The sequence below is a fragment of the Kribbella turkmenica genome, from assembly GCF_004348725.1.
GTDB classification, from domain to species: Bacteria; Actinomycetota; Actinomycetes; order Propionibacteriales; family Kribbellaceae; genus Kribbella; species Kribbella turkmenica.
On sequence record NZ_SMKR01000030.1, the window covers coordinates 1 to 52,103 of the forward strand.

The window sequence follows — 52,103 nt, forward strand, 5'->3', positions numbered from 1 at the left end:
CCATCACCTGAAGGGTCAGGTTCGGCATGTGAGTAGCCTCGAGCAGGTACTCCAGCTGGAGGCGCATCGACTTCACTCCGCCGATCGGCCGGCGCAGTACCGACTCGTCGACGACCGCCCACAGCCGTACGGGGCTGGGCCGGGTGAGAATTTCCTGCCGGTTGACCCGGAGGGCGACCCGGCGCTCGACCTCCTCGGCCGGGATCAGGCCACGGCCGAGCTGGACGACGGCGCGCACGTACTCCGGTGTCTGCAGCAGGCCGGGGACGAACTGCAGCTCATAGGTTCGGATGAGTTGCGCGGCGGACTCGAGGTCCAGGTAGGAGTGGAACCAGCTGGGCAGTACGTCGCCGAAGCGGTGCCACCAGCCGGGGTTGTTGGCGTCCCGCGCCAGTGACAGCAGTCGGTCGCGCTCCTCGCCGTCGTCCAGGCCGTAGAGCGTGAGCAGGTCGCTGACGTCGCGCTCCTTGAAGCCGACGCGGCCGAGCTCCATCCGGCTGACCTTGGACTCCGACGAGCGGATCTCCCAGCCTGCGTCCGAGCGACTGATGCCCGCCGCCTCCCGCATCCGCCGCAGGTGCGCTCCGAGGATGATGCGCAGCGCAGTCGGCCCGCTTTGCGCGCCCGACTCGGTCACACCCACCTCCCACGGCCCCCAGCAGCTCAGATCAGCGGCGACAACATTCCGCAGGGAGACATCATCGCACGGACGACCGGCAATCTGCCGGAGTTCTTACACAAGGCATCGGCAACCAGGTGACCGGTCACGGAGTGTAGTAGCGGACCTGCCAATCTCCCCTCGTTTGTCCGGACAAAGTTACGCCCGGAGGTCCGTTGTGCGTCGTTCAGAAGGCCTGCCGGCCGCCGTTCGCAGGCGGAAAACCAAGTTTTCGGGGGTCGAACTGGAAAACGTGCGGATGCACGTGCATCGGGCGCTTGCATTCGTAGCGTGCCGACGCCATGATTGCTTCATGCACAGAAGGTGAGCTGAATCTCGCGAACCGTGACATCGCGCGATCCGGCAGGCCGGTCCTACAGACCGCCGGCGGCGCAAGCGCCGGCACGACTGGTTGGGGAACCCGAGTCGATGAACGACGACGACAGCGAGGCAGCCGAGCACGCCGGCGCCGATACCAGCGGCCGCGCGCCCGACGAGCTGACCGAGCGGGAGATCCAGGAACTGGTTGCGCGTTGCCCCGAGCAACAGCGCTGGGCCTTCGAGGGCTGGTTGCGCGGCGTTCGTCAGCTCGACGGCGACCCGATCGTGAGCCTGGCCCCATGACCACCGACAGAGCAGCAGGAGGCCGAAAGATGGTGCGGATCTGGCTGGGAGACCACCTGATCGCCGAGTACGTCGCCGAGCCCGACCGCGCGTCGCGGTACCAGCGGGTGATGACGCCGAAGTTCACCGGATTGCGAATCACTGTGGACAATTCGGCCGGCGGCTCGGCGTCCGAGCTGCCGAGCGAGCAGCTCTGGCCGTTCACCGTCCAGTAGTCCGACCCGCCCGGGCAGCACCAAGGCCGACCCTCGCCGGAGGGTCGGCCTTCGTCGTTCTCCAGCGGTCGGTGGAAGGTCTGGCGGACGGTCGTTGAGCGTACCTCCCGGCCGCGCGCGGCGGCACCGGTCCGAGCAGACAAGCGCGGCTCCGCACAAGGAGAGCAGACAAGAAGAGGCCCCTTCGCCACTCGCCTGGTGAAGGGGCCTCTCGCTCTGCGGTGCGCTCAGACGAGGTTGTCGAACTCCCCGTCGTGAACACCGCCGAGGAACGCCTCGATCTCGGCCTTGGTGAACACCAGTGCCGGGCCGTTGGAGTGACGCGAGTTCCGCACCGCCACGCCGCCGTCCGGCAGCTTCGCCACCTCGACGCAGTTGCCGCTGGGGCCACTGCGCTGGCTCTTCCGCCAGACCAGCTCGGTCACCGAGTCGCCGGGCATGCCGTTGTAGATAGCAGTCATCAGCTGCACCTTCCGTACGTCTTTGGCATATGCACGTGCATTTGGCATTGCATCTGCATCGTACACGTTTGCGGTCCTTGTGTCCGCTTCGTTACTCGGCGTGGTCGAAGGCGCCCAGATCAACGCTCTGTGATCGTCGTCGTGACCGTCGTCCGCAGTACGCCGGCGAATCCCTGCTCGCCTTGGCTTCGAGCCCAGTGAGCCCGCCAGAGGATTGGCTTCGAGCCCGGTGAGCCGCCTGGGAGGAGGAAGGCGCTCGGCGGCAGTGCGTGGGGAAGGGTGAACAGGGTTGACGGGATGCAGGTGGGGAAGAGTGTCGATGGAGTCCTGCAAATGGCTGTTTTGTCAGGAACTGGGGTGATCCGAAAAGGCTTGTCTGGTTGATGAATCAGGCAATAAGGCGCAGTCCGGCGGCGACTTTCGGATCGACACTCCCGCAGCGGCGAACCAGTGCTTCGAGAGGTCCGCAACTGCCCTACGATGACTCACACGATTCCCCGACACGAAGGCTGCGCCGATGGCGACTTCCGGCACTCCGGACCCCCGTCCGGAGTTCGACACATCCCAACCGACCATCGCCCGCGTCTACGACGCCCTGCTCGGTGGCAAGGACAACTTCGCCGCCGACCGGGAAGGCGCGGCGCTCTACCTGAAGTACGTACCGGACGCCGGTCGCTGCGCGATCGAGAACCGGCAGGCCCTGGTCAAGGGCGTGCAGTACCTGGCCCGGCAGGCCGGGATCGACCAGTTCCTCGACATCGGCAGTGGACTGCCGACGCAGAAGAACACGCACGAGGCGGCGCAGGAGGTCAATCCGGACGCCAAGGTCGCGTACGTCGACAACGACCCGATCGTGCTGGCCCACGGCCGGGCGCTGCTGGCGACCAACAACAGCACCATCGTGGTCACCTCGGACCTGCGCCGGCCGCAGGAGATCCTCGAGAACGAGGAGATCAGGAACCACCTGGACTTCAGCCGCCCGATCGCGCTGATGGTCGTCGGCATTCACATGCACTTTCATGACGACGAGAAGCCGGACGAGTGGGTCCGGACGCTGATGAACGCGCTCGCCCCGGGCAGCTACCTGTTCATCACCGACTTCGTCGACACCGGTGAGCCGCTGCAGAAGGGTATGGAGCGGGCCGGTCTGGAGAGCCTCGGCAACGGCTGGATCCGGACGCCGGAGCGGATCGAGCAGCACTTCCTCGGCATGCCACTGGTCCCGCCGGGCCTGGACTTCCTGGCCCGCTGGTTCCCGGAGGACCCCGACGCCGACGTGCCGGCGGTCGAGGAACTGCAGCCGTGGCAGCGGATCCTGATGGCAGGCATCGCCAAGAAGGCGTAGCCCGCAGACGACGAGGCGCGCGTCCCGGTCCCGGGGCGCGCGCCTTTCGCATACCCAGACAATGGTTGGGTACCGCACCTTTCGTGGACAGCGCGGATCGGGTGGAGAACGTCTGGGGTGCGCGGACGCCCCACGAGCGCGGCACCGCGTGGCCGGTGCGCGTGGACCAGGAGCTCGCGGTCGCCGAGGCCGAGGTCGACCGGTGGGTGCAGTCGGCCTGCGTGCTCTGCAGCAACGGCTGTGCCTGCGACATCGCGGTCAAGGACGGCAGGATGGTCGGCGTTCGGGGCCGGGCCGTCGACCGGATCAACCACGGACGACTCGGCCCCAAGGGTCTTTACGCCTCCTGGCAGTGGAGCGATCAGGACCGCCTCACCCAGCCGTTGATCCGGACCGCCGAAGGATTGCGGCCGGCGTCCTGGGACGAGGCGATGGACCGCATCGTCGAGGAGTCGAAGAAGCGGCATCCACTGCAGCACGGTTTCTACACCAGTGGACAGCTGTTCCTGGAGGAGTACTACACGCTCGGCGTGATCGGGAAGGCCGGTCTGGGTACGCCGCACATGGACGGCAACACCAGGTTGTGTACGGCGACCGCCGGTGCGTCGCTCAAGGAGACGTTCGGCTCGGACGGCCAGCCCGGCAGCTACGAGGACATCGAGTCCTGTGATGCGCTCTTCCTGTTCGGCCACAACCTGGCCGCGACCCAGACGGTGCTGTGGGCACGCGTCCTCGACCGGGTCGAGGGCCCGGACACACCGGCGATCGTCGTCGTCGACCCGCGAGACACCCCGACGGCCCGGATGGCCGAGCGCACCGGCGGCGTCCACCTGGCGCCGCTGCCCGGGACGAACCTCGCGCTGATGAACGGCCTGATCCACGAGTTGATCGAGCACGGCCACGTCGACGAGGAGTACGTCGCCCGGCACACGATCGGGTACGACGAGTTGGTCGCGGCCGTCGCGGCGTACGAGCCGAAGCAGGTGGCGGAGATCTGTGGCGTGAACGCGGTCGACGTCCAGCGAGCGGCGGAGATCTTCGGGACGTCCGAGCGGGTGCTCTCGACCGTGCTGCAAGGCTTCTACCAGTCGCATCAGGCGACCGCGGCGGCCTGTCAGGTGAACAACCTGCACCTGCTCCGCGGCCTGATCGGCAAGCCGGGCTGCGGCGTCCTGCAGATGAACGGCCAGCCGACCGCGGAGAACACCCGGGAGTGCGGCGCCGACGGCGACCTGCCCGGTTTCCGCAACTGGGCCAACCAGCACCACATCGACGAGCTCTCGACGCTGTGGAACGTCGACCCGCTCAAGATCCCGCACTGGGCGCCGCCGACGCACGCGATGCAACTGTGGCGGTACGTCGAGCAGGGGTCGATCGACTTCCTCTGGATCTCGGCGACCAACCCGGCCGTGTCACTGCCCGAACTGCCGCGGATCCGCGACATCCTCGACCGCGACGGCCTGTTCCTCGTCGTCCAGGACGGCTTCCTGACCGAGACCGCCGAGCACGCCGACGTGGTCTTGCCGGCCGCGCTCTGGGGCGAGAAGCAGGGAACCTTCACGAACGCCAGCCGGACCGTGCACCTGTCGGACCAGGCCGTCGACCCGCCGGGGGAGGCGCGCAGCGATCTCGATATCTTCCTGGACTACGCGCGCCGGATGGACTTCCGGGACAAGGACGGTCAGCCGCTGATCGGCTGGAGCACGCCCGAAGAGGCGTTCGAGGCGTGGAAGGAGTGCAGTCGCGGCCGGCCGTGCGACTACAGCGGTCTCACGTACGACGCGCTGCGCGGAGGCAGCGGGATCCCGTGGCCGTGCACCGACGACAACCCGGAGGGGACCGACCGGTTGTACCCGGATTCGGTGTTCCCGACCGATTCCTACGTCTGCGAGGACTTCGGCCACGACCTGCTGACCGGCGGCAGTACGACGCCCGAGCAGTACAAGGCGACGGAGCCGGCCGGACGGGCGTTCTTGAAGGCAGCGACGTTCCAGCAGCCGCCGGAGTGGATCTCGTCCGGGTACCCGTTGATCGCGACCACCGGGCGGTCGCCGTACCACTTCCACACCCGGACGAAGACGGGCCGGTCGCGGAAGCTCCGGCAGGCCGAGCCGTCGGTCTGGGTGGAGCTGTCCGCCGCGGACGCAGCCGACCTGGGGATTGCCGAGGGCGACCGAGTCCGGGTGGAGTCGGAGCGGGGCTGGATGGAGGGGCCGGCGCGGATCGGCCGAGTCCGGCCGGGAGTGGTCTTCGTGCCCTTCCACTTCGGCTACTGGGACTCGACGGATCGAGGCCGGACGGCGGCGAACGAGTTCACGCTGACCGAGTGGGACCCGGTGTCGAAGCAGCCGCTCTACAAGGTCGCCGCCGTCAGGGTGAGGCCGTCAGGGTGAGGAAGGTGTGACATGCATCTGTCCACGTACTTGGGGCTCCTGCACTCCGCGGAGAACTCGCTGGCCGAGGCGTTCGGCCAGGTCGGTCGCCACCACGCGGACGAGCCGGACGTCGAGCACCTCTGCCAGACCCTCGGTGAGAAGGCGGCAGGTCACGTCGAGTCTCTCGGACCCTTCCTGGCCCGGTACGGCGAACATCGTGAGGACGAGCCGGATCGCCTCCGGGCGGCCGAGTTCAGCGGCACCCGGTCCGGGGGAGTCGGCCTGCTCCGGGACCTGCAGGACCTGTACGCGTTGGCGTCGTTCGTCGACGTCACCTGGACGGTGGTCGGCCAGGCGGCCCAGGGTGTGCCGGACGCCGATCTGCTCAAGACCGTGCAGAACTGTCAGACGGACACCCGGACACAGCTGAGCTGGCTGCAGACCCGGATCAAGCAGGCGGCGCCGCAGGCGCTCATCGTGGCGAAGTGAGCGGCTTGGTCGTCGGTCCGTCGAGCACCTCGCCGGTGTAGCCGAAGCGCGAGCCGTGACAGTTGCAGTCCCACGTGGTGTCGGCCTGGTTCCAGCGCAGCGGGCAGCCGAGGTGGGTGCAGACCGGGTCCACGGTGTGCAGTTCGCCGTCGTGGTCTCGGTACGCGCCGACGGTGCTGCCGTCGTCCCGGGTCAGCAGGCCGCCCTGACCGACCTCGAGATGGTCGGCGCCACCCTTCAGCCGGCCCAGGTGACCGGCCGCGAACTCCTTGCCGACGTGCAGGTTGTCCTTGACCAGCTTCGCCACCGCCTGGACGTCCCCGATGCGGCCGGCGTCGTACACGCCGGCGGCCGGGTTCTCCCGGTCGAGGACCAGGTCGCGGAGGATGCCGGCGGCAACCGTCCCGTTGGTCAGTCCCCACTTGTCCATGCCGGTGGCGACGAGCAGCGGCGTTCCCGGCGCCTTCCCGACGAACGGGAGCAGGTCGGGCGTGCTGTAGTCGTGGGCGGACCAGCGGTACTCCGGTACGACCTCGAAGTCCCACGTCGAACCCACCCAGTCGACGAGTCCCTGGTACGTCGTCTCGGCGTCGGCCTCTTCGTCACTGCCGACCACGATCAGCCCGGTCCGGCCGCCACCCGGCCACGGGCGCGTGGACCGCACCGGTGAGTCGACGGAGATCGCCATTCCGGACGGTGCCTCGACGGGCAGGCGTACGGCGATGCCGCACGACCGGCTCGGCCGGGTCCGGGCGAAGTACCCGCCGGTGAGTCCGATCGGCAGCAGGGTCGCGACGACCGCGTGGTTCGCGCGGACCAGCGGTCCCCGGGCGGTGACCGCCTGGATGTCGTGGTCGGTGTTCAGCTCGTTCACCCGGCTGTTCTCGAAGATCCGGCCGCCGGCCTGGGTGAACGCGGCGGCGAGCCCGGCCAGGTAGCGCGCCGGATGGAGTTGCACCTGGTCATCGAACCGCACGACCTCAGCGGCCTTCACCGGCAGGCCGAGCTCCCCGGGGTCGACGAACCGCGCCGGCAGTCCGAGTGCAGCGGCGACGTCGGCCTCCCGGCGGAGCGGGGAGTCAGCCCGGGTGGAGTAGACGAACGCCGGCGTCCGGACGAGCTCGCAGTCGATGCCGAGGCGGTCCGCCAGCGCGGCGACCTCGTCGACGGCGGCCTGGTTGGCGGTCGCGTACCGGCCGGCCTTGCTCGCACCGTGCCGGTCGAGCAGATCGGCGTAGATCGCGCTGTGCTGCGAAGTGACCTTGCCGGTGGTGTTGCCGCTGGTCCGGGCGCCGACCCGGCCCGCTTCCAGGAGTACGACGTCGGCTCCCTCCTGCTGCAGGTAGAGCGCGGTGGTCAGCCCGATCAGGCCACCACCGACCACCACCACGTCGGCATGCTTGTCGGCGTGGATCCCGTCGTACTCCGGAAGCGTCGCGGTCGCCGGCCACACAGATCCTTGCGTCGTCATGTGCTGCCGGTACCCGCCAGGCGGGATCTCAGTGCGGTTTCTCGGCCAGCAACGCGAGCCGGCGCAGCGTCTCGTGGTTGCGGGCCTTCAGGACCGGAGCGATCATGCTGTGCGGGATCACGGCCGCCGGTCCTTTGACGGCTTCCTCGCGCATGATCAGGTGGCAGTCGCCGCCCTTGTCGGTCGCGACGAACTCGACCTGGCCCTCGCCGGTCGGCCAGGCGCGGACACGCAGCTGCAGGAACCGCAGGGGCTCGTACTGCAGGACCGTCGTACTGTCGTCGATCACCAGCGGCCACACTCCGACCGAGTGGTACAGGCTGTGGCCGGGTTGCGGGAACCCCTCCTCGACGTCCCGCACCCGAGAGGCCCCGACGACCCAGGCGGCGTACGTCCACCCGTCCGTCAGGATCGCGAACACCTCGGCCACCGGGGCCCGGATCAGCCACTCGTTCTCCGTCATGCGGCGCCGGTACCCAGGCGAATGCATTGTCAACGAAATGATGACTCAGGACTTGTCAACGGATCAATGACATGCTATCTCTGATGGTGCGTGTTGACACCGGAACAGTCGATGAACCTGGAGGTGGAAACGATGTTGATGCGCACTGACCCGTTCCGGGAGCTCGACCGGCTGGCCCAGCAGCTGACCGGCGCGACGGCGCCGGGGACGTGGTCGCGGCCGAGCCCGATGCCGATGGACGCCTATCGGTCGGGTGACGAGTACGTGGTCGTCTTCGACCTGCCTGGCGTGACCCCGGACGCGATCGACCTGGACGTCGAGCGGAACGTACTGACCGTGAAGGCCGAGCGCCGTCCGGCCGCGGTGGACGAGGGCGTCGAGATGCAGGTGGCCGAGCGGCCGCTCGGGGTGTTCTCCCGGCAGCTGTTCCTCGGTGACACCCTCGACGCCGACCGGATCAGCGCGTCGTACGAGAACGGCGTCCTGACCGTGAAGATCCCGGTCGCGGCGCAGGCCAAGCCGCGCAAGATCTCGATCACCGGCGGGGAGCCCGGCAACCGGACCGTGACCGGTGAGACGGTCGACGACACCAGACAGCTCGACGCCTGACGCCTGGAGAACCGATGCCGCAGCCTGACGCAGATGACCGCACTCCGGCGGCGGCGCTCGAGTTCCTGGCCGATGTGCTGGGGAGGTCCCCCTCCGCCCCGAACGTCCCCGGGGCGGAGGATCCTCCCACCGCCGACGAGTTGCTGGCGGCGCTGGTCCGGCTGCGCGAGCTGCGCGAGGCGTTGAGCGACTGGGAGCCGCGGCTGATCGAGGCGGCCCGGGCCGCGGGGATCAGCTGGATCCAGCTCGCGCCGGCGCTCGGCGTCACCAGCCGGCAGGCGGCCGAGCGCCGCTACCTGCGGCTGAACCCGCGGGCGAACCAGCCGGAGCTGAACGGCGAGCAGCGGGTGCAGGCGGCGCGGGACCAGCGGGCCGGTGACCGTGCGGTCGCCATCTGGGCCCGGGACCACGCGGCCGACCTCCGCCGGCTGGCGGGTCAGGTGGCGGCTCTGGACGGGCTCGACCGACAGGCGCAGGCCAGCGTCGACGCCGTGCACGACGCGCTGGGCAACGATGACTCGGCCGCGCTGCTCGGGCCGCTCGCCGCGGCCGGCGAGCAGCTCACCGAGGACCACCCGGGCCTGGCCGACCGGATCTCCGAGGTCGGTGCCCGGACCGACGAGGCGCGCAGGTCCGGCCAGAACCGCCGCCGCTGACGAGGAGGCTGAGGATGAAACTGCTGTTCGAACTCCGCCCGGTCGAACATCTCGAGGCCAGTGTCGACTACTACCGCGGACTCGGCCTGGAGCCGATCGCCTGGCCGAGTGACGACACCGCCCTGCTCGGGGAGCGCGGCCACCGGCCGACGATCGCTCTCGTCCGCGATCCCGCCGAGGGCGCGCTCGGGGGCGGCGGGGTATACGACGTGGGCGATGTCGACACCTTCTTCGAGGAGCATCGCGACCTGGACTGGCTGCTCAGCCCGGCGGACAGTCCACTCGGCCGGTACGCCGTCTTCGCCGACCGCACCGGCACCGCGGTCCGGCTCCTCGACCCGGCGCCCGGCGACGGTGCCGAGCCGTCGGGAACCACCGAACGCAGACTCGCCCGGCTCTAGAGCGCATGGGATCTGCCGAGGTGGGTACGGGCTAGAGGCAGGCATGACCGTGGTCCAGATACGTGCCACGCCGTGACTCAGAGTCGCGAGGTCATACCCATGGTAACCAGTATCACTGATCAGGTTCCTGTTCACTGTTCCACCGCGGCCGATCGGGCCGCGAGAGAAGCAGCCACTCGCGAGTTGATGGAACGCAGGGCTGCCAGCACCGACGAAGCCGAGCGGCAACGACTGCTCGAAGAGGTCGTCGAGCTCAACATCGAGATGGCGCGGGGAATCGCGCGCCGGTTTCGCGGCCGCGGCGCCGAGGCCGAAGATCTCGAGCAGGTCGCGTACCTGGGTTTGGTGAAAGCCGCTCACCACTACCGTCTCGACGCCGACACGCCGTTCATCGGATTCGCCATCCCGACCATCCGCGGCGAGGTGAAACGCTACTTCCGCGACTGCGCGTGGACCGTCCGGATCCCGCGCCGGCTGCAGGAGATGCAGGGCACCATCGCCAGCAAGTTGCCGGAGCTCGAGCAGCAGCTCAACCGTGAACCGACTCCGGCCGAGATCGCCGAGCACCTGGGCGTCGAGGTCTGTGAGGTCGAGCAGGCCCTGGCCGCGAAGGGCTGCTTCAACGTGCTGTCGCTCGACCGGCCGTCCGACGCCGACGCCGACCTCACCCTGGCCGACGTGGTCGCCGACGACGAGGACGGCAGCATCGACCAGCTGGAGACGGTCGAGATGCTGCAGCCGGTGCTGGAGGAGCTCGGTCCGCGGGAGCGCCGCATCCTCCAGTTGCGGTTCGTCGAGGGCTGGACGCAGTCCGAGATCGGCCGCGACATCGGTGTCAGCCAGATGCAGGTCTCCCGGGTTCTCCGCAAGATCCTGGACGACCTCCGGACAAAGCTCAGCCCCCTCCCCGCCGCCGCGTAGCACCTGCCGGCTTCCGCGGGGACACACACCTCGGCGTCGCTGGAGTCACAGCGCCAGCACGGCTCCGGCGGCGGCGAGGTCGTTCTGCAGTCGGCGAACGTCGATCTGCTGGACGGAACGGCCGGTCGCGATCGTGTGCGCCGCGGCGACACCGGCTGCCTGACCCAGCATCTCGTACTGGACTTCCATGCGGACCGACGCGAACGCCACCTGCGAGGCGCTCAGGCAGACCGGCACGAGGAGATTGCGGCAGTCGTCGTACCGGGGCACGATGCACCGGTACGGGATCTGGTACGGCGCAACCCCGACGGACAGGTAGCCCTCGTTGAAGACCGACGGGACCGGCTCCGGGTGCTCGTACGCGATCGACCACGTGCGTTGGATCTCGCGGACGTCGATGTGGTACGAGCCCATTGCGACGGCGTCGTACTGCACCCTGGGGTGCGGTAGCAGGTCGTGCTGTGTGAGCACGTACTCGCCGCGCATCCGGCGCCCCTCGCGAACGTAGAGCTGGTGCGGGATCCCGCCGGTGTCGGCGAACTCGTCGGCCGGCAGGCCCCATTCCGACAGTCCGTCCCGGACGGCTTTCGGTACGCCGGGATCCGTGGTCATGAACCACAGGAAGTCGCGGGTGTAGTGCTCGTGCCGCTGCCGGATCGACTCGCGTTCGTCGGCGGGCGCGTCCGGATAGGCCCAGTTCGTGCCGTCCAGCAGACTCAGCGAGAGCGGGCCGATCGAGTTGCCGTCGCACTTGGCGTTCGGCAGGTTCGGGACCAGGCCGATCACGTCGCCGGCGGCCGGCTCGATCCCGTTCCGGCGCAGTACGGCGAACCAGCGGCGGGCCAGCTCCCACTCGGCGGGGTCGTATCCCGGCCGCTGCGTGAAGGGGATCCGGTCCGGCGCCCCGGTCAGGCAGACGCGGTAGCCGTAGGCCATCACCCCGCCGTCGCCGGAGCCGGGCTCGGCGAGCGGTCGGTCGTGCACAAGAGGGAGTACGCCGCCGTCCGTGAGCGGCGACACGAACGGCGGGAACTGGTGCTTGCCCGGCGCGAACTCGCGCCGGCCGGCCAGCGACTCGCCGTACGTGCTCCGGCTCTCCCGGCCAACGTCGTACGGCACGCCGGCCGCGGCCATCAGGTCGCCTTCGTACGACGCGTCCACGAACACGCCGGCCCGGTGGTCGCCGGTCGTCGTGGCGAGGGCGATGATCGTGCCGTCGACGACGGTTGCCCCGGTCAACCGGCTGCCGAACTCCACGTCGACGTTCTGGAGCCAGCCGGTCAGGATGCTCTCGGCGACGTGAGGCTCGGGGCCGGCGTAGTGGCCGGCGGGCACGCCGTACCGGTCGGCGATCGCCAGCATGAACTCCCGCGCCAGTCCGCCCAGGACCCGGCTGTCGCCGAGATCGGTGTACCCGAGCCCGCCGGACACCATCCCACCGAGGTGGTGGCCCGGCTCGAGCAGGACGACCTGTGCGCCGGCCCGCGCGGCCGCGACCGCGGCGCACACGCCGGCGGCGGTTCCACCGTAGACGACGACTTCGGACGCATGCATTCCCTGACCCTAAGGTGTGTCCGGTTGTCACTCTGGGTGTGGGGTACCTGCACAATGGGGAAGAGCGAGGGGACGGAGTCGGAGTCGGTGGTTCTGGCGTTGCGGATGATCAGGACGGTGCCCGCGGACGCGGTCGCCATCGTGCGGTCTTACCCGCCGATGGTGGTCTGCTTCGCGGCCGCGCTGACCGGCACGGCCCTCGTCTTCGACGTGTTCTACCTGGTGGCGAGCCCCGGTCTCGCGCTGGCGCTCGTGTACACCGTGCCGGTCCTGGCCGGGCTGATCGCGGGTCTGGTGGCGGCCGCCGACGATGTCGGCCTGGACCGGTCGGTGCTGTACCGCACCATCGGCGTAGCAGTTGCCCTCGGCATCACCAACGCGGTCGTGGTGGCGATGATCGCCGCCATGCGCCGCACCGATCCGTCGAACTGGGCCGCGGGTGGTCAGGCGGTCCTGTTCGCCGGCTGCACCGTGGTCGCGGCCGGACTGTCGATCGTTGCCTGCAGCAAGCTGATCGACGCGCTCGGCCTGGAGTTGCGGACCAGGCTCCCGAGCCGCCCGGTCCGCGTCCCGGTGGCCGCGACCAGAATGGCGGCGCCCGAGGTGCGGGCGAGCAAGGAATCGGCCGCTCGCGCGAGGCCGGCTCCGGTCCAGGCGCCACCGCCACCACCACCGGACGACGAGGAGACGATCCACATCTTCGTTCCGCCGCCGCCGAAGGTCGTCGACCTCGACCAGGCCCGGCCGGTCACCTCCTCGACCGGGTCCACCGGTCACGCCGACCGGCTCGTCCCGCGTCCCCGTCGTGCGGCGTCCCGTCGTACGCACAAGCCTGGTAAGCGGCCCGGGACCTGACCCCCGGCCAGGGGTGGGACACTGGAGCCCGTGTGGGACCTGGTGGTCGTCGGAGCCGGCCCCGCCGGAGCTTCGGCGGCGCTCGGGGCACTGGCGGTCGATCCCGGCCTGTCGGTCCTGCTGCTGGACCGGCACGACTTCCCGCGGGACAAGGCCTGCGGTGACGGGATCGCGCCGCATGTGTTCGACCTGCTGGCCGAGGTCGGCGTCACCGGGCTCGTCGACGACTGGACTCCCGTACGCCGGTTCGCGCTGACCCGGGGCGCCACCGGAGTCGACCGGGACATGGCCCGGCCGAACTGGGTGGTCCCGCGGACCGTCTTCGACCAGCGACTCGCGGCCGCGGCCCAGTCGGCCGGTGCCCGGCTCATCCGCCGGCGCGTCCGCGGTCTCCGGGTCGCGAAGGACGTCATCACTGTCGACGGCGACCTGCAGGCTCGGTTCGTCGTGGGGGCGGACGGTGCGCACTCGGTCGTACGGCGGGAGCTCGGGGTGAAGCCGGGACCGGTGGCTCTCGCGATCCGCGGCTACGCGCCGACCCCGGCCGCGCGTGCGGCGAGCCAGGTGATCGCGTACGGGCCGGGGCGGCAACCGTCGTACGCCTGGTCCTTCGACCGCGGCGACGGCTGGTCGAACGTCGGGTACGGCGAACAGCTCGCCGCCGGCCGGCCACGTCCGACCCGGGCGAACATCCTCGAGCACCTGGACCAACTGCTGCCCGGAGCGACCGACGGCGGGAAGTCCTGGTGGGGTCATCATCTGCCGTTGTCGAGCTGGTTCTGGCGACCCCGGCCCGGTCCGGTGATGCTGGCCGGTGACGCCGCCGGGCTGATCAACCCGATGACCGGCGAGGGCATCTACTACGCGGTCGCGACCGGTCTGCTGGCAGGCCGCGCGGTCGCCGACGCCCTGCACAACGACAGTCGTGACGCCGGTACGTCGTACCGGCGGCAAACCGGCCGTCTCCTCGGTAGGCACCTCCGGCACACCTCACTCACGGCCCAACTGACGCGCTCCGGCCACATCCTCGACGCCGGCATCCGCGCCGCCGCCGCGGACCAGGCGACCTTCGACGATCTCGTCGAACTGGGCTTGGCCGACGGCCTGATCACCCCGCGCCTGCTACGTGCGCTGGTCACGTCGTAGCACGGCGTTCCGCGGTTGTGACATCGTGCTCTGATGGAGCTTCCGACGACGGCCTGGCAGGGGATCGACCTCGAGCAGCGGCTCGCGTGGGCACGGCGGTGGATGCGACGGACGGCCGAGGCGGCGGGGCGGCTGCCGGATCTGACGGCGGTACGGCTCGCGGTCACCGCGCACCTCGATCTGAAGTCGGCGCTGTTCCTGCAGGCGTACCGGACAGCCGGGGCGGCGGTGATCGTGCACCCGGCCGATCCGGCGACCACGCGGGCCGACGTCCAGCGACTGGTCGAGGCCTGGGGCATCGACGTGACCGACCCGGCCGCCTGCGTCGCCTGGGAGCCGACGCACACGGTCGAGATGGGCGGCGACATCCTGGTCGAGGCCGCCGCCCGCGGGTACGACGGGATCGTGGCCGGCATCGAGATGACGCGCACCGGTCTCAACCGGGTCGCCGCGCTGGCGCTGACCTGCCCGGTGTTCGACCTGGACGGCGTGCCGCTGAAGAACCAGTTGCACAACCGGTTCACCGTCGGCACGAGCACCTGGCACACGGTCACGGCCCGGACCCAGCTCTCCCTGCACGGCCTCACCGTCCTGGTCGCGGGGTACGGCGAGGTCGGCGCCGGCCTCGCCCGGACGGCACGCGGTCTCGGTGCGGTCGTCCAGGTTGCCGAGGTCGACCCGGCCCGTGCGTTGATCGCGTCGTACGACGGCTTCGACGTCGTCGGCCTGGCCGGCGACCGGGCGGACATCGTCGTCACCGCGACCGGGCGGACCGGCACCCTCTCGGCGGATGTGATCGGCACATTGAAGGACGGGTGCCTGATCGTGAACGCCGGGCACTCCGCGGACGAGATCGACCTCGATGCACTCGGCAACGGCGTGCAGGCCGTCCCGGCGGTGACCAGTCACCGGGTCGGCGGACGCGAGATCCTGCTGTTCGCCGGCGGTCACGTGGCCAACCTGGCGGCGGGTGACGGTGACAGCCTGAACGCGTTCGACGTCACCGCGGCGCTGATCGTCGACTCCGCCGGCTGGCTGGTGGCCCACGGCAACGAGTACCCGACCGGCCTGCACGCCTACCCGGGACCTTAGGTCGCGTCCGGCGTGAGCGTCGCCGGACGGCCCGGCGGGAATCCGGCTCCAGGGTCGCCGAGCGCCGCGAACGCGCCCTCGACGCGTCGCCTGACCAGCAGGTCCCGGGACCAGGCAGATCTGGGATCGTCGGAGGATGGACGAACTGATGGACGTCTGGGCGGTGGAGCGGCCGCGGCCGCTCCACGCCGGGCCGTTGCGGCGAGTGCGGCGGACTGTGCCGGAACCGGGGCGAGGGGAGGTGCTGGTCAAGGTAGAGGCGTGCGGGATCTGCCGGACCGACCTGCATCTGTGCGAGGGGGACCTGGCGCCGCGGCGGCCGGGTGTCGTGCCGGGGCATCAGGTCGTCGGCACCGCGATCGGCGGGGGTGAGCGGTTCGCGGCCGGCGACCGGGTCGGGATCGCGTGGTTGCGAGGGACCTGCGGGGTGTGCGAGTTCTGCCGGGCGGGGTCGGAGAACCTCTGCCCGCGGTCCTCGTACACGGGCTGGGACGCGGACGGCGGTTTCGCGGAGTACGCCGTGGTACCGCAGGACTACGCCTACGCACTGCCGGCCGACCGCCCGGCCGAGGAGCTGGCGCCGTTCCTCTGCGCCGGAATCATCGGCTACCGGTCACTGCTGCGGGCGAACCTGCCCCCGGGTGGCCGGCTCGGGATCTACGGGTTCGGCTCGAGCGCCCACCTCACCGCGCAACTCGCGACCGCGCAGGGCGCCGAGCTGTTCGTGATGACCCGCGGCGAGCGCAACCGGGAACTGGCCCGCTCACTCGGTGCCGCGTACGTCGGTGAGACCGCCGACCGCCCGCCCGTTCCGCTGGACTCGGCCATCGTGTTCGCCCCGGCCGGGGATGTCGTGCCGTACGCCTTGGAGGCGCTCAAACCGGGCGGGACCGTCTCGGTCGCCGGGATCCACCTGAGCGACGTACCGGTGCTCGACTACGAGCGTCATCTGTTCCACGAGCGCGACCTGCGCAGCGTCACGTCGAACACCCGCCGCGACGGGGAGGAGCTCTTCCGGCTGGTCGCGCGGCTGCCGGTCCGAGCGCACACGACCGCGGTGCCGTTCGGCGCGGTGGACCGGGCGCTCGCCGACGTCGCCCGCGGGCGCGCGGTGGGGTCGCTGGTCGCCGTTCCCGACTGAACCCGGCAGGCCACTTAATCGTTAGAAACGGGTGAAGATTCAACCCTGTGCGTGGTCCGGGCTTCAGAGCTGAGGGCTAGCTGCGTTAGATTTGATCAAATCTTCCGGCGAGCAGGGAGCGTGAGCACCAGATGCGAGGTCTGACCAGGCACGTGTGGTCGGTCCTTGCCGCGTCATCGGCGGGTTGCCCGGCACAGCGAGACGGGCAGTGCTGAGCAAGATTCTCGGCGCGGTGGGTGTGGTCCTGCTGATCGCCGGGGTGGTGCTCGCCGTTCGCCCGGTCTCCGTGCAGGGCCGTGACTGCGGTTCGCTCTTCCAGCCGGGCAAGGGCATCACGCCGATGCAGTGCGACCCCCGGCTGGCCACCCGCGGAAACGTCGTCGTCGGCCTCGGCACCGGTGGCGTCGCTTTGATGCTCACCGGCTTTGCCGTCGCCGCCGTCCGCGACCGCCGTACTCGCGTCAGCTCCTGACCCGGCCTCGCCGGGAATCTGTTTCGAGCGGCTTTACCGCGGGTACAGCGCGCGTGGGCGGCCGGGGTGCCGGCTGGTCACTCCGGAAGGGCCGTCACCCCGCCGCTCCCATTCGCTCAGTGCCGCACGATGGTGCCGAGCATTTCGTCGAACGCCTCCGTCGACGACGCGTTGGGTGTAGATCGAGTCCCGAAGCTCGGTCGCGGTGATCCGGTGCCGCATCCCATCCGGCGCCGTCTCACCGTGGCGGCGCTCTCCCGCCGGGTCGGCCACCATTCGCAATCGGCGTTCGCCAAGGCTCTCCGAGAGGCGACTGTACGGACCCCAGGATGCTTCCGGCCAGGTTTTCCTGACCGGCAGTTGACCTTGACACCGTGTCAACCGGAAAGGTGGGGACATGTTCACCATCGGAGACTTCGCGGCGTTCGGGCAGGTCTCGGCCCGGATGCTCCGGCACTACGACGCGACCGGGTTGCTCCGGCCGGCGGTCGTCGACGAGGCGACCGGCTACCGCTACTACTCGGCGGACCAGCTCAGCCGGCTCAACCGGATCATCGCGCTGAAGGATCTCGGGTTCAGCCTGCAGCAGGTGCACGAGATCGTCGACGCCAAGCTGTCCGCGGAGGAACTGCGCGGCATGCTCCGGCTGCGACAGGCGCAGCTCGAGGACGAGCTGACCCGCAGCGCGTCCCGGCTGGTCAGTGTCGAGGCGAGGCTCCGCCTGATCGAGAAGGAAGGTCACATGCCCACCGAAGACGTCGTCCTGAAACATATCGCCCCGGCCCGGGTGGCCGAGCTGAGTGCCCTGTCCAAGAGCTATGACGGCGAGGACATCGGCCCGGTCCTCCAGCCGTTGTTCGGCCAGCTGTTCGAGCGCCTCGGTGCGGCCGGAGTGGCGCCCTCCGGCGCACCGGTCGCGTACTACGAGGACGCCGAGGACGACCAGATCCTCGTCCACGCCGCCGTACCCGTCGAGGCGGGCGCCGCGGCCGACCTCGACGTGCACGAACTGCCGGAACTTGCGCAGGCGGCGACCATCGTGCACCAGGGCGACATGATGAACGCCGACCGCAGCATGCAGACACTCGCCCGCTGGATCGAGGACAACGGATACCGCAGCCAGGGGTACGCCCGTGAGGTGACGCTGCAGTTCGACCCCGAGAACCCGGCGAACTGGGTGCACGAGTTCCAGATCGGCGTCACACGGTAGGGCCTTGTCTGACGGTCCAACGCCTACTGCGCGGCACTCGGCACCTGCTCGCTACGGCGCTGGACCGTCAGACAAGACCCAGACTGACGGTCGCGAACGAGTGCGGCGGAAGGGTGAACCGCAGACCCCGCGGGTCGGCTTCCAGCCCGGTCAGCGGCACCGGCGCCACCGCGGTGTCCGTGGCCGTGTTGTAGGCCTGCGGTTTCGATGCCGTCAGCAACCGTCCGGCCGGGTTCCGGATGTCCGCGCCGCGCAGGTCGAGGACGACGTCCGCCGGCGAGCTGGGGTCCAGGTTGCTGACCGAGATCAGCGCCTTGCCGTCCTTGACGCTGGCGGACGCGGACAGCAGTTCCATGCTCTTCCCGTCCAGCTCGTACGGCGCCGGCCGCTCGACCAGGTGGACCGGGACCGACGTCGCGTCGTGGTGCCGCTTGTTCATCTCGAACACGTGGTACGTCGGGGTGAGCACGAGACCGCCGTCGTCGTCGGTGAGCAGCATCGCCTGCAGCACGTTCACGGTCTGGGCGATGTTCGCCATCACCAGCCGGTCCGCATGCCGGTGGAACACGTCGAAGTGCAGGCTCGCGACCAGGGCGTCGCGCATGGCGTTCTGCTGGAACAGGAAGCCCGGGTTCGTGCCCGGCTCGACGTCCCACCAGGTGCCCCACTCGTCGAGCACCAGGCCGACCTTGCGCTCCGGGTCGTACGCGTCCATCACCGCCGAGTGCCCGCGGATCACCCGGTCGACGTCCTGGGCCTTGATGATGGTCCGGTAGTAGTCGTCCAGGTCGAACTCGGTCGCCCGGCCCTTGTTCTCCCAGGTGCCGGCAACCGTGTAGTAGTGGAACGAGATCGCCTGGAAGATGTTCTTCGGCTCGCGGCCGCAGCCGAGGCAGCTGATCGCCTTCATCAGCGCCTCGGTCCAGCTCAGGTCGTCGTCCGCCGCACCGGCCGCGATCTTGTAGAGCTTGTTGTCCCCGTGGTTCCGGCAGAAGGTGGCGTACCGGCGGGCCAGGTCGGCGTACGCCTCGGCCCGCAGGTTCCCGCCGCAGCCCCAGGACTCGTTGCCGATGCCCCAGAACGGCACCTTCCACGGCTCCTCCCGGCCGTTCGCCCTGCGCTGCCGGACCATCGGGCTGTCGCCGTCGCGGGTGAGGTACTCGACCCACTCGCTCATCTCCTGGACCGTCCCGCTGCCGACGTTGCCGTTCACGTACGGGTCGACGCCGAGCAGTTCGCACAGCGCCATGAACTCATGGGTGCCGAAGTGGTTGTTCTCCTCGACGTCGCCCCAGTGGGTGTTGATCATCGACGGCCGGCCGGCCTTCGGCCCGATCCCGTCCTTCCAGTGGTACTCGTCCGCGAAGCAGCCGCCCGGCCAGCGCAGGTTCGGGATGTCGAGCGCCCGCAGCGCCTCGACCACGTCGAGCCGGATCCCGCCCTCGTTCGGCAGGTCCGAGTCCTCGCCCACGTAGAAGCCGCCGTAGATGCACCGGCCGAGATGCTCGGCGAAATGGCCGTACAGGTGCCGGCTGATGGTCGGACCCGGTACGTCCAGATCGATCACGACCCGCGATGTCTTCGACAACTCGTTCTCCTTGTGTGCTTGGTGTTTCAGACTGTACGACGCAGATCCAACGCGACCGGTGCGTCGCGGTCGCAGCTGAGCCGGTCACCGTCTGCGCGCAGGACGGCGACGTGGATGTCGGTCAGCCGGCGCGGGTCGACCACGTTGTCGACCGTTGCGGTGGTCCGGTGGGTGAAGTAGAAGATCCAGCCCACCTCGAGCCCATTCTCGTCCCGGCCGACGACGACGTCCGCGTGGTGGCCGACGCCGCGGTCGTCCGATCGCTCGGCCAGGATCAGCCCGGAGCGCTGCCAGTGCGTCAGGTCGGTCGACCGGTGGACCGCCTGGCCGCGCCACTCGTCGGTGATCATCCAGTAGAACTCACCGAGCCGGAACACGTTCGGTCCCTCGTGCGGTGCACCGCCGATCGCCTGGACGGGCGCCGTCCACCGGACCAGGTCCGGCGTGTCCACCGACCAGGTGGTCGACCCGTGGGCCTCGTCCTTGTACCAGAGCCGCCAGCCACCACCGGGCAACACGTGCGCACACGCGTCGATGACCCGGTCCGAGGACAGTGGCAGGACGCCGTGGTACCGCCAGTCGGTCAGGTCCGGCGACGTGTGGTGGAGGATCGACCGAGCATGCCCTTCCCAACGGTCCGGTACGCCGGGGATGTAGCTGGTGAAGAGGTGGTAGCGATCCCCGGCACGGATCACCTCCGGCGCCCACAGCGTGTTCCGGCCGGGATGCGGATCGAGACCGGCCGCGACACCGTCGTACCGCCAGGTCAGGCCACCGTCGGTGGAACGGGCGACACCGATGTCCGTACCGTGCACCCAACGGTGGCCGCCGCCGGGCTCGCGTGCGCGGCGCTGGGTGTAGAACATCCACCACGTGCCGTCCGGCCCGGCGATCAGCGTCGGATCGGTGGGCGCGAGATGGACCGGGTCGGTGTAGAGCGGGGAGGAAGACATCATGACTTCACGCTGCCGGCCAGCAGGCCGTCGACGATGTGGCGCTGGGTCAGGACGAAGAACACCACCATCGGGACGAGCACCAGCACGCTCATCGTCATGAAGCCCGGCCAGTCGGTCGAGAACTCGCCGACGGACCGGTAGACCTGCAGCACCAGCGTCGACTTCTCCGGTGAGCTGAGGAACACGCTCGGGGTGATGAAGTCGTTCCAGATCCACATCGTCTGGAACACCCCCACGGTGGCCAGAATCGGCCGGATCAGCGGCAGCACGATCAGCCAGTAGATCTGGAACGGCCCGGCGCCGTCGATCCGGGCGGCCTCGATGATCTCGAAGGGGAGCCGGCTGATGTATCCCTGGATCAGGAAGTAGCAGAAGATCGCTCCGCCGGTGTAGATGATCACCAGCCCGCGCAGGGTGTCGACCAGCTCGACGTCGACCAGCATCCGGTACAGCGGGATCAGCGTCGACTGCCCCGGCACGATGAACCCGAGCAGCAGCAGCGCGCCGAAGAACCGGTTGAACCGGCTGGCCCGCATCGCCATTGCGTACGCCGCGGTGGAGCCGATGAACAGCATCACCAGGATCGACGCGACCGTGACCAGCAGCGTGTTCACGAAGCTCCGTCCGAGCGGCACGGTCTCGAAGATCTGCCGGTAGTTGTCCAGGAACAGTTGGCTCGGCAGCCCCAGCGGCGACCGGGCCATCTCCTCCTGTGTCTTCAGCGTGTTCACGACGATGTAGTACAGCGGTACGCCGACCACGCAGGCCAGCGCGATCATCACCACACTGGTGATCGGTGAACGTCGTTGTCTCAAAGCACTCTCCGTTCGATTCGCCGTGACACCCACAGCTGGGCGACGGCGACCAGGCCGACCGCGATCGTGAACAGCACCGCGAGCGCCGAGGCCAGCCCGTACCGTCCCTGCGCGACACCGCTGGTGATGATCGACTGCGTGATCGTGTACGTCGCGTACCCCGGACCACCCTTCGTCAGGGTGAACGGCAGGTCGTAGACCTTGAGGCCGCCGGTCATCAGCAGGAAGTTGCTGATGACGATCGCCGGTGTGAGCAACGGCAGCGTGATGTGGAAGAACTGCTGCCGTGCGGACGCGCCGTCGATCGTCGCCACCTCGTAGTAGTCCGCCGGGATCGACTGCAGGTAGGCGAGGTAGAGCACGGCGTGCCAGCCGGCGCCGCCCCAGACCGCGACCACGATCACCGACACCCGGGCCAGTGTCGCGTCCGACAGGAACGGGTAGGGACCGGCGCTGAACAGACTGTCCAGCAGGGAGTTCAGCACGCCCGACCCCAACGGCGACAGGATGTAGCCCCAGACCAGGCCGAGGATCGCGATGCTCGGGATCGCCGGGAAGAAGAACACCGACCGGACGAAGTTCCGGGCGAAGAACTTCTTGTTCAGTACGACCGCCAGCGGGATCGCGACCATCGTGATCAGCACCGCCGTACCGATGGTGAAGGCGAGGGTGAAGCCGAGACCGGCCAGCATGGACGGATCGGTCAGCACCTTGCCGTAGTTCGAGAGCCCGACGAACTTCACCTCGGCCGAGTAGCCGGTGAAGTCGGTGAAGCTCCAGTAGAACGTCTGCGTCAGCGGCACCACCAGGAGCACCACGAAGACCAGTGCGACCGGGACGAGGAACAACTGGTTCGCGGTGGTCTCGCGGGCACGCCCCCAACCGCGCCGCGGTGGCGGGGTGGCCCCGGCCGGCACCTCCGGAGAGGTCCCGGCCGGAGCGATCACACCAGCGGTCACGACGTACTCGCGAGCTTGGTGTCGAGGGCGTTCGCGACCTGCTCGGGGGTCGCCTTGCCCTGGACGAGCAGTTGCAGCTGCGCGGTCGCCTCGACGTTGAGGATGTCCTCCGCCCGCTTCCAGGCGATCTGTGGCAGGTAGACGTTGCCGGCCCGGACGTCCTTCACGATCGGGGTGAGCGCCGGGTCGAGCTTCGGCTCGAAGTCGGTGGTGACGGTGATCGCGCCGGTCGCCTTCTGGTACAGCGCCATCGCCTCGGGCGCGTTCAGGTAGGTCAGGAACTTCTCCGCCGCCTCCGGGTTCTTCGCCTTCGTGTTGATCGCGTAGCCCGGGCTGGCGGCGCCGGCCAGGTAGGGCGTGCCGCCGTCGATCCTGGGGATCGGTGCCATCTCGATTTTCAGCTTCGGCGCCGCCTCGCGGACGCCGGGCACGTCCCACGGCCCGGCCACCATCATCGCGGCCTTGCCGGTGGCGAACTCGGTGCGGACCTGGTCGCCGGTCAGGCCGACCACGCCGCGAGTCACCAGGCCCTCGGTCCACAGCCGCGACCACTGCGTCAGCGGCTCGACCCAGTAGTCCTTGAACTTCGCCGAGCCGTCGAAGATCTTGGTGTCCATCGTGCCGCCGTCGGCCGCGTTCCGTGCACCGAGGAAGGCCGCCAGTGGTGTCGACATCGCCTGCACGGACTCCAGGTACGGCGTGACGCCGGCCGACTTGAGCTTGTGGCACAGGGCAAGGAACTCGTCCCAGGTCTGCGGCACCGTGGTCGCGCCGGCCTTGGCCAGCAGGTCCTTGTTGTAGAGGATCCCGGCACCCCAGGACGCGACCGACATCCCGTAGACCGCGCCGTCCGGACCGGAGTACGTCGCCTGATTGAACTCCGGCACGTTCTTCAGGAACGGCTTGTCCCTCAGGTCGACCACGTGCTTGCCGTTGATCAGGTTGGTCTTGTTCTCGGCCGCGATGACGAACACGTCGGCCGCCGTACCGGCGAGGATCCGGGACTGCAGGGTGGAGATGTACTCCGCGACCGGCGGTGCGTTGGAGAACTCGACCTTGAGCCCGGGGTTCTGCTCCTCGAACTTCGCGATCACCGGTTTCATCGTCTCCTCCCCGTCCCAGGAGAAGAACGTCAGCTTGTTGTCGTCACCACCGCTCCCCGGCGTGCCACCACAGGCGGCCGGCAGGAGGGTGAGTGTGAGGGCCGCGAGTGCGGCCAGGGTGCGGCGCTTTCTCATCGCAACTCCAGGAGGTGTTTATGGTTGGCTTCATGAAGCGTTCGGGGCGGTGGGGCGGGGAAGGCACCAAGCGAGAGACCACCGTGGTGACGATGGCCGACGTGGCGCGGTCCGCGGGGGTGTCCACGATGACCGTCTCGAACGTCATCAACGGGCGGCCGCGGGTCGGCGCGGCGACCCGGGAACGGGTGCTGGCGGCGATCAGCGAGCTCGGCTACCAGGTCAACCTGGCCGCCCGGCACCTGCGCGCCGGCCGCACCGGAGTGGTCGGGCTCGCGGTCCCGGAGCTGGAACGCCCGTACTTCGGCCAGCTGGCCGGCCGGCTCGCCGACCGCTTCGAGGCGCACGGGCTGCGGATCGTGATGGAACGCACCGGCGCCAGCCGCGAGGGGGAGCTGGACGCGGTGGCCTTCTCCCGGCTGCGGATGTACGACGGCCTGATCCTCAGCGTGGTCGACATCGACCCGGCCGAGCTGACCCAGATCCGGACCGACGCACCGGTGGTGATGATCGGCGAGCGGGCGCTGCCGTCCCGGTTCGACCACGTGATGATGGACAACGTCGACGGCGCCCGGCAGGCGACCGCGCACCTGCTCGCGACGGGGGCCCGGCGGGTCGCGATGCTCGGCGGCAATCCCGAGTGGACCGCGAACATGCCGGCGCTGCGGGCCGAGGGCTACACCCTCGCGCACACCGAGGCCGGCGTACCCGTCGATCCCGAGCTGACCGTCCGCTGCCGGTTCACCCTCCAGGAGGGGTACGACGCGATCCGGTCGCTGCTCGATCGCGGGATCGCCTTCGACGCCGTGTTCGCGCTCACCGACGTGGTCGCGATGGGGGCGCTGCGCGCGCTGGCCGACGCCGGGCTGCGGGTGCCGGACGACGTCCAGGTGGTCGGCTTCGACGACATCGACGAGGCGCCGTTCCTCGTCCCGGCGCTGTCCAGCGTCAACCCGGGGCACGACGAGATGGCCGACATGATCACCACTTCGCTCGTCGCCCAGATCAGCGGCGGCCCGACCGGCGACCCGCGGGAGGTGGTCGTGCCCGCCGTGCTGGTCCCGCGCGGCACCACCAAGCCGGCCGGCTGACCGCGCAGTTGACCTCATCAGGGCTCCCGGGGGTGGGGTGGTGTCAGAGGTATATCGATAAACCTGACCAATCGGCAAGAGGTCGGACCTGACGAATTTCCGGTTGCAAGGGGTGTCCGGACATGGCACAGCCCGGCGCCGCCGCCGGTGGGGCGAGAGCGCCGGGCTGGTTCGGGTGGGGTCAGCTGGTTGTCTGGGAACGCTTGCTGCGGCCCTTGCCCTGCAGTGTCGGTACGTCGCCCGGCTCCTCGTGGACCGTCCACTGGGCATCCACGTTCTTCACGCCCGGGATCCGCTTGACCGCGTGCCGGGCCGTCTTCTCCTCCTCGGCCAGCACGTCGCCGACCAGCGTCACGGACCCGGCGTCGACCCGCACCTGCACAGCGTGCGGATGACTCACGCACCGGCCGAGCTCGGCCCGGACCCGGTCGTGCAGAACGGCGTCGTCCGCGGTCCGCCCGGTGACCCGGTAGCGGGCGGTCATCGCGATCCCGCGGCCGCGGTTCGTCATGTCCCTGGACAGGCCGGTCAGCCCGCCGTTCATCCCCTGGGCTGCATGTGCGGACCGGTCCCGGATCCGGGCCCGCCGCGCGCGGCCCCGGTCCGGGTCCATCAGGTACTCCGTCACCATCCCGGCACACAGGCCCGCCACGGTCAGGCCGGCGGACTTGAGGAACGGATGCCCGTGATCCTTCACCGTGATGCCACGGCGCCGCGTCGTGCGGTCGACGATCAGTCGCATCGTGTCTCACCCTCTCGATGGTCGCTCACCGTCCGGGTACCCAGCCGTGCGCAGGAGATTCGTCAGCGTCCGAGCAGCCCGGCGATCTCCGCCATCTGGTCGTCCCGCAGCGGCCCGAACTCCATCGCCCGCGCGTTCTCCTCCGCCTGCCCGACCGTGCGGAAGCCCGGGATCGGAACGGTCCGCGGACTGCGGGCCCACAGCCAGGCGAGCGCTCCCTGGGCGAGCGTCCGGCCGTCGCTCTCCAGCACGTCGCGGATCGCGGTCACCTTCGCCCACCACTGCGCAGTGGGGACGCCGCCCTTGCCGAAGTAGCGCAACCACGACGGCGGCAGCGTCCGGATGTCGGCGCCGGTGGCCGGCCGGTTCGCGTCCCGGCGGCCGAGAAGGCCCATGCCCAACGGTGTTCGGTTGATGCTGGCCAGGTCGGCGCGTTCGCACAGCGCGAAGAACTCGGGTGCGTCGTGCAGGACGCTGGCCTCGTGCTGCACGGCCGAGCAGTGCTTGCCCTCGGCAAAGAACTCCGCGCTGGCCGCCGTGTCGGTGCTCCACGCGTAGCTGCGGATCAGGCCCTCCCGGACGAGATCCTCGCAGGCCTCGCGCAACGGCAGCGCGACCTCGTTGCTGGTGTCGAAGTGAAGTTGGTACAGGTCGATGTGGTCCGTTCCGAGTCGCTCGAGCGAGGCCTGGACCGCCTTGCGCACGTACTCGGCCGACTGGTCCTGGTGGTGCATCACGCCGGTCGCCTCGTCGAACGTGTTGCCCCACTTGGTCGCGATGACCACCTGGTCCCGGATTCCCTCGAGCGCCTTGCCGAGCACGCGTTCGCTGTGACCGGCGCCGTACACGTCGGCGGTGTCGAAGAACGTCACCCCGAGGTCGACGGCCCGCCGGATCGCCCGCACCGACTCCTCGTCGTCCACCTCGCCCCAGCCCAGCGGCTCGCCGCTGGTGTTGGTGAACGGCCCACCGATCGCCCAGCAGCCGAACCCGACCGGGCTGACGTCGATTCCCACTCGTCCCAAAGCACGCTTCTCCATGCTGCAACCCAACCAGCCCACCGGAGGTCCGTCCAATGCATCTTTTCGATCGGTCTGATGCCTCCAGAGCATCAATCGACGCCGGTGACGTTGCCACTGCCGTCGGTCGTATAGCGCCCCCTGGAGAGGTCGAGAACCACCAGGGCGTTGCCGAACGGGTCCTCGACCACGGCGCAGCGCCCGACCGGGATGTCGAACGGTGCTGAGACCAGCCGGCCGCCGCGGTCCACGATCTGCTCGACGGCGTCGTCGGCCGAGCTCACCAGCCAGCTCGGTGCGTAGTCGAGCCCGGTCGCCAGCACGATCTCGCTCCCGCTGTCAGGCAACCGCAACCCGGCCTGCCCGATCTCGTCGTTCCGCCACACGAGGTCGTGCCCCAGGGCGTCGCGGTAGAACGCGAGCCCGCTGTCCAGGTCGGGCACCCGCACCGTCACCGCGTCCACGGCACGAAGCAGTCCAGTCATGGTCCCAGCATGCCGCCCTGGGCGGTTCCGCCGGTCCGTCCGCCGCCCGACGATCCAACAGAGCTTATATAAGTACTGTTATGATTTCCGGATGGACGATCCTACCGAGCAGAGTCAGTGGCGGGGCCTTCATCACCTGCTGGCGCGGATGGACGCGGAGATCGCGCGGATCTACACCGATCGGCAGGTCGAGGGACTCAAGCCGAGCTTCGTGATGGAGCTGCTCCGGCTGCACGCCAGGGGCCCGATGACGATCACCGAGCTGGCCGAGTCGGTCGGCCGGACCCACTCGGCGCTCAGCCAGAAGGTCTCGGCGATGCGCACGGCCGGACTGGTCCGGACCGTGCCGGGGGCCGACGCCCGGAGCAAGAAGGTCACGCTGACCGCCAAGGCCAAGGGCATCGTCGAGCTGCTGGCCGCCGAGTGGCGGGCCACCGAGGCGGCGATCGCCGAGCTCGAGGCCGAGCTGCCGTACCCGATGACCACGGTGGTCCACGACGTCGAGGAGGCGCTGGCCCGGAAGAGCTTCCACGACCGCATCGCCGAGAAGCTCGAGCAGCAGCAGCGATGAAGGCCCGGCACGCGCTGATCGACCTCGAGCCGTTGCGCGCCTCCCCGGCGTTCCGGCGACTGTGGGCCGGCCAGGTGCTGTCGACGTTCGGCGGGCAGCTCGCATTCGTCGCAGTGATGTTCCAGGTGTGGGACCAGACGTCGAGTGCCGCCTGGACCGGCGCGGTCGGGTTGTCGCAGGCCGTGCCGCTGATCGTGCTCGGGTTGTTCGCGGGTGCGGCGGTCGACCGGTTCGAGCGTCGGCGGTTCTACCTGATCACGGTCAGCGGCCAGGTGGTCGTCTCGGGGCTGATGGCCGGTCAGCTGGTGATCGGTCCGGTGCCGGTCGGCGTACTGCTCGGGCTCGTCGCGGCCCAGGCCGCGTTCGCGGCCGCGGGCGGTCCGGTGGCCCGGACCGTGCTCCCGCAACTGCTGCCCCGGGAGCTGCTCGCCGGCGGGATCGTGCTCAACCGGATCGCCTTCCAGGGCGCGATGCTGATCGGTCCGGCCCTCGGAGGGTTGATCGTGAACGCGTGGGGCGTCGGCGTCTGCTACCTCGTCGACTGCCTGAGCTTTCTGGCCGCCCTGTACGGCGTCCTCGGTCTGCCGGCCATGCACGTCCAGACCGTCGCCCGGCCGGGCCTGCGCGGGATCGCCGACGGCCTGGCGTTCGTGGTCTCGACGCCGGTGATCCGGGGTGCGTTGATCACCGATCTCGCCGCGACGGTGCTGGCGATGCCGGTCAGCCTGTTCCCGGTGATCAACGCCGAGCGGTTCGGCAACGATCCGCGGACGCTCGGCCTGTTCCTGACCGCGATCGCGGTCGGCGGGGTGGCGGCGTCCGTCCTGTCCGGGTCGTTCACCCGGCTGCCGCGGCCCGGTGTGGTGATGCTGGCCGGATCCACCGGGTGGGGGATCGCGCTCGCCTGTTTCGCGTTCTCGCCGACCCCGTGGGCGGCCTTCGGGTTTCTCGCTCTCGCCGGCGCCGCGGACACGATCTCGGTCGTCTCCCGCAGCACGATCCTCCAGCTGCACACGCCGAACGAGCTGCTCGGGCGGGTCACCGCGGCCGAACAGATCGTCGGTCAGGCGGGACCCGACCTGGGCAACCTCCGCGGCGGCCTGCTCGCCCAGGCGACCTCACCGCTGATCGCCCTGGCCTCCGGAGCCCTCCTCTGCGTCGCCGTCGTGGCCGCCGTGGGAGCGACGACCCCGGGCCTCCGGTCAGCGGCCGGTCGAGATCGCGCCGTCGCCTGAGACCAGCGCAACCGTGCGGAAGCCGGCGTTCCCCATGGAGGACTCCGGGGTGTTCGACGACCGGGCGGCGTTCCGGTAGCGGTTGCAGTACGAGTCGTGGCACAGGTACGAACCGCCGCGCATCACCCGGGCGGCGCCGAGGGACGGGCCGTGCGGGTCCTCGCCCGGGGAGAACTTGTAGTACCGCGGGCCGAACCAGTCGGCGCACCACTCCCAGACGTTGCCGACCGTCTGCCAGAGGCCGTAGCCGTTCGGCTCGAAGGTCCGCACCGGCGCGGTCGTCAGGTGGCCGTCGTCCAGGTCGTTGCGCTGCGGGAACAGGCCCTGCCAGATGTTGCAGCGCCACTCGCCGTCGTCACCGATCAACTCCTCGCCCCACGGATACCGCGCGCCTTCGAGACCGCCGCGGGACGCGTACTCCCACTCGGCCTCGGTCGGCAGCCGCCGCCCGGCCCACGAGCAGTAGGCGACCGCGTCGTTCCAGCTGACGTGGACGACAGGATGGTCGTCCAGCCCGTCGAGGTCGGACCGGCCACCGCCCGGGTGCCGCCAGTCCGCACCCCGGACGCCGACCCACCACGGCGTCCCGGACGCCGGCCCCATCACGTCCTTCGGGTCCGCCTGCAAGGCCAGGTGGAACACCGCGGAGAACCCGAAGATCTCCGCCTCGGTCCGGTACCCGGTGTCCTCGGCGAACCGCGCGAAGTCGGCGTTGGTCACCGAGGTCGCGTCGATGCTGAACGCCCGCACCCGCACCTGGTGGACCGGCACCTCGCCGTCGCCGGGATTGCCGTCCCCGGAGCCGTCGCCCATCGCGAACACGCCGCTGTCGAGCCGGATCTGCTCGATCCCGTGCACGCCATCCGCAGGCTCCGGCGCAGGCGGCGGGATGGATTCGATCCCCAGCACCGGCCGTGACGGCGCGCAACAGGACGGCAGTTCCTCGCTCATGAGCCCAGGATCTCAGATCGTCCCGCCGTCACAGCGTGGGCGGGCCCTGTTCGATCCGGCGGAGGACGGGCTCGAGGCGGTGGAAGTCGTCGCCGCTGAGGAGTTGGCGTTCGTCCCACCACGTGGCGCCGGCTTCGGCCAACGGCTCGACGGTGCCGCGGTAGTCCGCCGGGTCGCTGATACCGCCGACGACGACGTCGTACGGGGTGCTCCGGTCGCCGCGCAGCTCGCCGAGGTAATCCATCAGCTCGCGGAAGTCGTCCACCGGCGGGGCGACGCCGTGGTTCGCGGTCAGGAACAGCGGTACGGCGCCGTCCCAGCGGGCCGCCCGTCGCATCGGCGTCCGGCGCGGCCAGTAGCCGGCGATCCAGACCGGCGGCCGGGGCTGCTGAACCGTTGCCGGGAGCAAGGTCACGTCGTCGACCCGGTAGTGCCGCCCGTCGTGGTGAACCGTCTCACCGGACCAGTACCGCGTCAGCAGGTCGAGGCCCTCGTCGAGCATCTCGGCCAGCACCTTCGGGTCGGTCGCGGCGCCGAAGCTGCCGAACTCGTCGTCGATCGGCCCACCCAGGCCCGCGCCGAACACGACCCGTCCGCCACTCAGCGCGTCCAGCGTCGCGATCTGCCGGGCCAACTGCTCCGGCCGCCGCCGGGCGACCGGCGTGACCAGCGGGCCGAGCTTGATCCGGGACGTCGCGAGCGCGGCCGCGGTCAGCAGCATCCAGGGGTCGCCGAACGCCTGACCCTGCCGTTCCCGCTTGCTGTGGACGACGTGGTCCCAGAGGAACAGGCCGTCCCAGCCCGCGTCCTCGGCTGCGGCCGCCACCCGCGCGACGGTCCGGGCGTCCGCGAAGTCACCGAAGTTCGGGATGTTGATCGAGAAGCGCACGCCAGCATCTTCGCCGTTCCCGCTGCTACCGGCAATCCGGTGACTCCAGGCGCAACTCGATGAACGGGATGGTGTCTCCCGGCAGGAGGTAGGTCTCGACCTCGACGAAACCGTGCGCCGTGGCGAACCGCAGGCCGTCCTCGTTGGTCGCGAGGATGTGCGTCTCGATGCCCGCGCCGCTCAGCTCCCGCCCCTTGGCCAGACTCCGCTCGTAGATCGCCGTTCCGTGGCCCTGTCGCCGGTGCTCGGGCAGTACGCGGGCGATCACTGTCGCCGCGGCGGTCTCATCCGACGGCGGCCGGACCGTCGAGCATCCGACCAGGACGTCACCGGCGTACGCGACCTCGAGCACGTTGCGCTCGGCGCGCTCGCGGATCTCGTAGAGCGACAGCGGCGCCGTCGGGATGATCTCGTTGTGCACCCGCTGCCAGTCCAGCAGCGTCGCGTCGTCGCCCACCGGCACGATCCGGAGTCCGTCCACCCGCTCGAGTCTAGTAGCGTCCGGTGCGTGCGCATTCTGTTTGTGGGGAACAGCTTCACGGCCCGGAACAATCTGCCCGGACTGCTCGCCGGGCTGGCCGGAGCACGCGGCATCGAGCTCGAGCACCGGCTGATCCAGGCCGGTGGCGCGTCGCTGCGGCAGCACCTCAACGGCGGGAAGGCGCTCGCGGCGCTGGCGACCGGCGGCTTTGACGTCGTCGTACTGCAGGAACAGAGCACACTGCCGATCAAGGGGCCGGAGCGGTTTCGGGAGAGCGCGCGCGACTTCGACGTCGCGATCAAGGAAGCCGGCGCGCGGACCGCGCTGTACATGACGTGGGCCCGCCGCAACGCCCCCGAGACCCAGCAGGCCCTGACGACCGAGTACGCCGCCGGCGCCGCGGAGCTCGGGGCCACGCTCGTCCCGGTCGGACTGGTCTGGGAACGCTTCCTGGCGACGCACGACGAACCGGTCCTGCACGACACGGACAACAGCCATCCAGCCCTTGCCGGCACCTACCTGGCCGCCTGCGTCTTCCTGATCACCCTGCTCGAACAAGACCCCGTCGGCACCGACGTACCGGTCAAGGGCCTGACTCCCGGAACCGCAGCCCTCCTCCGCCAGTCCGCCTGGGACATCTGTGCCTCGTTCTGACTCTTCTCGCCGGGACCGCGGCTGCTGATCGAGGTGTCCGGCGGGAACCCGGAGCCGTCAGAGGCGGTCGACATAGAGGCCGTGACCACCACGACGGCACCTTGAACAGGAAATTGCCTGTCCACGCTCCCCACAACCTGTGTTACCCACCGACCGCCCGCAGGTTTCGCCGAGTCGGTGTTCTCCTTCGGCGTCGTGGCCGAGTTTCCCGGACCAATCGCGTGCTTTAGGCAACAATCGTGGGTCGAGCGCCCGCCGGAGGGGCACGACCGCCTCCGGGTACGGCGCGTCGATGTACCGGTACTCGCCCTCGCCGAAGCGGTGCCGCGCCAGGTTGACCGTCGCCCGGAAGCGCTCGGCGTCGTCGTACAGTCCGGCGACGCGTCCGGCCCCGGCCGGGTCAGCAGTTGCGGCAGCAGAGCGGACCCGGTGAGTGCACGGGGGAAAGTTGCACGTCCACGTCTTGACGCCGTACCCGAGCGGAGTGACGGTTGGAAGAGAAATGGGTGGGCACTTGAAAGGTATGGCGGAGAGCGGTTGGGGCGCGTATTGCCGCGGCTGGCGGACGGCAGTGGTGGTACTGGTCGCGCTCGGCCTCGTCACGGCCTCCGTGTTCGTCGGGTGGTCAGCGATCGTGATCGCGTTCCTGATGGGCGGGACCCTGGTGTCGTCGGTCCACCTCAGTCTCGGACTGGCGCAGGAGCGGCCGGCAAGGGAACTGGTCCGCGACGTCCTGCGGTGGGCCGTCAGGGCAGGTCTCTGCGTGGTGGCGATCGCCGGGTTCTTCTCGGCGATCGGTTCGGCGACGGTGTGGTTGGTCGTGCTCCTCACCATCACCTCACCACCCGTTGCCGGCTGGTTCTGGCCGCAGCTCGGAGAACGCGTACGCCGGCCCGGACAATCCGAGCCGGAGGCCGAAGGAAACCTCTGCGAGGACCCGAAGCCTCAACCGCCTCAGCCGAAGCGAACGCAGCCGACGTCCGACCGGGAACGCAAACCCGGACACAGCCGGAAACACCCGAAGCCCGAGCCGCCGCCGACACCCGAGCCGGTCGCCCCGAAGGCTCCCGAGCCGGTCGACCTGACCAGCCTCAGCGACGAGGACCTCTGCCTGGCCTGGCGGCGCAGTTTCACCGAGCTCCAGAGTTGTACGACGGACGAGCAGCGACTCCTCGTGATCGCCAACCGCCACGCCTACCTGGACGAGCTCGAACGCCGGGCCCCCGACGCCTTCTCCCAGTGGCTCGACTCCGGCGCCCGTGCCGCCGGCAACCCGGCCAAGTTCTTCAGCCCGCGCACCAACCACGGCGACCCGGACTGACCCCGTCGGCACGACAGCGCACTACTTCTTCACGCGGAACCACAGGTTCAGGCTCTCGGTGCGCAGGAGCTCGAGCTGCGTGTAGGCGAGTCCCGGGCTCCGGTAGACGGGGATTCCGTCGCCGAGGAGGGCGGGCACGTAGTGGAGCACGACCTCGTCGACCAGGCCGGCGTCGAGGCAGAGGCCGGGAACGGTGCCGCCGCTGACGATGAGGTTCTTCCCGCCGGCGCCGGCCAGGGCGGCGGCGGCCACGTCCCGGATGTCGCCGGACAGGTAGGTCAGGTCCGGATGCGGCGCACTGGCCGGGTCCTTGTGGGTGTAGATGAACGTCCGCCCGTCCCAGTCACCGCCGTACGGCCGGCTCCTGTCGAAGTCGAAGTCCTCGGTGATCAGCCGCCCGCCGGTCAGGAACGCGCCGGCGGCCCGAGCGACCTCGTCGCCGATCTCGGAAGGCCCGGAGCTTGCCGCGTACCAGTTCAGGTTGTCGTCCGGTCCGGCGATGTAGCCGTCGAGCGACAGGGTCATGTGCCAGACAACGATTCCGGTCATCCGAGTGCTCCTCTCGTCACCCAGCAGCCTGCCGTCCAGCCTTCGATGCGTCCAATGCCAATCCGGCCGCGGACGCATAGATACCATCGATCCATGCTCGATCTGGTCCGGCTCCGCGTGCTCGCCGCGGTGGCCGCGCACGGGTCCGTGACCGGCGCGGCGCAGGCGTTGCACTACACCCAGCCGACGGTCAGCCACCACCTCTCGCGGTTGGAGGCGGCGACCGGCGCACGGCTGGTGCAGAAGGTCGGCCGGGGGATCCGGCTGACCCCCGAAGGTCAGGTGCTCGCGCGCCGGGCGGCCGAGATCATCGGCCGGGTCGACGCGGCCGACGCCGAGTTGGCCGCGCTGATCGGGCTGGAGGTCGGCCGGGTCTACACCAGCGACGACATCACCGTCCGGCAGGCGTTCGTCGCGCACGGGCTCGGTGTCGCCACCATGCCCGGGATGGCGCTGCGCTGGCACCAGGCGGACGGCGTTCAGGCGACCAGGATCGGCGCCGTACGCCGCATCTACCTTGCGACGTACGGCGAACCACCCGACCCACCGGCCACCGCGGCCTTCGTCGAGGCCCTCAAGCAGGCGGCTCCGGGAAGGCCTCGCGAAGATCGGAACCGATCAGCTCGATCGCGTGCCGCCCGGCCGACAGCACCGCCGGGAAGTTGAGGAACGCGTGCATCGTGTCGGCGTATTCGACCAGCCGCGCCGGTACGCCGTCGGCCTCGAGCCGGGCCGCATAGTTGCGGGCGTCGTCCCGCAGTGGATCCCGGCCGGCCGCGAGGACGAGCGCCGGCGGAAGTCCCGCCAGGCTCTCGGCCCGCAGCGGCACGGCGGTGGCCGGCAACTCGCCGTCCGGGAAGTACTGCGCCGACGACCAGCGACCGGGCGCGATGCTGAGGAACGTGCCGTCGAAGAGCCGGAAGGACTCGGTGTCCTGGTCGCGATCGAGGCTCGGATAACAGAGGATCTGCCGGTCGGGCAGTACGCCGCCGCCGTCTCGCGCGAGCAGACACGCGCCGGCTGCGAGCGCACCTCCGGCACTCTGGCCACCGACCGCGATCCGGCCGTCGCCGTTGAGCTTCGTGCGGTGGTCGCGGATCCACCCGAGCGTGTCGCGGACGTCGTGAAGCGCGGCCGGATAAGGGTGTTCGGGGGCGAGCCGGTAGTTGAGCGAAACAACGATAACGTTGCCCGCGGCAGCGATCCCGGACGTCGCGGCCTCGATGTCGCGCAAGTCCCCGCCGATGAAGCCACCGCCGTGCAGCCACAGCAGCACAGGCCTCGGAGCGTCTGTGATGGGGTGATAGACGCGCGCCTGGAGTCGCCCGTCGATGGTGAGGTCCTTCGGTCGTGTCCCCGGATCGCAGAGCCCCGCCAGCGCGGGGTCGGGCAGTTCCTCACGATCGAGCAGCAGCGCCTGGTACGGATCTGGCTCTGGACCCTCCGGCTCAGCGGCGAAGCGAGCCAGCACGGCATCGGTCTCCGCCTGGAAAGCGGGCCGGCTGACGACGGTCATGCGGGCACCTGCGCGGGGTTGAGGTGCCGGGCGGCGTGGCCGAACAACGTGCCGTCGGGCGGGGTCGCGGCGTACTCGGCGAGCGCTCCGATGCCGCCGTCGTACCCACCGCCGGTCGACGGGTCGTGCCACGACGTCTCGTCGTACTGCCGGATCTCGGCGACGAGCGCGTCGGCGACACTGTGGAAGCGGTGCAGGAGCAGGGCAGACGGGATGTGCCGGCCGGCTTCGACGCCGCCGGCGTTGAGCGCACTGCCCGCGTCCGCAGTCTCCCAGCGCGGGTCGATGCTCCAGTGCACCCGCCCGGCGGCAGCGTCGCGGAGTACGGCGAGAGTGATCTCGTCCCACATCAGGATGTGCGCCGTCAGGTCGTGCAACGAGTCGCAGAAGTGCCCGAGAGGCCCGGACACCACCCGGTACGGCGCTCGGAGTTCGGCTTCGGTCAGTCCGTCGATCCGGTCCCGCAACAACTGGTGGTCGGCCTGCAGCAGCCGGGCCGCCTCGCTCGGGGATGTAGTCGGTGTACGCATACCCCGAGCCAACCAGCCCGACTGCTGCTTCGCGCCTCGATTGACGGATGTCCGCAATCCATCGGCTCGTGGTCGACCGCCGCCCGCAGACGGGCGACCGTCTCGGCCGGCCGGGTGTAGACCGCCAGGTAAAGGCCGAAGAGGCTCGCACCGTAGATCGCGACGCCCGCGGCCAGGGCGCCACCAACGCTGACTCCGATCATCACGAACGCCCACAGGCTGGTCCGCCGGTCTGGTGGCGCGGCTGACCCGCAGCGGGCGCCGTGCTCAACCTCGCAGCGCCCGCTTCCGCCTTGCCTGGTCAACCACGATCAGAGCAGCACCGAGCGCGGCCAGGCCGAGGAACGAACCGGCGGCACTCAGCGCCGGTCCGAGGAACACGTCGGCGGTGTGGCGGCGGCCGGCGTAGTACGTCGTGCTCGTCCCGGCGCAGGTGACCTCGACGCTCTGCGCGGGAATCTCGTGCACCGAGTGCGCGACCACGTAGTAGACCTCACCGGCGACGTCCCACTGCTCCGACCGGGACGGCTCCTCGAGCGTGATCGCCGTACCGTTCGCGTCCTTCGCCGTACAGGGCTGACCGGCGCCGCGCTCGGCCGCGAAGATCGTCAGCCCCGGCCCGTCGAGCGAGACCGCGCCGTTGCCGACCGGCGTCGGTGCGCCGGGAATCGTGCCCGTCAGCCGAACGACGAAGTAGCCGCTCACCACCAACGCCAGCACGCAACAGCCGATGCCGATCCACCCCAGTTTCCGCATGCGCCGAAGACTAGTGGCTACTTCGTGCCCGGCTCACTCGTGGCCGGGTTCGTCGTACTGCGTTCGAGGAGATAGTCCTCGACGGTGAACAGATGTGCGGACATGTGGGTCCGGGCCCGGTCCGGCTGGTGGGCGGTGAGTGCGGCAAGGATGGCGAGGTGTTCCCGGTGCGAAGTCTCGTCGGCGCCGGGCTGGGAGATGGAGCGGCGCAGCCGGTCGCGCATCGTTCGTCCGCCCAGCGCGTCGATCAGCGCGGCCAGCACCGGGTTGTTCGAGGCCTCCGCGACGATGCGGTGGAAGGCGATGTCGTTCTCGATCACCGTCTCGTGGTTGGGTTCCTCGCGGGCCAGTTCGGCCTCGTTGTGGCGCAGCAGTTCCGCGGCGGCGTCCAGTGCCGCAGCGCCGATGTGCAGCGCCGCCACGGCGGCGGCCTCCGTCTCGAGGATCCGGCGGACCGCGTGCAGGTGGATCGTTCCGCGGCCGTCGTGCAGATCGACGACGAAGCCCATCGGCACCAGCAACATCGACGGATCCAGATTGGTGACGTACGTGCCGTCACCCTGCCGCGTCTCGAGGACGCCCATCATCGACAGTGCGCGGACTCCCTCCCGCAAAGGATTCCTCGAGACGCCGAAGGCGGCCGCGAGGTCCTTCTCGACAGGCAGCCGGTCGCCCGGCCGGAGCCGGCCCTCGATGATCATCTGCCGGATGCTCTGCACCACGACGTCGGTCTGCGAGACACCGGGAGTGCGCGGCGGCACGGCCGTCTTCGGGGGCGTCATGGAAGCCGGTCCGCGGCCGCGAGGGAGGTCCAGTAGGCGCCGTCCGGGAACTGGTAGGTCTGGAAGGACTTCCTGTGCATCTCGGCACTGTAACCGGGAGCGGTCGGCAGGACGTACGCACCGTCACGGATCACGCAGGGGTCGACGAAGTGCTCGTGCAGGTGGTCGACGTACTCGGTGACCCGGCCGTCGAGGCTGCCCGAGACGGCGACGTAGTCGAAGATCGCGAGGTGCTGGACGAGCTCGCACAGACCGACCCCGCCGGCGTGCGGGCAGACCGGAACGTCGAACCATGCGGCGAGCAGGTAGACCGCGAGTACTTCGTTGACGCTGCCGAGCCGGGCTGCGTCGAGCTGGCAGTAGTCGATGGCGCCGGCCTGGAACATCTGCTTGAACAGCACCCGGTTCATCCCGTGCTCGCCGGTGGCGACGCCGATGGGTGCCACCGCCTTCCGGATCGCGGCGTGGCCGAGGATGTCGTCGGGACTGGTCGGTTCCTCGATCCACAGCGGCTCGAACTCCGCCAGCGCCTTGACCCATTCGATCGCCTGCGGGACGTCCCAGACCTGGTTCGCGTCGATCATCAGGTGCCCGTCCGGGCCGAGGACCTCGCGGGCGATGCCGCATCGCCGGATGTCGTCGGCCAGGTTGGCGCCTACCTTGAGCTTGACATGTCTGTAGCCTGCGGCAACGGCCTTTTCGCAGAGCCCGCGCAGCTTGGCGTCGGAGTACCCGAGCCACCCGGCCGACGTGGTGTAGCACGGGTATCCAGAGGCCCGGAGCTCCGCGATTCGTTGGTGACGTCCCGCTTCCTGCCGGGTCAGCAGGGTGACCGCCTGGTCCGGGGTCAGCACGTCGGTCAGGTAGCGCAGGTCGGCGGCCTGGACGAGTTGTTCGGGTGACATCTCGGTCAGCAGCCGCCACAGGGGTACGCCGGCCCGCCGGGCGGCCAGGTCCCACAGCGCGTTCATCACCGCGGCCAGCGCGAGATGGACGACTCCCTTGTCCGGGCCGAGCCAGCGCAACTGGCTGTCCGACTGCAGTTCCCGGTAGATCCCGCCGAGGTCGCCGCAGAGGACGTCGACGTCCCGGCCGATCAGCGGCTCGGCGCGCTGGGCCGCGGCGGCGACGCACAGGTCGTTGCCGCGGCCGATGGTGAAGGTGAAGCCGTACCCAGTGAGCTCCGGGTCGTCCGTGTGCAGGACGACGTACGCCGCCGAGTAGTCGCCGTCCTGGTTCATCGCGTCGGATCCGTCCTGCGTCAGCGAGGTCGGGAAGCGGACGTCGATGACCTCCACCGAGGTGATGTGTGGCATGGCGAGCCCCTCACTATCAGCGATAGATGGGATCTTTTCCCCTGTTCGATGCCGTTCAGTATGGACCACGCCGCCAACCGACGCTACGATCCCGGAAAATCATGGGATTAATACCTCGTCAGCTCGACGGAGGAGTCTCGGATGGGCAACCTGGTGGGCTCGAACCGCGCCGGTCTCCAGCGGCTGTACTACGACCGGCCGGCGGACACCTGGCTGGAGGCGTTGCCACTGGGCAACGGCCGGCTCGGGGCGATGTGCTTCGGCGGTGTCGGCAAGGACCGGATCGGACTGAACGACGAGACGTTGTGGTCCGGCGGTCCGGAGACCGCCCGGTCGCTGTCGACTCCACTCGGTGCGACCGGCGCGGAGGCGGTGCAGGCTGTGCGCGAGGCGCTCAGGGCCGGCGACATCCGCCGAGCACATGAGCTCGCATGTGGCTTCCACTCCGGCTACTCACAGGCGTATCTGCCGCTCGGCGATCTCCTGCTCGAGACCCGCGTCGGCGGTACTACGCCGGCCGCCGGCGAGCTGACGCGGTATCACCGGGAGCTCGATCTGGACGCCGCGATCGCCACGTCGGAGTTCGAGGTCGGGGGAGTGGCGGTTCGGCAAGAGGTCTTCGTCAGCGCGCCGGACGGTGTAATGGTCCAACGAATGACCGCGAGCGAGCCGGTCCTGGCGCTCGAATGCCGGCTGACGTCGCAGTTGCTGTCGACGCCGCGCGCAGTCGACAGCGGACTCGGGCTGCTCCTGCAGGCTCCGGCTGACGTCGCGCCGCCCCACCGCGACGTGCCCGAGCCGATCCGGTACTCCGACGGCGCGGACCGGGGTATGGCGGCCGCGATCGCGTTACGTGCCTCGAGTGACGGCGAGATCAGGTCCACCGACTCCGAACTCGTTGTCGAGGGCGCAACCGAGATCACGCTGATCCTCTCGTCAGCGACCGGGTACGACGGTCCGTTCGTGACGCCCACGCGGACGGCGGAGGAGTGCTGGGCTGCCGCGGATCAGGTCGTGCGCGCGGCCTTCGACCGCGAGTACGACGCGCTGCTGGCCGATCACCAGCAGGATCACCGGCGGCTCTACCGGCGTGCGTCACTGGAGCTGACCGGGCCGGCGGAGCAGTCCGTGCCGCCGACAGACGTACGGGTGGCGCGTGCGGTCGACGTCGAGGACCCGGCCCTGGCAGCGCTGATCTTCAACTACGGCCGCTACCTGATGGTCGCGAGCTCGCGGCCAGGCGGCCTGCCCACCACTTTGCAGGGGATCTGGAACGACATCCTGCGGCCGCCGTGGAGCTCGAACTACACGATCAACATCAACACCGAGATGAACTACTGGCCGGCGGAGACGACCAACCTCTCCGAGTGCCACGAGCCGCTGTTCCGGTTTATCGATCAGCTCGCCCAGGCAGGACGCAGTACCGCCCGCGAACGCTACGGCTGCGGCGGGTGGACCGCGCACCACAACGCCGACACGTGGTGCTGGACCTTTCCGGTGGAGGGCGACCCACGGTGGTCGAACTGGCCACTCGCCGGCGCGTGGCTGGTCCGGCATCTGTGGGACCACTACGAGTTCACCGAGGACCTGACCTTCCTGGGCGAATCCTGGCCGGTGCTCCGGCGGGCAGCGGAGTTCTGTCTGGACTGGCTGGTCGAGATGCCGGACGGCAGTCTCGGTACGGCACCGTCGACGTCGCCGGAGAACGACTACATCGCGGACGACGGGCGTCCCGCCTCGGTCACCGAATCGTCGACCATGGACCTCGCGCTCATCTCGGACCTGTTCCTGCACGTCGAGCAGTCCGCCGAGCTGCTCGACGTCGTCGACCCGCTCGTCGCCGAACTGTCGACAGCCCGCAAGCGCATTCCCGATCCACGGATCGGTGCCCGCGGGCAGTTGCAGGAGTGGGCCGCGGACCTGCAGGAGGAGGATCCGCATCACCGCCACATGTCCCACCTGACCGGTCTGCATCCAGCGGACGCGATCACGCCGGACAGCACACCCGGCCTGGCCGTCGCGGCAGCGCGATCGCTCGACCTCCGCGGGGACGAGGCGACGGGTTGGTCGCTGGCGTGGAAGGTCTGCCTGCGCGCCCGCCTCCGCGACCAGGCCGCCGCGCATCGCCTCGTCCGGGCGTTCCTGCGGCCGGCTGACGACCGGGCCACCGGTCACGTCGGCAGTGGCGCCGGCGTCTACCCGAACCTGTTCTGCGCCCATCCGCCGTTCCAGATCGACGGCAACTTCGGTGTCACGGCCGGAATCGCGGAGATGCTGCTGCAGAGCCACGGCGGCGAGGTCGAGCTGCTGCCGGCGCTGCCGGCCGAGTGGCCGAGCGGACGCGTCACCGGTCTCCGGGCGCGCGGCGGCCTGGTCGTCGACATCGCGTGGACGCCGAACGGCGTCGAGGCGGTCCTCACCGCCGACCGGGACCAGGAACGGATCGTCCGGTACGGCGAGGAGCGGATGCCGGTCCGGCTGACCGCCGGAGCCGGCCAGCGGGTGAGCTCGAGTTGACCGCCGGTCCGGACGAGGAGGTCTGATGGCAACCCTGACACGCATCCCGCCGCCCGTCGGCGAAGCACCGGCCGCGCAGCGTCGACACCGGCGGCGCGAGCGCACCACCCTCACCGGTCTGCGCAGGAGTCTGCGCCGGCACTGGACCCTCTACCTCCTGATGGTCGTGCCGCTGATCTGGTTCGTGGTGTTCAAGTACATCCCGATGTCGAACGCCGTTCTGGCGTTCAAGAACTACAACGTGGTGGCGGGCATCTGGGGCAGCCAGTGGGTCGGCTTCCGCAACTTCGAGCTGTTCTTCGAGAACCCGGTCTTCTGGACGCTGCTCAAGAACACCTTCCTGCTGTCCGTCTACACCGTCGCCGCCAGCTTCCCGCTCGCGATCATCCTGGCGATCGCGCTGAACGAGATCCGCACCGGGCTGTTCAAGAAGACCGTCCAGATGGTGACGTACGCGCCGTACTTCATCTCCACGGTGGTCGTCGTCTCGATGACCATCCTGGTACTGTCGCCGCGGCTCGGCATCGTCAACGAGGGCCTCGGGTTCTTCGGCGTCCCGGCGGTCGACTTCCTCGGCAACCCGGACTACTTCCGGCACATCTACGTCTGGTCCGACGTCTGGCAGACCACCGGGTACTCCGCCGTCATCTACCTGGCCGCCCTCGCGGGGATCGACCCGGCGCTGCACGAGGCCGCGAAGGTCGACGGCGCCGGCCGGCTGCGGCGGATCCTGCACGTCGACCTGCCCGGCATCATGCCGACCGCCGTGATCATCCTGGTACTTGCGGTGGGCAACATCATGGCGATCGGCTTCGAGAAGGCGTTCCTCTTCCAGAACCCGCTGAACCTCAGCGAGTCCGAGATCATCGCCACCTACGTCTACAAGACCGGACTGCTGAACGCCGACTTCAGCCTGGCCACCGCGGTCGGGCTGTTCAACTCCGTCATCAATCTCGTCCTGCTGCTGGGGGTCAACATGGTCGCCAAGCGGATCACCGGAAACGGATTGTGGTCATGAGCGCCGACAGCCCGACCCGGACACGAGTGAGCGCGCGGGCCGAGCGCCGGGAGGCGCGAGTGCGGCGGATCCGGGAGTCCCGCACGGACCGGATGTTCATGTTCTGCGTCTACCTCCTGCTGACGGTGTTCCTGGCCGTCGTGCTGCTGCCGTTGCTGTACATCGTGGCGAGCTCGTTCAGCAGTCCGGAGGCGGTGTCGTCGGGCCGGGTGGTGTTCTGGCCGGTGGAGTTCTCGCTGCGCGGCTACCGCGCGGTGTTCGAGAACCCGCAGATCATCCAGGGTTACGTGAACTCCCTGTTCTACACGGTTGTCGGCACGGTCGTCAGTGTGGTGATGACGATCGCGATCGCGTACCCGATGTCGCGGCGTACGCTGGTCGGCCGGAACCTGGTCATGAGCCTGGTCCTGTTCACCATGCTGTTCACCGGCGGGTTGATCCCGACGTACCTGGTCGTCCAGCAGGTCGGACTGCTGGACACCCGGTGGGCCCTGATCGTCCCGCAGGCCATCGGGGTCTGGCAGGTGATCATCGCGCGGACGTACTTCCGCACCGTGATCCCCGACGAACTGGTGGAGGCGTCGCAGCTGGACGGCTGCGGCGACCTGCGGTTCCTCTGGTCGGTGGTGATTCCACTGGCCAAGCCGATGATCGCCGTGGTCGCGCTGATGTACGCGATCATGCAGTGGAACTCGTACTTCGACGCCCTGATCTACCTGAAGAACCCGGACCTGTTCCCGCTCCAGCTGGTGCTGCGCAACATCCTGATTCTCAACACCTACAGCGGTGGCGCGATCGACGCGTCCGTCGTCCTGCAGCGGCAGCAACTGGCCGATCTGCTCAAGTACTCACTGATCGTCGTGGCCAGTGTGCCGGTGCTGCTCATCTACCCGTTCGTCGCGCGCTACTTCACCAAGGGAATCATGATCGGCGCTGTCAAGGGCTGATCCTTCGCACCATCTCTACCCCTGTGAGGGACAACATGACAACTCAGCTCAGGAGAACCAAGTCCGCGGTGGTCGCCGGGCTCTGCGTGCTGGCGCTCGGTCTCGCCGCCTGCAGCGGATCCGATACGGCCACGGACCAGAGCAAGCCACTGCCCACCGTGACCGGCAACCCGGCGGTGACGCTGGACGTCTTCGCGCCCCAGGGCGCCGAGACCAATCTGGCCACGAACGAGTTCACCCAGAAGATGAACAAGAAGTTCAACATCACCTTCAAGTGGCAGACCACGACGTTCGATGCCGGCCCGGCCAAGGAGAAGCGCCAGATCTCCCTCGCCAGCGGTGACTACCCGGACCTGTACCTGCTGATCCCGTGGGTCGAACAGTTCACGCCGCCTGAGTTGCTCAAGCTGGGCAGCCAGGGCGTCGTCGTACCGCTGAACCAGCTGATCGACCAGTACGCGCCGAACATCAAGAAGGCCCTCGACGCGGAGCCGGAGTGGAAGGCGATGGCGACCGCGCCGGACGGCAAGATCTACGGCTTGCCGCAGTGGGTCGATTGCTACCACTGCTCGTACCAGGGCAAGTTGTGGATGAATTCGGCCTGGCTGAAGAAGCTCGGGCTCGAGCAGCCGAAGACCACCGAGGACATGGTCAACGTGCTGCGGGCCTTCAAGACCCAGGACCCGAACGGGAACGGCAAGGCGGACGAGATCCCGCTCAGCGCGAGCGTGCGGAGCGCCCTGATCCCGTACTTCATGAACGCCTTCATCTACAACCCGCAGGGCGCCAGCGGCTACAACAACTCAACGCTGGTCCTGAACGACGGCAAGGTCGACCTGCAGGCCAACAAGGACGGCTGGCGCGAGGGTCTGGCGTACCTGAACTCGCTCTACAAGGAAGGCCTGATCGACAAGGGCGCCTTTACCCAGAACCCCGACGCGTTGTCGCAGCAGGGCGACCGCAGCGGTGCGGTCATCCTCGGTTCGGCCACTGTCCTGCACCTGGGCGAGGCGGTCAGCATCGGCCTGCCTGACGGCCGGGACAAGCAGTACGACGCCGTACCGCCGCTGACCGGACCGAAGGGCGTGAACCACACCGGGTACAACTTCCCGAGTGCGCCGGGGGCGACGTTCGTGCTGACGAACAAGGCGACCCCGGAGGAGCAGATCCAGGCGATCAAGCTGCTCGACTACATCTTCACCGACGAGGGGCAGATCAACGGGCAGTTCGGTAGCGAGGGCAAGGGCTGGGCGAAACCGCAGCCCGGGGACGTCGCGCTCGACAAGTCACTGAAGCCGGTGTTCAAGCTGATCCCGCAGAAGCCCGGCGCGACCCCGCTGAACTCCGGGTGGGGAGCGATGGCGCAGTACAACAACACCGAGAAGTTCCGGAACTCCGAGGCGATCGCGACCGACATCTACAGCCAGCCCGGATACGAGCGGCGGTTGTTCGAGGCCACCAAGCTGTACGAGGGCAAGGAGGACAAGTCGATGATCTACCCGTTCTGGAAGGTCTGGATCGACCCGTCGCTCGGCAGTGAAGTCGCCACCCTGCAGACCAACCTCGACAACTACGTGCAGCAGAACGCACTGCAGTTCATCACCGGCTCGAAGAACATCGAGTCCGACTGGGACGCCTACGTCAAGGGCCTGGAGGGCCTCGGCCTGAAGCGCTATCTCGAGATCCAGCAAGCCGCGTACGACAAGATGCCCAACAAGTAGGTCGACCCTGGACCGGCCGGTGTGTGCCGGCCGGTCCGCTTTTCACTGACGAGAAGCGACCGCCGTTCGACGCGACGTTCGAGTCCCTGGCCACCTTCGAAGGCCTCCGACTTCCGCTTCACGCGCCGGGTCGACTCCGTCCCGGCGCGTTCCAGCTGTCCCGGCCGACGGTCCGGTGCCCTCCGAGCAATCCCACGGCATCCTGGTGGTCCTCATCCCGGGTAGTTCACCGACTCGACCTGAGTGGTATGGCGGGGCGCATCGCCTCACTCTCCGCGGAGGTCACGGTTTGAGCATCTGGGCGACGAGGCCTTGTCAGAGATTATTCCAATGGTTAGTTTAACCGCCACTTGAATCCGCGAGCGCTGCCAACGGCGCTCTCCGCAGGGTTCGCAAGGCTTGGAGGAACACGATGGACGGGACGCAGCTTTCGCGTCGGGGTTTTCTCGGGATGGGTCTGGCCGCCGGTGTCATCACGCTCACCGCGTGCGGGTCGGACAGTGACGACAAGGGTTCTTCGTCGGGTAACGCCACCGCCGCCAGCCTGGTGATGACGGTGTGGGGCGGGGAGAACGACAAGACGACGTACCAGAAGCGGATCGACCTGCTGGTGAAGAAATTCCCCGAGCTGAAGGTGACGCTGCAGCTGATCCCGAGCGACGGGTACGCCCAGAAGGTCCAGACGATGATTGCCGGCGGCAAGGGCCCGGACATCATGCAGGTCGCCGAGAGCGTCAACGTGTACTCGAGCAAGAACCAGATCCAGCCGCTGGACGAGCTGGCGTCGAAGGCCGGGCTGGACCTGGAGAAGCGATTCGGCTCGATCGGCAAGCTGTACTCGTACCAGGACAAGGTCTACGCGATCCCGGACCGCTCCGGCGCGATGATCGTCTTCTACAACAAGGCGCTGTTCGAGGCGAAGGGCATCAAGCCGCCGACCGCGGACTGGACCTGGGACGACGCGCTGAGCGCGTTCAAGGAGCTGACCGTCCCGGGCAAGCAGTGGGGCTACGCCGGCTCCGGCTGGTGGGCGCAGTGGTGGAGCTTCGTCTACCAGAACGGCGGCAAGATCATCGACGACAGCGGCAGGCCCGCGGTCGCCACCGACGAGGTGATCGAGGCGCTGCAGTGGTCCGGCGACCTGATCTTCAAGCACGGCGTCGTACCCACGCAGAAGCAGTACGCCGACATGGGCGCGGACGTCGGCGGGGACCAGGCGTTCGCCAACGGCAAGGTCGCGGTGAACACCACCGGGTTCTGGGGGATCAGCGGCCTGACGAAGTCCGCGATCGACTGGGACATCGCGCCGCTGTGGAGGGGCAAGGAGCAGGCGGTGACCGCGTTCGGCAGCGGCCTGGCGATCTCCCGGACCGCGAAGAACCCCGAGGCCGCGCTGAAGGCGATCGACTTCCTCACCTCGCCCGAGGCCCAGCAGCAGATCATCGCCACCGGCCAGGACGTGCCGGCCAACATCGAGGTGCAGAAGAGCGACGCGTTCCTGAAGCCGGCCTGGATGACCAAGCCGGTGAACATGAACGTGTTCGGCGAGTCCAGCGACTTCGTCTACCGGGCGCCGTTCATCCCCACCTGGAACGAGATGCAGAAGGCGTTCGAGGACGGACTGGCCGACTTCTGGCTGGGCAAGCAGGACGCCCGGACCGCGCTGACCGCGATCCAGAAGCGGCTCGAGTCCATCGTCAAGCCGGGCTGATGTCCAGGTTGCGACGCCGCGAGGCGATGTGGTTCTACCTGTTCGCGTCGCCGTGGATCATCGGGTTCGTCGTGTTCCTGCTCGGCCCGATGGTCGCGTCGATCTACTTCTCGCTGACCGACTGGGACTCGTTCACGCCGCCGAAGTTCGTCGGGCTGGAGAACTACACCCGGCTGCTGACCGAGGATCCGGTGTTCTGGAAGGCGTTGTGGAACACGTTCTACTACGCCGCGATCTCGGTCCCGCTGGGGCTCGGGATCGGCCTCTGGCTGGCGAACCTGCTGAACAAGCAGGTCCGCGTCCGCAAGGTGTTCCGGACTCTGATCTACCTGCCGACGCTGGTGCCGCTGGTCGCGACCGCGATGATCTTCAAGATGGTACTGGCGCCGTCCGGTCCGCTGAACGACGTGCTCGGGGTGGCCGGCATCCCGGGCCCGTCGTGGCTGCTGGAAGCGATCTGGGTGAAACCCGCGCTGGTGCTGCTGTCCGTCTGGGGTGCCGGCGGCGCGACCGTCTTGTTGCTGGCAGCCATGAAGGGCATCCCGCGGGAGCTCTACGAGGCCGCCGAGGTGGACGGCGCCGGGTCGGTCCGCCAGTTCTGGAGCATCACCGTCCCGCAGCTGACCCCGATCATCTTCTTCAACCTGATCATGGGGCTGATCGGGGCGTTCCAGGTGTTCTCCCAGGTGTACATCCTGACCAAGGGCGGGCCGAACAACGCCAGCCAGATGATGGTCCCGATGCTGTTCGACGAGGCGTTCTCCTTCTACCACATGGGGTACGCGTCGGCGCTGTCGTGGCTGTTGTTCGCCGTGATCCTGGTGTTCACGCTCCTCGCCTTCCGCACCGCCCGGCGCTGGGTGTTCTACGAGACCGAGGTGAACTGATGGCCACCATCCTGTCGGCCGCGGCACCGCCGCAGCGTGATCAGCAGCCTGAGTCGGAGCCGGGCCGGAGTCGCGAGCGGGTCCTGGGGGTGTTCCGGGCGACGCCGTTCACGTACGCCACGTTGATCGTCGTGTCCGCGGTGCTGTGTGTCCCACTGGTGTTCGTGGTCTCGATCGCACTGGCCAGTGACCAGACGGTGAACGCGAACACCTTCACGATCTTCCCGCGCGAGTTCCACTGGGAGAACTTCACCCGGGTGTTCGGCACGGACCTGCCGATGCAGCGGTTCCTGCTGAACTCGGTGATCATCTCGACCGGCGCGGTGATCGGGCAGGTGCTGTCCAGCGGGCTGGTCGGCTACGCGTTCGCGCGGTTGCGGGCGCCGGGCAAGAACACCCTGTTCATCGTCGTGCTGGCGACGATGATGATTCCGGCGCAGATCACGATGATTCCGCAGTTCATCCTGTTCAAGGAGCTCGGCTGGGTGAACACCTACCTGCCGCTGATCGTGCCGAACTTCTTCTCGAACGCGTTCAACGTGTTCCTCGTCCGCCAGTTCGTGTCCCGGCTGCCGAGTGAGATCGACGAGGCCGCGATGGTCGACGGGCTGGGCTTCTTCGGCATCTACCGCCGGATCATGCTGCCGATGCTCAGCCCGGTGCTGATCGCGATCGGCATCTTCACGCTGACCGCGACCTGGGGCGACTTCATGGGCCCGTTGATCTACCTCAACGACGAGACCAAGATGCCGCTCGCGCTCGGCGTGCAGTACATCACCAGTACGTCGGCCGCACTGCAGGCGCCACCGTGGAACCTGGTGATGGTCGGGTCGATCCTGCTCACCTTGCCGATGATCCTGGTGTACTACCTGGGTCAGCGGTACCTGTACGAGATGGACATCAGCGGCGGAAGCGCGGGGGTCAAATGAGTTCGGTGGAGCTGGACGTACGGGGTGTCCGGATCGACGGCCGGCCGCAGGTCGTGCTGTGCGCGTCGCTGTTCTACTTCCGGCTGCCCCGGGAGCAGTGGCGCGAGCGGCTCGACCAGGTCAAGGCGTCGGGCTACACCTGCATCGACGTCTACCTGCCGTGGAACTTCCACGAGCTCGCGCCCGGCCGCTGGTCGTTCGAGGGCCGTCGCGACGTGGCCGCCTTCCTCGACCTCGCCCACGAGGTCGGACTGCACGTCATCGCCCGGCCCGGCCCGTACATCTGCTCGGAGTGGGACGGCGGCGCGCTGCCGGCCTGGCTCGGCCTCGACCCGGACCTCCGGGTCCGGCAGAACGAGCCGCGATTCCTCGCTGCGGTGTCCGCCTGGTTCGACCGGGTGTTGCCGATCCTCGCCGCCCGGCAGCTCGGTGCGGGCGGCTCGGTGATCATGGTGCAGCTGGAGAACGAGCTGGACTTCTTCGACTGCGAGGACCGCACCGGCTACATCACCGCCCTCAGCGACCAGGTGGTCGCCCACGGCATCACGGTTCCGTTGGTCGCGTGCGCCGGTCAGGGTGACCTGTTCGGTGCTACCGGCAACGTGCGGAACGTCGTACCTGCGTGCAACTTCTACCCGAACGACGACTCCCCGCACATCGAGGCCGAGGTACGGCGGTACGCCGGACTGCTCGCGGATCGCGGGCTCCCGCTGCTGATCACCGAGACGAACCGGCGGCACCGGACGTTGCGGCGCTTGGTGGCCAGCGGGGCGTCGTTGATCGCGCCGTACCTGCAGGCGTCGGGGTGGAATTTCGGCTACACGCCGTCGAGCGGCAACTGGGGTGAACCCGGGAACTTCATGAGTCACGGCTACGACTTCGGCGGGTACGTGTCGTCCACCGGGATCGAGCGGCCGGAGTACGCCGAGGCGCAAGTGCTCGCGCGCGTCCTCGAGGCGCTCGGACCACGATTGGCGCTGGCCACCTCCGGCTCGACGGTCGAGGTTGTCGCGGACTTCCCGACCAGCGCGTCACCGTCGGCCCCGGCGCTCGACGGTGGCGGGCGGTTGGTCGCCGTACCGAACCTCGGGTCGGTCGACGGCCGGGCGATCGTGAACGGTGTCTCGGTCGCGGTCGCTGCGGACTCCTGTCCGCTGATGCCGGTGGACCTGCCGCTGGGCGACTGCGTCCTCAGGCTCGCGTCGGCCGATCTCGTCGGGCTGTCCGACGACGCCCTCACCTTCTCGTCGACGGTTCCGGTGACTGTTGTCATCGGCAACACCTGGGCGGAGATCGCGGTTGGAACGACGCGGATTGTCGACAATGTGACGATCTGCGTGGAGGAGCCGCGTGGTGTCGTCGCGCCCGACAAGGCCGAGCCGCTCGAGGTGGCGGCTGTCCGGCGGCGGGACGCCGTACCCCCTGAAGAACCGGCGGGGACGCATGAGCTCCCGCCAACATTGGAGTCGCTCGGTGTCTATCGCGGACGAGGGACCTACGCGGCGACCGCGGACCTCACCGGAGTCGACGCGTTGTTGCTCATGGGCGCGGCCGATATCGTCGATCTGTCGGTCGGCGGCCGGGTCCGGACGCTGGCCGGCTTCGGCGCGACCGAGCGGATCGACGTTCGCGGGCTCACGGGTGAGATCCAGGCGACCGCCGAGATCTGGGGCCATGCGAACTTCGACGACGCGCGGCTGCCGGCGCTCGGGCTCGGCGCTCTGCGTGGCCTCGGCACGCTGTGGTCGGTCGTCGATGCCGAGGACATCTCCTCGTTGTGGACGGTCGAGGGCCACTGGGCGAGCGAGCCCGCTCCGCTGCGCGGCCTCACCGGTTGGAGCAGCACCCGCGTCGGTACGCCGGTGACGTACAGCCGCCGAATCGACTCGACCGCGACGACCGCGTTGCACCTGACGGGCGTCCGGGAGCCGGTCAGCGTGACGGTCGGGGACGGTGAGCCCACCACGGTGCACGCCGAGGATCCTTGGGTGCTGCTGCCCGCGGGGACCAAGCAGGTCTCGGTGACGGTGCCGCACAACCCGAGTGGAGGTGGTCTCGGCGCCGAGTTGCTGACCTTGCGGCCGGTGACCGACTGGACGTGCGCTGTCCAGGACGACGAGTTGCTCACCACCTTCGCTCAGCAGAAGGCGTCCGCGACGACGGAGATCTCGTTGCCGCTGACTTTGCGACCGGGGGAGGAGGTCTGGCTCGACGTACCGCTTCCAACGTTGCAGAATGGATCGGTTGTCCGGCCCGAGGGCACGCAGGTGCGGGTCACCGGCTGGGCTTCCGGGGAGTGTGTCGGCCGGGTCTGGCTCGGCGGGCGTCCAGCGTTCTCCGGCGGCGATCCCGACGTACTCTGGATTCCGCCGGGATGGTCCGGGCTGACGCTGCTGGTCCGGGCCGTCGACGGTCCGGCCGCTCCCGAGCTGCGAAGGCTGAGGGTCGAGTCACCGAACTGAGGGGGAGAGGTTGCCGAGGCAGACGTCTCGTGATCTGCGCAACGAGAGCCGGTTCGAGGTGCTGCACGCGCTGTTCTCGCTCGGTCCGTCGACCCGGCAGGAGATCGCGAAGCACACCGGGCTGAGCACGGCGACCGTGGCCACGCTGGTCACCCAGTTCCTGGCCGAGGGCGTGCTGCGGATCGCGACGGTCGAGCAGAACACCGTCGGCCGCCCGTACGAACGGCTCAGCATCGACCCCGACCGTGGCCGGATCCTCGGCATCGACGTGGCCGAGACGTACGTCGACGCGACCGTGTACGACGTCACCCTCGGCCCGCTCGGGCAGAGCGAGGTCGCCCTCGACGAGCACGAGAACGACCAGGCGTACGTCGTCGGCGGCATCGTCCGCGCGGTCGAGGCGGCGGTCGCGGCCAGCGGCACCCGGCGCGACCAGATCATCGGTGCCGGCGTGAGCATGCCGGGGCAGGTCCGGCCGGACGCCGGTGTCTCGGTGTTCGCGCCGAACTGGGACTGGCACGACGTCAAGATCGAGGAACTCCTCGAGGAACGCCTCAGCATGCCCGTGTACGTCGACAACCCGCTCAAGGCGGTCGCGCTCTCGGAGATGTGGTTCGGGGTCGGCCGGGAGACCAAGACGATGGCCGTCGTCAACCTCGGCACCGGCGTCGGCGCGGGGATCGCGATCGACGGCTCGCTGCTGCGTGGCGCGGCCAACAACGCGGGTGAGTGGGGTCACACGCTCCTGCAGTTGGACGGCCGGCAGTGCCGGTGCGGCCGGCGCGGCTGTGTCGAGGCGTACCTCGGGGTGCACGGTCTGGAGATGTCGCTGGCGGAGATCGACCCGGACCACCCGGCGCTGCGGCAGCCGTTGCAGCGGGGCTTCGTCGACGCGGTCGCGGAGGGCCTGGCGGCCGACGACCCGGCGCTGCTCGAGCTTGCCCGGCGTACCTCGCACTATCTCGCGGCCGGGCTCGGCGACCTGATCAATCTGCTGAACATCTCACATGTCACGTTGACCGGGTGGACGACCGAGGCGCTGGCCGAGTGGCTGCTTCCCGCCGTTCGGGCTGAGCTGCCGGAGCACGTGCTGCCGGGGTCGCAGCCGGGGTTGACCGTGGAGGCGTCGCGGGTGCCGGGCAACGCGGTGGCGCTCGGGATGGCGACGTTCACGTTGGAGCAGTTCCTGGGTGCCTTGGGGCTGGCGAGCCCGGCGAGTGCGCCCGGGACGCGCCGTCGGCTGCGCACCCCCGCCTCGGCCAAGTCCTAGCCGGCCGCTTCCTCGAACTCGCGCGGTGCTCGCTGGTGT

General features: G+C 69.1%; 52 protein-coding genes. 30 read left to right on the forward strand and 22 right to left on the reverse strand.

The window, feature by feature from the left end:
- On the reverse strand, positions 1-637 hold a 637-nt coding region (locus tag E1218_RS09340), incomplete at its 3' end, for a helix-turn-helix domain-containing protein (protein ID WP_132318336.1).
- Between the two features lie 450 nt (positions 638-1,087).
- Here E1218_RS09340 and E1218_RS09345 point away from each other — a divergent pair.
- A complete protein-coding gene (locus tag E1218_RS09345) occupies positions 1,088-1,282 on the forward strand; it encodes a hypothetical protein (RefSeq protein ID WP_132318338.1) in 195 nt (64 codons plus the stop codon).
- Complete coding sequence (locus E1218_RS09350; protein ID WP_233712112.1) at positions 1,279-1,497, forward strand: hypothetical protein; 219 nt, start codon at positions 1,279-1,281, stop codon at positions 1,495-1,497. The genes E1218_RS09345 and E1218_RS09350 overlap by 4 nt, the downstream gene beginning before the upstream one ends.
- 227 nt (positions 1,498-1,724) lie before the next feature.
- Here E1218_RS09350 and E1218_RS09355 read toward each other — a convergent pair whose 3' ends face one another.
- Positions 1,725-1,958, reverse strand: a complete 234-nt coding sequence (locus E1218_RS09355) for a DUF397 domain-containing protein (protein WP_132318340.1) — start codon at positions 1,956-1,958, stop codon at positions 1,725-1,727.
- A gap of 517 nt (positions 1,959-2,475) precedes the next feature.
- On the opposite strand from E1218_RS09355, the gene E1218_RS09360 reads away from it, so the two are divergent.
- The 3 genes from E1218_RS09360 to E1218_RS09370 all read left to right on the forward strand — a co-directional run bounded on the left by E1218_RS09360 (position 2,476) and on the right by E1218_RS09370 (position 6,167).
- Entirely contained in the window at positions 2,476-3,303 is an 828-nt protein-coding gene (locus tag E1218_RS09360; protein WP_132318342.1) for an SAM-dependent methyltransferase, read from the forward strand.
- An 83-nt stretch (positions 3,304-3,386) separates the two neighbouring features.
- Positions 3,387-5,696, forward strand: a complete 2,310-nt coding sequence (locus tag E1218_RS09365; RefSeq protein ID WP_132318344.1) for a molybdopterin oxidoreductase family protein — start codon at positions 3,387-3,389, stop codon at positions 5,694-5,696.
- 12 nt (positions 5,697-5,708) lie between these two features.
- A complete protein-coding gene (locus tag E1218_RS09370; protein ID WP_132318346.1) occupies positions 5,709-6,167 on the forward strand; it encodes a hypothetical protein in 459 nt (152 codons plus the stop codon).
- Here E1218_RS09370 and E1218_RS09375 read toward each other — a convergent pair.
- Both E1218_RS09375 and E1218_RS09380 read right to left on the reverse strand, forming a co-directional pair.
- Positions 6,151-7,638, reverse strand: a complete 1,488-nt coding sequence (locus tag E1218_RS09375; RefSeq protein WP_132318348.1) for an FAD-dependent oxidoreductase — start codon at positions 7,636-7,638, stop codon at positions 6,151-6,153. The genes E1218_RS09370 and E1218_RS09375 overlap by 17 nt on opposite strands.
- Positions 7,639-7,666: 28 nt before the next feature.
- Entirely contained in the window at positions 7,667-8,101 is a 435-nt protein-coding gene (locus tag E1218_RS09380; protein WP_132318350.1) for an SRPBCC family protein, read from the reverse strand.
- 132 nt (positions 8,102-8,233) lie between these two features.
- On the opposite strand from E1218_RS09380, the gene E1218_RS09385 reads away from it, so the two are divergent.
- From E1218_RS09385 to E1218_RS09400, 4 genes are all read left to right on the forward strand, one after another.
- Positions 8,234-8,710: an Hsp20/alpha crystallin family protein gene (locus tag E1218_RS09385; protein WP_132318352.1), complete on the forward strand. Its 477-nt coding sequence runs from the start codon at positions 8,234-8,236 to the stop codon at positions 8,708-8,710.
- A gap of 14 nt (positions 8,711-8,724) precedes the next feature.
- A complete protein-coding gene (locus E1218_RS09390; protein ID WP_132318354.1) occupies positions 8,725-9,366 on the forward strand; it encodes a hypothetical protein in 642 nt (213 codons plus the stop codon).
- Between the two features lie 14 nt (positions 9,367-9,380).
- Entirely contained in the window at positions 9,381-9,767 is a 387-nt protein-coding gene (locus tag E1218_RS09395) for a hypothetical protein (RefSeq protein ID WP_132318356.1), read from the forward strand.
- A gap of 186 nt (positions 9,768-9,953) precedes the next feature.
- The gene (locus tag E1218_RS09400; protein WP_233712113.1) at positions 9,954-10,688 is read left to right on the forward strand and encodes a SigB/SigF/SigG family RNA polymerase sigma factor; all 735 of its coding nucleotides are present in this window, start codon (positions 9,954-9,956) and stop codon (positions 10,686-10,688) included.
- Positions 10,689-10,733: 45 nt separating this feature from the next.
- On the opposite strand, the gene E1218_RS09405 is transcribed toward E1218_RS09400, so the two are convergent.
- The gene (locus tag E1218_RS09405) at positions 10,734-12,242 is read right to left on the reverse strand and encodes an FAD-dependent oxidoreductase (RefSeq protein WP_132318360.1); all 1,509 of its coding nucleotides are present in this window, start codon (positions 12,240-12,242) and stop codon (positions 10,734-10,736) included.
- A 54-nt stretch (positions 12,243-12,296) separates the two neighbouring features.
- Between E1218_RS09405 and E1218_RS09410 the strand changes: the two genes are divergently transcribed.
- The 6 genes from E1218_RS09410 (at position 12,297) to E1218_RS09435 (ending at position 18,158) form a co-directional block, all read left to right on the forward strand.
- Positions 12,297-13,097, forward strand: coding sequence for a hypothetical protein (locus E1218_RS09410; protein ID WP_233712114.1), 801 nt, complete (start codon positions 12,297-12,299; stop codon positions 13,095-13,097).
- 30 nt (positions 13,098-13,127) lie between these two features.
- Complete coding sequence (locus E1218_RS09415; RefSeq protein ID WP_233712115.1) at positions 13,128-14,243, forward strand: NAD(P)/FAD-dependent oxidoreductase; 1,116 nt, start codon at positions 13,128-13,130, stop codon at positions 14,241-14,243.
- A gap of 33 nt (positions 14,244-14,276) precedes the next feature.
- Positions 14,277-15,335 carry an NAD(P)-dependent oxidoreductase gene (locus E1218_RS09420; RefSeq protein ID WP_132318364.1) on the forward strand — a complete coding sequence of 353 codons (1,059 nt, stop codon included), beginning with the start codon at positions 14,277-14,279 and terminating at the stop codon, positions 15,333-15,335.
- Positions 15,336-15,471: 136 nt separating this feature from the next.
- Positions 15,472-16,476: a zinc-dependent alcohol dehydrogenase family protein gene (locus E1218_RS09425; RefSeq protein ID WP_233712116.1), complete on the forward strand. Its 1,005-nt coding sequence runs from the start codon at positions 15,472-15,474 to the stop codon at positions 16,474-16,476.
- A gap of 208 nt (positions 16,477-16,684) precedes the next feature.
- On the forward strand, positions 16,685-16,948 hold the full coding sequence (locus E1218_RS09430; RefSeq protein ID WP_132318366.1) for a hypothetical protein: 264 nt from the start codon (positions 16,685-16,687) through the stop codon (positions 16,946-16,948).
- A gap of 397 nt (positions 16,949-17,345) precedes the next feature.
- Positions 17,346-18,158, forward strand: coding sequence for a MerR family transcriptional regulator (locus E1218_RS09435; protein ID WP_132318368.1), 813 nt, complete (start codon positions 17,346-17,348; stop codon positions 18,156-18,158).
- A 67-nt stretch (positions 18,159-18,225) separates the two neighbouring features.
- Here the strand turns inward: E1218_RS09435 and E1218_RS09440 are convergent, their stop codons facing one another.
- The 5 genes from E1218_RS09440 to E1218_RS09460 are packed head-to-tail and all read right to left on the reverse strand — an operon-like array spanning position 18,226 to position 23,714.
- Complete coding sequence (locus E1218_RS09440; protein WP_132318370.1) at positions 18,226-19,746, reverse strand: alpha-N-arabinofuranosidase; 1,521 nt, start codon at positions 19,744-19,746, stop codon at positions 18,226-18,228.
- 26 nt (positions 19,747-19,772) lie between these two features.
- Positions 19,773-20,702, reverse strand: coding sequence for a glycoside hydrolase family protein (locus E1218_RS09445; protein WP_202865878.1), 930 nt, complete (start codon positions 20,700-20,702; stop codon positions 19,773-19,775).
- A complete protein-coding gene (locus tag E1218_RS09450; RefSeq protein ID WP_202865879.1) occupies positions 20,699-21,517 on the reverse strand; it encodes a carbohydrate ABC transporter permease in 819 nt (272 codons plus the stop codon). Before E1218_RS09450 ends, E1218_RS09445 begins: the two co-directional genes overlap by 4 nt.
- Complete coding sequence (locus E1218_RS09455) at positions 21,514-22,476, reverse strand: carbohydrate ABC transporter permease (RefSeq protein ID WP_202865880.1); 963 nt, start codon at positions 22,474-22,476, stop codon at positions 21,514-21,516. The genes E1218_RS09450 and E1218_RS09455 overlap by 4 nt, the downstream gene beginning before the upstream one ends.
- Positions 22,473-23,714: an ABC transporter substrate-binding protein gene (locus tag E1218_RS09460; RefSeq protein ID WP_132318372.1), complete on the reverse strand. Its 1,242-nt coding sequence runs from the start codon at positions 23,712-23,714 to the stop codon at positions 22,473-22,475. The genes E1218_RS09455 and E1218_RS09460 overlap by 4 nt, the downstream gene beginning before the upstream one ends.
- Positions 23,715-23,746: 32 nt before the next feature.
- On the opposite strand from E1218_RS09460, the gene E1218_RS09465 reads away from it, so the two are divergent.
- Positions 23,747-24,805, forward strand: coding sequence for a LacI family DNA-binding transcriptional regulator (locus E1218_RS09465; protein ID WP_202865881.1), 1,059 nt, complete (start codon positions 23,747-23,749; stop codon positions 24,803-24,805).
- 181 nt (positions 24,806-24,986) lie between these two features.
- Here E1218_RS09465 and E1218_RS09470 read toward each other — a convergent pair whose 3' ends face one another.
- From E1218_RS09470 to E1218_RS09480, 3 genes are all read right to left on the reverse strand, one after another.
- The gene (locus tag E1218_RS09470) at positions 24,987-25,547 is read right to left on the reverse strand and encodes a BON domain-containing protein (protein ID WP_132318374.1); all 561 of its coding nucleotides are present in this window, start codon (positions 25,545-25,547) and stop codon (positions 24,987-24,989) included.
- A 62-nt stretch (positions 25,548-25,609) separates the two neighbouring features.
- A complete protein-coding gene (locus tag E1218_RS09475) occupies positions 25,610-26,587 on the reverse strand; it encodes an aldo/keto reductase (protein ID WP_132318376.1) in 978 nt (325 codons plus the stop codon).
- Positions 26,588-26,658: 71 nt separating this feature from the next.
- Positions 26,659-27,051: a VOC family protein gene (locus E1218_RS09480; RefSeq protein ID WP_132318378.1), complete on the reverse strand. Its 393-nt coding sequence runs from the start codon at positions 27,049-27,051 to the stop codon at positions 26,659-26,661.
- 91 nt (positions 27,052-27,142) lie between these two features.
- Between E1218_RS09480 and E1218_RS09485 the strand changes: the two genes are divergently transcribed.
- Together E1218_RS09485 and E1218_RS09490 are read left to right on the forward strand one after the other, a co-directional pair.
- A complete protein-coding gene (locus E1218_RS09485) occupies positions 27,143-27,622 on the forward strand; it encodes a MarR family winged helix-turn-helix transcriptional regulator (RefSeq protein WP_202865882.1) in 480 nt (159 codons plus the stop codon).
- Entirely contained in the window at positions 27,619-28,857 is a 1,239-nt protein-coding gene (locus E1218_RS09490) for an MFS transporter (protein WP_132318380.1), read from the forward strand. The genes E1218_RS09485 and E1218_RS09490 overlap by 4 nt, the downstream gene beginning before the upstream one ends.
- Here the strand turns inward: E1218_RS09490 and E1218_RS09495 are convergent.
- The 3 genes from E1218_RS09495 to E1218_RS37135 are packed head-to-tail and all read right to left on the reverse strand — an operon-like array spanning position 28,825 to position 31,178.
- On the reverse strand, positions 28,825-29,808 hold the full coding sequence (locus tag E1218_RS09495; protein ID WP_132318382.1) for a formylglycine-generating enzyme family protein: 984 nt from the start codon (positions 29,806-29,808) through the stop codon (positions 28,825-28,827). The two genes, E1218_RS09490 and E1218_RS09495, sit on opposite strands and share 33 nt — an antisense overlap.
- Before the next feature lie 28 nt (positions 29,809-29,836).
- Complete coding sequence (locus E1218_RS09500) at positions 29,837-30,697, reverse strand: LLM class flavin-dependent oxidoreductase (protein WP_132318384.1); 861 nt, start codon at positions 30,695-30,697, stop codon at positions 29,837-29,839.
- 25 nt (positions 30,698-30,722) lie between these two features.
- Positions 30,723-31,178, reverse strand: a complete 456-nt coding sequence (locus E1218_RS37135; RefSeq protein WP_233712117.1) for a GNAT family N-acetyltransferase — start codon at positions 31,176-31,178, stop codon at positions 30,723-30,725.
- A 27-nt stretch (positions 31,179-31,205) separates the two neighbouring features.
- Here E1218_RS37135 and E1218_RS37140 point away from each other — a divergent pair, with 27 nt between their 5' ends.
- Both E1218_RS37140 and E1218_RS09510 read left to right on the forward strand, forming a co-directional pair.
- Positions 31,206-31,832, forward strand: a complete 627-nt coding sequence (locus tag E1218_RS37140; RefSeq protein ID WP_233712118.1) for an SGNH/GDSL hydrolase family protein — start codon at positions 31,206-31,208, stop codon at positions 31,830-31,832.
- Positions 31,833-32,355: 523 nt separating this feature from the next.
- A complete protein-coding gene (locus E1218_RS09510) occupies positions 32,356-33,153 on the forward strand; it encodes a hypothetical protein (RefSeq protein WP_132318386.1) in 798 nt (265 codons plus the stop codon).
- A 21-nt stretch (positions 33,154-33,174) separates the two neighbouring features.
- Here E1218_RS09510 and E1218_RS09515 read toward each other — a convergent pair whose 3' ends face one another.
- Positions 33,175-33,702 carry a dihydrofolate reductase family protein gene (locus E1218_RS09515; protein ID WP_165949205.1) on the reverse strand — a complete coding sequence of 176 codons (528 nt, stop codon included), beginning with the start codon at positions 33,700-33,702 and terminating at the stop codon, positions 33,175-33,177.
- Positions 33,703-33,795: 93 nt separating this feature from the next.
- Here E1218_RS09515 and E1218_RS09520 point away from each other — a divergent pair, with 93 nt between their 5' ends.
- A complete protein-coding gene (locus tag E1218_RS09520) occupies positions 33,796-34,368 on the forward strand; it encodes a LysR family transcriptional regulator (RefSeq protein ID WP_132318390.1) in 573 nt (190 codons plus the stop codon).
- On the opposite strand, the gene E1218_RS09525 is transcribed toward E1218_RS09520, so the two are convergent.
- The 5 genes from E1218_RS09525 to E1218_RS09545 form a co-directional block, all read right to left on the reverse strand.
- The gene (locus E1218_RS09525) at positions 34,277-35,218 is read right to left on the reverse strand and encodes an alpha/beta hydrolase (RefSeq protein ID WP_132318392.1); all 942 of its coding nucleotides are present in this window, start codon (positions 35,216-35,218) and stop codon (positions 34,277-34,279) included. The two genes, E1218_RS09520 and E1218_RS09525, sit on opposite strands and share 92 nt — an antisense overlap.
- Positions 35,215-35,748: a hypothetical protein gene (locus E1218_RS09530; RefSeq protein WP_132318393.1), complete on the reverse strand. Its 534-nt coding sequence runs from the start codon at positions 35,746-35,748 to the stop codon at positions 35,215-35,217. The genes E1218_RS09525 and E1218_RS09530 overlap by 4 nt, the downstream gene beginning before the upstream one ends.
- Before the next feature lie 267 nt (positions 35,749-36,015).
- Positions 36,016-36,504, reverse strand: a complete 489-nt coding sequence (locus tag E1218_RS09535; protein ID WP_132318395.1) for a hypothetical protein — start codon at positions 36,502-36,504, stop codon at positions 36,016-36,018.
- A gap of 17 nt (positions 36,505-36,521) precedes the next feature.
- Positions 36,522-37,286, reverse strand: a complete 765-nt coding sequence (locus E1218_RS09540) for a FadR/GntR family transcriptional regulator (RefSeq protein WP_132318397.1) — start codon at positions 37,284-37,286, stop codon at positions 36,522-36,524.
- The gene (locus E1218_RS09545) at positions 37,283-38,602 is read right to left on the reverse strand and encodes an L-fuconate dehydratase (protein ID WP_132318399.1); all 1,320 of its coding nucleotides are present in this window, start codon (positions 38,600-38,602) and stop codon (positions 37,283-37,285) included. Before E1218_RS09545 ends, E1218_RS09540 begins: the two co-directional genes overlap by 4 nt.
- Positions 38,603-38,743: 141 nt before the next feature.
- Between E1218_RS09545 and E1218_RS09550 the strand changes: the two genes are divergently transcribed.
- The 9 genes from E1218_RS09550 to E1218_RS09590 all read left to right on the forward strand — a co-directional run bounded on the left by E1218_RS09550 (position 38,744) and on the right by E1218_RS09590 (position 52,064).
- Entirely contained in the window at positions 38,744-41,119 is a 2,376-nt protein-coding gene (locus E1218_RS09550; RefSeq protein ID WP_132318401.1) for a glycoside hydrolase family 95 protein, read from the forward strand.
- A gap of 25 nt (positions 41,120-41,144) precedes the next feature.
- Positions 41,145-42,137 carry an ABC transporter permease gene (locus tag E1218_RS09555; protein WP_132318403.1) on the forward strand — a complete coding sequence of 331 codons (993 nt, stop codon included), beginning with the start codon at positions 41,145-41,147 and terminating at the stop codon, positions 42,135-42,137.
- Positions 42,134-43,084, forward strand: a complete 951-nt coding sequence (locus E1218_RS09560) for a carbohydrate ABC transporter permease (protein ID WP_132318405.1) — start codon at positions 42,134-42,136, stop codon at positions 43,082-43,084. Before E1218_RS09555 ends, E1218_RS09560 begins: the two co-directional genes overlap by 4 nt.
- A 35-nt stretch (positions 43,085-43,119) precedes the next feature.
- Entirely contained in the window at positions 43,120-44,805 is a 1,686-nt protein-coding gene (locus E1218_RS09565; protein ID WP_132318407.1) for a type 2 periplasmic-binding domain-containing protein, read from the forward strand.
- A gap of 412 nt (positions 44,806-45,217) precedes the next feature.
- Positions 45,218-46,516, forward strand: coding sequence for an ABC transporter substrate-binding protein (locus E1218_RS09570; protein WP_132318409.1), 1,299 nt, complete (start codon positions 45,218-45,220; stop codon positions 46,514-46,516).
- The gene (locus E1218_RS09575; protein ID WP_132318411.1) at positions 46,516-47,403 is read left to right on the forward strand and encodes a carbohydrate ABC transporter permease; all 888 of its coding nucleotides are present in this window, start codon (positions 46,516-46,518) and stop codon (positions 47,401-47,403) included. Before E1218_RS09570 ends, E1218_RS09575 begins: the two co-directional genes overlap by 1 nt.
- On the forward strand, positions 47,403-48,332 hold the full coding sequence (locus E1218_RS09580) for a carbohydrate ABC transporter permease (protein WP_132318413.1): 930 nt from the start codon (positions 47,403-47,405) through the stop codon (positions 48,330-48,332). The genes E1218_RS09575 and E1218_RS09580 overlap by 1 nt, the downstream gene beginning before the upstream one ends.
- Complete coding sequence (locus E1218_RS09585; protein WP_132318415.1) at positions 48,329-50,794, forward strand: beta-galactosidase; 2,466 nt, start codon at positions 48,329-48,331, stop codon at positions 50,792-50,794. Before E1218_RS09580 ends, E1218_RS09585 begins: the two co-directional genes overlap by 4 nt.
- A gap of 10 nt (positions 50,795-50,804) precedes the next feature.
- Positions 50,805-52,064: an ROK family transcriptional regulator gene (locus tag E1218_RS09590; RefSeq protein WP_132318417.1), complete on the forward strand. Its 1,260-nt coding sequence runs from the start codon at positions 50,805-50,807 to the stop codon at positions 52,062-52,064.
- Positions 52,065-52,103: the final 39 nt, after the last annotated feature.

What these genes read in the sequence shown, in the direction of transcription:
- E1218_RS09345 (WP_132318338.1), top strand. Translation starts at nt 1,088, where the DNA reads ATGAACGACGACGACAGCGAGGCAGCCGAGCACGCCGGCGCCGATACC.
- E1218_RS09350 (WP_233712112.1), top strand. Translation starts at nt 1,279, where the DNA reads ATGACCACCGACAGAGCAGCAGGAGGCCGAAAGATGGTGCGGATCTGG.
- E1218_RS09355 (WP_132318340.1), bottom strand. Translation starts at nt 1,958, where the DNA reads ATGACTGCTATCTACAACGGCATGCCCGGCGACTCGGTGACCGAGCTG.
- E1218_RS09360 (WP_132318342.1), top strand. Translation starts at nt 2,476, where the DNA reads ATGGCGACTTCCGGCACTCCGGACCCCCGTCCGGAGTTCGACACATCC.
- E1218_RS09370 (WP_132318346.1), top strand. Translation starts at nt 5,709, where the DNA reads ATGCATCTGTCCACGTACTTGGGGCTCCTGCACTCCGCGGAGAACTCG.
- E1218_RS09375 (WP_132318348.1), bottom strand. Translation starts at nt 7,638, where the DNA reads ATGACGACGCAAGGATCTGTGTGGCCGGCGACCGCGACGCTTCCGGAG.
- E1218_RS09380 (WP_132318350.1), bottom strand. Translation starts at nt 8,101, where the DNA reads ATGACGGAGAACGAGTGGCTGATCCGGGCCCCGGTGGCCGAGGTGTTC.
- E1218_RS09385 (WP_132318352.1), top strand. Translation starts at nt 8,234, where the DNA reads ATGTTGATGCGCACTGACCCGTTCCGGGAGCTCGACCGGCTGGCCCAG.
- E1218_RS09390 (WP_132318354.1), top strand. Translation starts at nt 8,725, where the DNA reads ATGCCGCAGCCTGACGCAGATGACCGCACTCCGGCGGCGGCGCTCGAG.
- E1218_RS09395 (WP_132318356.1), top strand. Translation starts at nt 9,381, where the DNA reads ATGAAACTGCTGTTCGAACTCCGCCCGGTCGAACATCTCGAGGCCAGT.
- E1218_RS09400 (WP_233712113.1), top strand. Translation starts at nt 9,954, where the DNA reads ATGGAACGCAGGGCTGCCAGCACCGACGAAGCCGAGCGGCAACGACTG.
- E1218_RS09405 (WP_132318360.1), bottom strand. Translation starts at nt 12,242, where the DNA reads ATGCATGCGTCCGAAGTCGTCGTCTACGGTGGAACCGCCGCCGGCGTG.
- E1218_RS09410 (WP_233712114.1), top strand. Translation starts at nt 12,297, where the DNA reads ATGGGGAAGAGCGAGGGGACGGAGTCGGAGTCGGTGGTTCTGGCGTTG.
- E1218_RS09420 (WP_132318364.1), top strand. Translation starts at nt 14,277, where the DNA reads ATGGAGCTTCCGACGACGGCCTGGCAGGGGATCGACCTCGAGCAGCGG.
- E1218_RS09425 (WP_233712116.1), top strand. Translation starts at nt 15,472, where the DNA reads ATGGACGAACTGATGGACGTCTGGGCGGTGGAGCGGCCGCGGCCGCTC.
- E1218_RS09435 (WP_132318368.1), top strand. Translation starts at nt 17,346, where the DNA reads ATGTTCACCATCGGAGACTTCGCGGCGTTCGGGCAGGTCTCGGCCCGG.
- E1218_RS09445 (WP_202865878.1), bottom strand. Translation starts at nt 20,702, where the DNA reads ATGATGTCTTCCTCCCCGCTCTACACCGACCCGGTCCATCTCGCGCCC.
- E1218_RS09460 (WP_132318372.1), bottom strand. Translation starts at nt 23,714, where the DNA reads ATGAGAAAGCGCCGCACCCTGGCCGCACTCGCGGCCCTCACACTCACC.
- E1218_RS09465 (WP_202865881.1), top strand. Translation starts at nt 23,747, where the DNA reads ATGAAGCGTTCGGGGCGGTGGGGCGGGGAAGGCACCAAGCGAGAGACC.
- E1218_RS09470 (WP_132318374.1), bottom strand. Translation starts at nt 25,547, where the DNA reads ATGCGACTGATCGTCGACCGCACGACGCGGCGCCGTGGCATCACGGTG.
- E1218_RS09475 (WP_132318376.1), bottom strand. Translation starts at nt 26,587, where the DNA reads ATGGAGAAGCGTGCTTTGGGACGAGTGGGAATCGACGTCAGCCCGGTC.
- E1218_RS09480 (WP_132318378.1), bottom strand. Translation starts at nt 27,051, where the DNA reads ATGACTGGACTGCTTCGTGCCGTGGACGCGGTGACGGTGCGGGTGCCC.
- E1218_RS09485 (WP_202865882.1), top strand. Translation starts at nt 27,143, where the DNA reads ATGGACGATCCTACCGAGCAGAGTCAGTGGCGGGGCCTTCATCACCTG.
- E1218_RS09490 (WP_132318380.1), top strand. Translation starts at nt 27,619, where the DNA reads ATGAAGGCCCGGCACGCGCTGATCGACCTCGAGCCGTTGCGCGCCTCC.
- E1218_RS09495 (WP_132318382.1), bottom strand. Translation starts at nt 29,808, where the DNA reads ATGAGCGAGGAACTGCCGTCCTGTTGCGCGCCGTCACGGCCGGTGCTG.
- E1218_RS09510 (WP_132318386.1), top strand. Translation starts at nt 32,356, where the DNA reads ATGGCGGAGAGCGGTTGGGGCGCGTATTGCCGCGGCTGGCGGACGGCA.
- E1218_RS09515 (WP_165949205.1), bottom strand. Translation starts at nt 33,702, where the DNA reads ATGACCGGAATCGTTGTCTGGCACATGACCCTGTCGCTCGACGGCTAC.
- E1218_RS09520 (WP_132318390.1), top strand. Translation starts at nt 33,796, where the DNA reads ATGCTCGATCTGGTCCGGCTCCGCGTGCTCGCCGCGGTGGCCGCGCAC.
- E1218_RS09525 (WP_132318392.1), bottom strand. Translation starts at nt 35,218, where the DNA reads ATGACCGTCGTCAGCCGGCCCGCTTTCCAGGCGGAGACCGATGCCGTG.
- E1218_RS09530 (WP_132318393.1), bottom strand. Translation starts at nt 35,748, where the DNA reads ATGCGTACACCGACTACATCCCCGAGCGAGGCGGCCCGGCTGCTGCAG.
- E1218_RS09535 (WP_132318395.1), bottom strand. Translation starts at nt 36,504, where the DNA reads ATGCGGAAACTGGGGTGGATCGGCATCGGCTGTTGCGTGCTGGCGTTG.
- E1218_RS09540 (WP_132318397.1), bottom strand. Translation starts at nt 37,286, where the DNA reads ATGACGCCCCCGAAGACGGCCGTGCCGCCGCGCACTCCCGGTGTCTCG.
- E1218_RS09545 (WP_132318399.1), bottom strand. Translation starts at nt 38,602, where the DNA reads ATGCCACACATCACCTCGGTGGAGGTCATCGACGTCCGCTTCCCGACC.
- E1218_RS09550 (WP_132318401.1), top strand. Translation starts at nt 38,744, where the DNA reads ATGGGCAACCTGGTGGGCTCGAACCGCGCCGGTCTCCAGCGGCTGTAC.
- E1218_RS09555 (WP_132318403.1), top strand. Translation starts at nt 41,145, where the DNA reads ATGGCAACCCTGACACGCATCCCGCCGCCCGTCGGCGAAGCACCGGCC.
- E1218_RS09560 (WP_132318405.1), top strand. Translation starts at nt 42,134, where the DNA reads ATGAGCGCCGACAGCCCGACCCGGACACGAGTGAGCGCGCGGGCCGAG.
- E1218_RS09565 (WP_132318407.1), top strand. Translation starts at nt 43,120, where the DNA reads ATGACAACTCAGCTCAGGAGAACCAAGTCCGCGGTGGTCGCCGGGCTC.
- E1218_RS09570 (WP_132318409.1), top strand. Translation starts at nt 45,218, where the DNA reads ATGGACGGGACGCAGCTTTCGCGTCGGGGTTTTCTCGGGATGGGTCTG.
- E1218_RS09575 (WP_132318411.1), top strand. Translation starts at nt 46,516, where the DNA reads ATGTCCAGGTTGCGACGCCGCGAGGCGATGTGGTTCTACCTGTTCGCG.
- E1218_RS09580 (WP_132318413.1), top strand. Translation starts at nt 47,403, where the DNA reads ATGGCCACCATCCTGTCGGCCGCGGCACCGCCGCAGCGTGATCAGCAG.
- E1218_RS09585 (WP_132318415.1), top strand. Translation starts at nt 48,329, where the DNA reads ATGAGTTCGGTGGAGCTGGACGTACGGGGTGTCCGGATCGACGGCCGG.